The organism is Variovorax sp. 679 (assembly GCF_003952185.1).
Lineage (GTDB): Bacteria > Pseudomonadota > Gammaproteobacteria > Burkholderiales > Burkholderiaceae_C > Variovorax.
On the sequence record NZ_RXFS01000009.1, the window covers coordinates 1 to 57,397 of the forward strand.

Consider the following 57,397-nt stretch of genomic DNA (forward strand, 5'->3'; position numbering starts at 1 on the left):
AATCTGTCATCCTTCTACCGACTACAACCAACCCGGACGTACAGACGTCAAAACCCTAGCCATGTCTTTCGTCAATCACCTTCAGCTTATTGGCGCCTTCGCGTTTGTCTTGTTCACCGCTGTTTTCATTATTTGGTATACGGGAAGAAAACTTGCAAGTCGCAACTTCTCAGACATTCGCATCGTTTGGTATCTTTTTTCACTGACCTTGACCGTCACGCTCTTGATCGCTTGCTGGGCCAGCAGTGCGGGCGCCATTGACGGGGCCGGAAGCTTTCAAGGTGCCGCAGGGGCAGTGCTCCTCAAGTTGCTCAAGAGCACGCTTGATCTTGAAACCGCCTTCATCGTCTACGGCGGTGTTGTGGCTTTGATAGTCTTCCCGCAGTTTGCAAGTTGGGTGCTTAGCGGACTGCATGGTTGCGCCTCGACGCCGATCTTGGTCGGTCCGGCTTTCAGATTCTTCTTTTGGAGTGTCGTGAAGTCCTTGGTTGTCGTAGCGGGCGTCATTCTCACCACAGGTGTGTATGGCTGGTTAATTGGCTGGGAGGGGATGACCGCCAGACAAACCACAGTTCACGCATGCATAGCGCTGATGTCGCTCGTCGTAGCCTTCGCCTTGCTTTACGTCTATCGCGACCCTGATGATGCTCTTGCGCCGACAAGCAACCCAAGTCCACGCGCTGCGAAGCTCTGCAACTTCATTCTTCAGATCAATGCCTGGATGAATCGTCGGATCACGCCGCCCGCCGAGTCCACACCGCAAAAGCCTTCTTACACGATGAGTGCATCTTTCATCATGCAGCCTGAGGGGCAAATGGGGCAATGGAAGCTTTCTGCAAAATACAGATGGCCTTGAACCAACCGAGCCACCCGTATCTGAAAACTGGCGTTCTTGTGATTCCTGCTTGCCAAGCAGAACACGAGCCTCTTCCTACGTGTCTAGCATCTCTCATTCATCGCCAAACATTCAACGGATCGAGGAGAGCTTGCCAGTCATCATGACCAACTCGAGGTCGATTCGGTTTCTTGTGCTTGTTGTACCAAGCCTGATCGGTTAGCAACTCGTGCTCGCGCGTGAGGTCGCTGATCCCGCGTGTCTCTTCATGCGCTGCAAGACATTCACTGTTCAATCAAGCCGGATCAAACCCCGGCGCCGAACTGATCTCCGTCGGCTTGTAGATCTTGTGCTGCGCCACCCCGCTCCCCGCATCGGTCACCACCAGCAGGCGCCACAGCGGCTCGCGCTTGGAGCAGTCGCTTTCTTCCTTGCTGAGCTTGAAGCTGGGCACGCCGGGCGCGGTGCCCTTGACGGTCACGCGCAGCAGGGTCTGGCCCTTGGCGTTCGACACTTCGAGGTCGAAGCCCTTGCCGCTCATGTTCTCGGCCTTGTAGCCGTAGCCGGTGAAGTGCTTCACCACGTATTCAAGGGCGGCGGCCTGCACGGCTTCGGGCGTGGCCTTGTCGTCGTCGGCTGCCTTGGCGGCGGCGGAGAGTTTCTGCGGCACGTTGCCGCGTTCGCGGGCGGCCTGCACTTCGGCTTCGCTGGGCACCCAGCCGCGCGGGCCGCGCACGAGCACGGCGAGTTTCTGGTCGGGCTCCCAGCTTGCGACGTGCCATTCGTCGTCGTCGCGCACGCGGGTGGACACCTTGGCGTCCTTGTTGCTTTCGACTTCGAGGATGGCGATGCGGTTGGTCTGCACCACGGCGCGGAAGCCGTTGCCGGCGTCATAGCTGCGCTTGAGCAGCGCGAGGCGGTCCTTGGCGCGCTGCAGTTGCTGGGCGTTGCGCTCGCCGCCGCCGGCGCGGTGGTGAACGTCGAGTGATTCGAGGTAGAACCAGCGCCCGTTGGCGCCCAGGTTCACCCATTCGGCCCAGATGGTGGCGATGACGTTGTCGCCGGTGGCCAGCCATGCGTGCTCGAATGGCTTGTCGCGCGCGTCGAACACACCCATCTTGGCGACGATTTCCACCGGCGTGAGCCGGGGGCCCGAGAGCCGCATCTCGTCGATCACAGTGAGTACGCGGGGGTCGACTTCCTTTTCCATTCAGCGGAATTCTCTTGAGGTTGATGAGGTTGGGAGAGAGGGGCTGGGAGTATGCCGCATCGCCTGCGGCCGGGCGCCGGGCAGGCGCATTCGTGTGGCACGATCCGGCGCATGAACGAGCCGTCACGCCGCATACCGTATCGCACCTGGCCGGGGGCGCTGGCGGTGCTCCTCGCCATTGCGGCCTACGTGGGCGGCCTCACGTACTGGGACCGCCACACCTCGGGCAACCGCCCTCTTCCCGCCGGAAAGACGGTCGAGGCGGGCCAGGCCCGCTTCGTGCCGGCCGAGGGGTGGGAGATGGACGTTTCGCGCTCCAAGGCGGGCCAGTCGCTCATGCTCTTCAAGGGCGGCCACAAGTTCCTGGTTTCCACCTTCCCGTGGGCGGGCGGGCCCGACGGCCCGCTGGTGCGCCAGCAGCGGCTGATGGAGCGCGGCCAGCGGCTGCAGATCGACGGCGACGTGTCCGACTTCATCACCTCCTGGGGCCTGCAGGGCAAGACTTTCGCGTACTACAGCTCGAAGCTGGCGGGGCGGTTCTGGCAAGTAGTCGACCAGCGGCGCAAGTCGCTGGTGCAGATCGACTTCTACGGCTCCGACGACGGCATGGAAGAAGCGCTGGCGGACGCGCGCGGCATGCTCGACTCGATGGACCTGGAGGCGCCGCAGTGAACGCGCCCGTCTTCGCCCAGAGCAATCAGGATGCAGGCGCCTGGCCGGTAGGCACCGACTCCTTCTTCCAGCCGCGGCGCGTGGCGTTCTGGGTGCTGATAGCGCTGATCGTCAACGGGCTCTTCTACCTGGGCTACATGTTCTCGATCGGCTTCAGGGTGGTGCCGGTCACCGCCTTGTTGGGGCTGACGGTGTGGGGCATCTACACGCTGCTCTTCGTGCTGGCCTTCGGCACGCTCGACCTGCTGGAGCAGCATCCGCCGGAGGGCTACGTGCTGGCCTTCATGTGGGGCGGCATGGGGGCGGTGTATTTCGCGGCGCCGGCGAACGTCGCCATCCAGAGCCTGTGCGCCAAGCTGGTGTCGCCGGAGTTCGTGGCGGCGTGGGGGCCGGCCATTGCGGGGCCGATCACCGAAGAATTTCTGAAGCTCATGGGCGTGATCCTGCTCGTGCTGGTGGCGCGCAACCAGTTCCAGACGTACCTGTCGGTGCTGATCGTGGGCGCCATGGCGGGGCTGGGCTTCCAGGTGATCGAGAACCTGAGCTACACGGTGCGCTCCTCCATCCACTTTCCGCTGGAGAACCAGGTCTATCCGGTGCTGCTCAACCTGTTCACGCGCGGGCTGTTGAGCGGGCTGTGGAGCCATGCGGCCTACACGACGATCGCTTCGTTCGGCGTTGCGTGGTTCCTGCTGCATCCGCAGCGGCCGATGGTGGCGCGCATCGCAATGGCGGTGCTGTGCTTCGTGCTCGCATGGGCCATGCACTTCATCTGGAACTCGCCCTTCCTCGAAGACCTGTTCGACGGCGGCTATGGAGAGATGGCCGTCATGTTGGTGATCAAGGGGCTGCCCGCGATCATCGTGGCGGGGCTCTTCTGGCAGGTGGCCGCGCGCGAGAACGGCACCTACCTGCATGCGCTGGCAGCCTGGTTCGTGCCCGAGCGCGACCTGATCCGCGACGACGAATGGGTACGGCTTGGCGCGCCGATGCAGCGCTACAAGGTGCGCCGCGAAATGGGCTGGACCTACGGCTGGCGCGCAAGGCGCCTGAAGACACATCTGCAGCGCGAACAGCTGCGGCTGATCCGCAAGGCCGCAACCTACGGGCGCGGGGCGCAGACGCTGCGGCACGAATTGGCAGTGAGGCGGCTGCGGGCCAAGCTCGATCCGATCATCGAAGCGCGGGCCTGAACCGGGGCGTTGCTTTCTCGCGAGGAAGGGCAATTCCTGCCCTGAGTTGTTAAAAAAGATTGCTAAAGTCGTACGCGTCATGCGACGACAACAACAAGAAATGCTTGGACTGCGCCTCCTGGTGCTGCTGGTACTCGCGGTACTGGGGGCCAGCTGGGGCTTCTCCGCCCGGGCCGTCACGCTCGTCGAGCAGGCCCAACTCACGCTGACCCTGCATGGCCCCCACCCGGTGGCCCAGCCGCCGGAGCCGCACAGCGTGCAATTGCCCTACAACTGGGACCAGCGGCAAGGCGCTGTCGACGGCGAGGCGATGTTCGCGTTCGACGTTCCCATCACCGACCCTGCCGTGCCTCAGGCACTGTTCGTGCCGCGCATCGGCAACAGCTTTCGCGTGCTGGTCGATGGCCGGGAGCTGGCGCGGTTCGGCACCTTTCCGCCGGGGCCGTACGACGACGCTTCCTTCACGCCGCAGTACTTCACGCTGCCGGCGGCGGCGTCGGCCGGGCCTCGGCGGGTGGAAATCGTCATCGCCGCGCAGGCTGCCCGGCAAGGCGGGCTGTCGCCGGTGGTGGCGGGCAGCGAGGCGGAGATCCGGCCGCTGTATGAAGACGCGGTGTTCTGGCAAATCAGCGGCGGGCGCTTCATTGCCATCGTGAGCGGCGTGCTGGGAGCGCTGTCGCTGCTGGTGTGGCTGCGGCAGCGCGAATCGGTATACCTCTATTACGGGCTTGGCGAGCTGCTCTGGTCGGTGCAGACGGCGCGCGTGCTGTTCACGCATGCGCCGCTGCCATGGCCCTGGTGGGGCGTGATTCCGCTCGCGGCATTCCAGGCCGCGGTGCCGCTGCTGTGCCGCTTCGCGCTGGCCGTGGTGGGCAAGGGCGACACCCGGCTTGCGCGCTTCCTGGGCCTGCTGGCTCTGCTGGCGCCTGTCACGGCCACGATCGGCATCACGGTGCCGTTACTGTGGCTGATGCCGGTGTGGCAGATGCTGTTCCTGGTGGCAGGGCTGGCGATGGTGGTGGTGGTCGTGCGGGTGGCGATACGCAGCTCGGTGCTGGAACATCGCGTGCTGGGCGTGGCGGTAGTGCTGGTGGTGCTGAGCGCCGCGCGCGACAACTGGGTGATGCGTACATCGCCCGAGGCCTATGCGGTGGTGCCGTGGATACGCTTCGCATGGGTGGGCTTCGCCATCTCGCTGGGCTGGGTGATCGCCGAGCGCATGCGCAAGGACATGCGCGCGGTGGCGCAGATGAACGCCTCGCTCGAAGCCGAACTGGCCGAGCGCAACGCGGCGCTGGAAGCCGTCTTCGCGCGCGAACGCGAGGGCGAGAAAGCGCGCGGCGCGCTGGAAGAGCGCCAGCGCCTCACGCAGGACCTGCACGACGGCCTCGGCGGCCAGCTCGTCGGCCTGCTGCAGATGGCCCAGCAGCCGGGAGCCGCCATGGGCGACGTGGCGCTGCACCTGCGCGACGCGGTGGACCAGCTCAAGCTCACGGTCGACGCCATGCACGGCTGCGAAGGCGACGTGGCCTCCGCGCTGGGCAGCGTGCGCTACCGCCTCGGCCCGCGCCTGCAGGCCGCCGGCATCGACCTGCGTTGGGACGTGGGCTCGCTGCCCACGATGACCGGCTGGAGCGCACGCGAATCGCACCAGCTGCAGATGCTGCTGTTCGAGGCCTTCGGCAATCTGATGGCGCATGCGCAGGCGACGCAGGCAAGCCTGGGCGCGAGGCTGGTTGAAGGCACCGGGGAACACGCCATCGAGATCGAACTGCGCGACAACGGCCGGGGCTTCGATACGCAGGCCGCATTCGCGGGCAAGGGCCTCGCGAACATGCGCGCTCGTGCCGCGGCACTGGGAGGCACGCTCACCGTGAGTTCGCAGCCCGGGGAGACAAGCCTGCGGCTGCATCTGCCCGTGCCGGCGGCATCGACGACGGCAGCGGGCGAGTCCGCCGCCTCCGGGATGGATCAGCTGCCGATGCGTCCGGCGAACGGCACGTTGCGATAAGGACTGCGCGCCTCGTTCAGCAACATGCGGTTGGTGCGCAGCAGATGCTCTTCGCGTGCGTCGGAGTATTTCCAGATCAGGCCGCCGGCAATGTACGCAGCGCTCACCTGCGACCAGTCGGTGTACGCCTCGCGTACCTGCGTCGCAAGGCCGCCGGCAAAGCCCGCGAACTCCGCGCGCTCGATGTAGCCGAGTTGCACCGCCCATCGCGACAGGCTGGCCAGGCGCACGGCGTCCCATGCGACGAGGTCGGAGATCTGGTTCGGCGAGACCTTGAAATGCTTGCGCAGCGCGTCGACCCAGCTCTGGCTGCCCGACATCAGCTGGCCCAGCTCCGCCATCGGCTTGCCGCTTTGCGCCGCGAGCTCGCGATAGTCCAGGCTCTTGCGTGCCTTGATCTGGAAGAACGAGGGAAAGAAGGCGTCCATGACCATGCGCAGGACCGCTGGCGTTTCCTGCGTTGCCGTGTCGATCGCGGCAATGGCCTTCCACAAGGGGCGATAGGCCGAGCGCTGCCCCTCCTCGGTGAGCCATCGCGCGGTCTGCTCGAAGCTGGCGCGGTCATGCACGCTCCAGACGTGGGCGATGCCCTCGCGCAGCACGTCGTCGTCCTTGCCGGTGGGCACCGCGTTCAGGTAGTCGCCGTTGAAGGCGGACAAGGGTGCACTGAGCGTGACCAGCCATTGCTCTTCGCCTGCGAGCACATCGGCGGTGTCGAAGTGCAGTTTCTCGTTGTCCATCAGCGAATGGCTGAGCGCGTCCATCATTCCCATGGAAATTCCTGGTGATCGAAAACAGAGGAGTGGGCTGAGCAACTGGCGAACAGGCGCCAGCGTGGCGCGATCCGCGCGCCGCAGCCCGGAAACGGGCGATGCTACAAGAAGCGCTGGCCCGGATTCTGATGAATTCTTCCTGGCAGCTGGCGCCGGCGAAACGGAAAAAGGGAGGCGGGCTCAGCGCCCTCCTCCCTTTTGTTCTTTCCGACGCAGTGAAGCGCGGGACTACTTGCTGAAGCTCAGTGCGCTCGTCAGGTCACCCATCGGACGGCTGCCGTTCTTCACGAGCGCGGCGTCGCGATCGACCAGGCCCTGCAGCGGCGGCAGCGACCAGCGGTGCGTGATGAAGCGCAGCGTGGAGGCGGTGTCGTACTGGGTCTTGTCGACGAAGCCCTTCTTCGCGAACGGCGAGACGATGAGCGCGGGAATGCGCGTGCCGGGGCCCCAGCGGTCGCCCTTGGGCACGGTGGCGTGGTCGTAGAAGCCGCCGTTCTCGTCGTAGGTGACGACCACGAGCATGTTCTTCCACTGCGGGCTGGCCTGCAGCTTGGCGAGCACGTCGGCGATGTGCGCGTCGCCGTCGGCCACGCTGGCGTAGCCGGGGTGCTGGTTCAGGTTGCCCTGCGGCTTGTAGAAGCTCACGGCGGGCAGCGTGCCTGCGGCAACGTCCTTGAGGAAGTCACTGTCGAAGTCCTTCAGGTGAGCTGCGCGCGCATCAGGGTGGGCGACCGGATCGAAGGCCGCGTAGTAGTTGAACGGCTGGTGGTGCGACTGGAAGTTCGGCACCTTGTTGTTGTAGATGACGGTCCGGTCGCTGCTCGCTGTATTCCATGAGCCCGCATACCAGGCCCAGCTCAGCCCCTTCGCGCTCAGCAGGTCGCCGATGGTCTGGCCGGTCTGCGGCGGGAGCGTAGAGGCCGCGGCCGGGTCGGCCAGTTTTCCTGTCGTGTCGCTGGCCGACGGTGCATTGCCGCTCGGCTGGTATGCCGGCTGCATGGTGTTGACCGCGTAGAAGTTGCCGGCTGCGTCCTTCGGCGTCAGGGTGCTGTCCTTCAGGTATGTGGGCGCACCGTTGAGCACCGAGGTCGGTGCGTTGGCGGCAGGAGTGAGGCGCACGAAGTTGCCGTTGGCGTCCGTGTCGATGGCCGAGATCGACTTGTTGGCGGGCGAGTTGGCAGCATCGGCGTTCGGGTACTGCGGCGCGCAGGCACACACGAGGTACTGGTGATTCAGGAAAGAACCGCCGAACGCGCCCATGAAGAAGTTGTCGGCCAGCGTGAAGTTCTTCGCCACTTGCCACAACTGCATCTTGTTGCCGTCGTAGTAGCCCATGCTGAGGCCGCCGGCATCCGAGTAGGCGCTGAACTTGTCGTTCTTGCCGCCGTTGATCTGCATCTGGTTGTTGTAGAAGCGATGGACGAGGTCACGAGAAATGACCGTCTGCGGAATCTCGATACCGGTGTTGAAGAAGCCGGTCTTGGCGTCGATCTGGAACATCTTGTTGGGCATGCCAACCGTCTGCTGCTGGGTGATCGTGTACTTGACGTCCTGCCCTGCCGCGGCCACGCCGTTCCACACAGGCGGCAACGTCGGCAACGTCGATCCGTCGAAGTCCTTCTGCGGCTCCGGCGTGGTGGTCGACGAGGTCGGGTTCACGCCGGGAATGCCATTCGCGCCGGGGAACAGGCCGTACAGGTTGTCGAAGCCGCGGTTCTCGGCGTAGATGACGACGACGTTGGTGATCTGGTCGAGCGCGAAGCGGTTGCGCAACGCGGCGATCACGTCGCCGCCCGGGCCGGCTTCGGCCACGGCCTCGGCGATGCGCTCGATGGACTGGTCGATCTCGTTCTGCAGCGCGGTCCTGATGGCCGAGTCGGTCACCTTGTTGTGGTCCGCCAGCAGTTGGGCCTCGGGCACGCCGAGACGCGCTGCCAGCGCCTTGCGCGCGGCGGCCAGGTCGCCGCCGTTGGCATCCATCAGTGCGACGAGCTCGGTGCTGATGGCGCTCACCACGCCATTGGCGGCGGCCGGTGCGCGGAACACCAGCGGCTGCGTGACGGCGGTTTCTGTCTTGGTGGCCGGGTCGTAGCGCTTGCTCGAGGTGCCGATCTCGACCACCAGGGCGCCCTGCCCCGAGAGCGTGAAGGCACCGTCTGCGTCGGTGGTGGTGCTGGCCTCGCCGCTGTCGCAGCGGCCGTTGTTGTTGGCGTCGATGCAGACCTTGGCGTTGCGGTAGTAGCTGCCGGTGACCACGCCCGAGGTGGTGGGCGTGCTGTTGCCCGAAGGAAATGCGAAGAAGCCGGGGCCACTGCTGCTGCCGCCGCAGGCCACGACCATCGCCGCCGCCGCGATGGCCGTCGGCCAGGGGGTCAGGTGGCGCACCAGATTGCGCCCGCGAGTGGGCGCCTTGCTACGTTGGGAGGAGGTCATCATGTGTGGAGTTATGAGGTGTGGATGAACCAGACCGGCGGTCGGGCGGCAGGATGCTCTGCCTCGGCCGTGACAGCGGCATTTCAGGCGCACAGAGTGCTCTGGAGTCAGGTGGAGGTCAGGCCTTCTCGCGGCTCCAGCAGCCGTTGTTTCAGGTACTTCATGCAATGCGCGTCGCGCGGCGAAGCACTAATTCGCTCCTAAGTCTTTTGCCTTTTGACTGACACGGGGCAAACCTAGATTCATCCGCGATCCGCAGCGGCGACGCCAACTCGCGGCGGCGTTGCCTGCTGTTTCCCGCGCCCTCCCACACCCGAAAGAAGAAATTGAAAGCCACTCAAAAAATCAGATCCGGCTTGCTGTACCCCACGCTGACCGTGCTCGCAGCCTCGCTGCTGGCCGCATGCGGAGGCGGAGACGGTCCAGGTCCCGTCGCATTCCTGCCGCCTGCGAGCCAGCCCTCGGCTGGCGCGGGCGGCACCACCGTCAGCGGCGTGCTCACCGCCAGTGCGTTCAAGCCCGGCAGCAGCACCGACCCGGTGATCGCGGCCGGCTACTTCGCCGGTGCCACTGTCTGCGTGGACAGCAACGGCAACGGCCGCTGCGACAGCGGCGAGCCCTCAGCCGTGACGGATGCCAACGGCAAGTTCAGCCTGTCGCTTTCGGGCCCGTCGGCGCTCATCGCCGACATCGGCACCAATGCGAAGAACACCGCCACCAACACCAACGTGCCCACACGCGAAGTGCTTCGCGTGACGCTCGACCAGGTGAACGAGCAAGGCACCTCGGTGGTGGTGAGCCCGCTGTCGTCCGAAGTGGCTCGCCTGATCGAAGCCAACGGCACGAGCTACGCGGTCGAGAAGCAGAACCTGGCCACGCGCCTCGGCGTGCCGGCGAGCGCCGTGCTCGGCGACGTCAACACCGCCGCAGCCGGCGTGCAGACCGCCCTGCTCGCCGAGTCGAATGCTCTGAACAACCGCTTTGCCTACGCCACCACCAAGTTCGACCGTGGCGACATGTACCCCGACGCGCTCGCGAACCCCGGCGGCGATCCACGCCTGAGCGGCATGGCCGGCGTGACGGCCGCCACAGCCACCGTGGCCGACAACCGCAAGAAGATCACCTTCCTGCAGTCGCAGCAGGCGGCCTTCAACGTGGAAGGCGTTCCGCGCTACGACAACATCTTCATCGTGATGCTGGAGAACAAGGCCACGATGTCGATCCTGAACTCGGCCTACGCGCCCAAGATCAACGGCTACCTGAAGGCCGGCAACCAGCTCGCGAGCTACTACGCCACGGGCAACCCGAGCGAGCCGAACTACACGGCGCTGGGTGGTGCGGACGACTGGGGCATCACGGATGACAGCCAGTGGAACTGCGACGCCACCGGCGCCAATGCCGTGCAGGACACGCCCGTGCCCGACAACACGCAGCCGGGCCTGGCCAAGTCGCCGTTCGCGGCCACCTGCACACAGAAGGCGGCGGTCAACCACAACATCGTGGGCAAGCCCAACCTCTTCAACGCAATGACGAGCGCCGGCCTGACCTGGCGCACCTACAGCGAGTCGATGAACCCGGGTCAGGACTTCCGCACCGACAGCGTGGCCGACAACAACGTCACCGCAAAGGACAACGTGTATGCCCCGGGCACGCTCGGCGGCAACGCCGCGACCATCGGCGACCCCACGCTGGTTCTGCCGCTGCCGGCGGGCCTGTACAAGACCAAGCACCACCCGGGCATGGCCTACCAGAACGTGCGCAGCGCGCCCGAGTGGAAGTACAGCAACCGCACCATGGGCGGCGGCCAGTGGGACGCGGCGTTGAAGAGCAGTACCGACTACACCATTCCCGCAAGCTACGACTACGACCAGCTCGGCACCGACCTGGCCAGCGGCAACGTCGGCAATCTGAACTTCCTGGTGCCCGACCAGTGCGACGACATGCACGGCATCAGCGTGAAGGGCGTGGGCGGCACCGGCACCGCGAGCGACTGCAGCAGCGTCGCGAACAACGTATCGGCCAGCTCGGTCTCGCCGATCATCACGCGCGGCGACAACTACGTCGACTTCACGGTCCAGCGCATCCAGGCTTCACCGCTGTGGAAGAACACGCAGAAGCGCGTGGCCATCGTGCTGATGTTCGACGAGGGCAACGCCACCAGCGGCCTGAATTCCTGCTGCGGCTGGGTTCCAGCGAACGTCGGCAGCGCCAACCCGCTCATGCAAAACGCCGACGGCAGCTGGTCGATCGATACCAGCATCAACCACTACAGCGGCAGCGGCGTCGGCAGCGGCGGCAACCATGGCCACGGCGAAAGCATTTTCGGCATCCTGACCAACCAGCCCAACGCACCCAAGGGCGTGTCCGACAGCGATGCCTACAGCCACTTCTCGTTCGTGCGCACGCTGCAGGACATGTTCCAGCTGGCGGACCCGGCCGTCGACGGCTCGTACATGAACCGCTCGAAGTACACGGAAGCCTTCATCGCCCAGAACATCCTGAACCTGCCCGAGTACACGGGCAGCGCCGACACTCACTTCGACAGCGTGCGCCCGATCAATCACGCCTTCGTGATCCCGGCCGGCTACACGCAGAAGCAGTCGGGCGACGTGTCGACGACCGCGCAGGTCGGGCCTGATGCCAACCAGTTCAACGTCTGGTCGCTGAAGCAATGAGCGAACGCCGTTCGGGCCCGCAAGGGCCGGCGGCGGCGCGCGCGGGCTGGCTCGTCGGCCTGGCTGCGTTGGCCGTGGCCGGCGTGGCGGGCGGGGTGCTCATGTCCTGCGGCGGTGGCGGCGGAGGCGGATCGGCCGCCGCGCTGCCGCCGGCATCCGCGCCCGCGGCGGCCGCAAGCTTGCCCGCGGCGCCTGCCGCTGCCACCAGCACGCTGAGCCTCGCTGCGCAGGTGGGCCAGAAGATGTTCTTCGACAAGAACCTCTCGGGCTCGGGCGCGATGTCGTGCGCGAGCTGCCACGACCCGGCGCACGCATACGCGCCGGCCAACGACCTCTCGGTGCAGCTCGGCGGCGTGCACATGGACCAGGCCGGCCTGCGCGCGGTGCCCTCGCTGCGCTACAAGAACATCACTCCGGCCTATGCCGACCTGCTGGACAACCCCGACGGCATCAGCGTGCCGGGCCCCGGCGGCGGCTTCACCTGGGACGGCCGGGCCGACACGCTGGCCGCGCAGGCCCGCATTCCACTGCTCGACCCGATCGAGATGGCCAACGCGAGCACCGCCGACGTGGTGAACAAGCTCAAGGCGGCCGACTACGCGCCGCTCATCGTCAAAGCCTTCGGCGAGAAGGTGTTCGACGACAGCGACGCCGCATTCGCCAATGCGCTGCTGGCCTTGCAGGCCTACCAGCTGGAGGACACGAGCTTCCATCCGTACAGCAGCAAGTTCGACCTCTACGCGGCCAACAAGATCGGCGGCAACCTCACTGCGGCCGAAACGCGCGGACTGAAGGTGTTCACCAACCCGAACACCGGCAACTGCGCCTCGTGCCACTACCAGGGCGCGGGGCTCAACGGCAGCTCGGCGCTGTTCACCGACTTCTCGTACGAGGCGATCAGCGTGCCGCGCAACGCGGGCATACCGGCCAACAACGACCTGAAGTACTTCGACATGGGCGTGTGCGGCCCGATGCGCACCGATCATGTGCCGGCCGCGCCTAATGCGGCGAACAGCTTCTGCGGCATGTTCAAGGCGCCGACCATGCGCAACGTGGCGACGCGGCAGGCCTTCTTCCACAACGGCGTGATGCACTCGCTGGAACAGGTCATCCGCTTCTACAACACGCGCGACACGAAGCCCGAGCTCTGGTACCCCACCGTCGGCGGAACGCCCAAGGCGAAGAACGACGCGGACTTTCCGGCCTATGGCCTGGTCACCACGCAGTACACGGGCGGCAAGGTGCAGAAGTACGACGACCTGCCGCCGGCCTACGCGCCGAACATCGACACGCAACTGCCGATGGACGGGCGCGCAGCCGGCACCGCACCACCCATGTCGGAGCAGGACATCGCGGACCTGATCTGCTTCCTGAACACCCTGAGCGATGCGGATACGAAACCGGCCACGCCTGCAAAGCAGGGAGCCTGCGTCAATTGATTTGCCTATTCATGAACAACAAGACTCTCTTCGTGGCACTTGGTGCCGTCACCATGGCCGTGCTCGCGGGCTGCGGCCCGCAGCAGCCTGAAGCCAACCTGCAGAACCTGACTGTCGCCATGAACGCCTACCTGGCGAAGAAAGGCGACCTGTGCCTGGGCAAGAACAAGTGGCCCATCGACGTGCCGCAGCGCGAGGCCGGCACGCGCGCACGCAATGCGGTGCAGATGCCGGTGCTGGAACGGCTGGGGCTGGTGAGTTCCGAGAAGACGAAGGCCAAGGACGACAAGGACACCGAGGCCGGCGAGATCGAAGTCACGCGCTATGCGCTGACCGGCGAGGGAAAGAAGTACTTCCTCGAACGCGAGCCCCAGGCCGATTTCTGCGCGGCTCACCTGACGCTCGACAAGATCGTCGGCTGGGAAGCGCCCAAGAACGCCAAGGAGCCTTCCGAAGCGGTGGTGGTGACCTACACGTACAGGATCGATGCCGCTCCATGGACCGGTGATGCCGAAGTACAGAAGGCCTTCCCGATGGTCGACCGCGTGGTGCGCGGGGCCGGCACGATGCAGTTGAAGCAGAACTTCAGGCGCACCGAGACCGGCTGGATTCCGGCGGAGATCTGAGCCCGCGCATGGATACCGTGCTGCGTTTCCAGCCCGCGCTGGGCGACTGGGTTCTGCACAACCTGCGCCAGGGCTGTGCGGCCGCGGATGTGGTCGACGCCATGCGCGCGCAGGCCATGCCGCCCGACGCCGCGAGGGCCATCGTCGATGCCTTCGTGTTCGCGCTGCGCACCGGGGGTCCATTGCCCACCGACTCGGTGACGGTGGAGCCGGCCTTCCGCCACGAGCCATCGAGGCTGCCGCCTGGCACGACGATCCGTACCACGGACCGCGTCGTGCGCGTGGCTGCGCGCGCGGCGCAGCCGGCCCTGGCCATACTGAACGAGGTGTTGAGCGCACGTGAGTGCGAGGAGCTCATCGCGCTCGCAAGACCGCGGCTCGCGCCTTCGACAACGGTCGACCCGCTGACCGGGCGCGACCTCGCGGGCATGCAGCGCAGCAGCCAGGGCATGTTCTTCCGGCTGCGCGAGAACGCATTCATCGCGCGGCTCGACCAGCGGGTGTCGGAGCTCATGAACCTGCCGGTGGAGAACGGCGAGGGACTGCAGGTGCTCCACTACCCGGCGGGCGCGCAGAGCATGCCGCACTTCGACTTCCTGGTGTCATCGAACGAAGCGAACAGGGCCTCGCTGGCGCGCAGCGGCCAGCGCGTGAGCACGCTGGTGTGCTACCTCAACGAGGTCGAGGAAGGCGGGGAAACGGTGTTTCCCGAAACCGGCTGGTCGGTGTCGCCACGGCCCGGCAGCGCGGTGTACTTCGAGTACTGCAACAGCCTCGGACAGGTCGATCACGCTTCGCTGCATGCGGGCGCACCGGTGCTGCGCGGCGAGAAATGGGTGGCGACCAAGTGGATGCGGCAGCGGCGCTTCGTTGCCGCGGGAGAGACATGAGAACTGTCACATGGCTGACTTATTGGCGGCCGATTCTCTTCCGCTCCCTTGCGGCCCTGCCCGCCTCTTTTCCAGTTTCACGTGCCTGCGACACCCCTTCTCCACCGTAGCCCGGCCCTGCTCGCCGTGGCCGTGCTGTTCTGCGGAATGCTGACGGCATGCGGCCGCGATGCGTCGCTATCGTCACCGACGCCCGTAGCTGCGCCACAGGCAGCCCCAGCGCCTGCGCCCGCGCAGCCCGCCTACGTCGGCGCCACCTATGCGCCCGTGCCCGGTCGCCCGCAACCCAGCGCCGCGCAGCTCACCGAGATCGGCCGGCGCATCTTCTTCGACGGCAGCCTCTCGGCCTCGGGCAAGGCATCGTGCGCGAGCTGCCACGATCCGCAGCACGCCTGGGGGCCGCCGAACGCGCTGTCGGTGCAGCTCGGCGGTGCGGACGGCAAGCAGGAGGGCCCGCGCGCCGCGCCCTCGCTGCGTTATCTGGAAACGCTCATCGCCTTCACCGAGCACCACCACGACAACGACGGCGACGACAGCATCGACGCCGGCCCCACCGGTGGCCACATGTGGGACGGCCGCGCCGGCTCCGCGCACGAGCAGGCGGGCATGCCTCTGCTCTCGCCCGCCGAGATGGGCAACGCATCGGTGGCCGAGGTGTCGGCCAAGCTCGAACGCGCGGCCTACGCGGACGAATTGCGCAAGGCCTTCGGCGACGACGTGTTCAAGTCCCCGGACGCAGCCTTCAAGGCCGCTGGCCTGGCACTGGAAGTGTTCCAGCAGTCGCCGAAGGACTTCTATCCGTTCACGAGCAAGTACGACGCGGTGCTGCGCGGCCAGGCGAAGCTCAGCGTGGCCGAGGCGCGCGGGCTGCAGCTCTTCAACGACCAGAGCAAGGGCAACTGCGCCTCGTGCCACATCAGCCAGCGCACGCAGGACGGCGCGTTTCCGCTCTTCACTGACTTCGGGCTGATCGCGCTAGGCGTGCCGCGCAACCGCAAGCTCAAGGCGAATGACGATCCGGCGTTCCACGACCTCGGCCTGTGCGGGCCGTATCGCACCGACATGAAGGACCACCCCGAATACTGCGGGCTGTTCCGCACGCCCACGCTGCGCAACGTGGCGGTGCGGCAGAGCTTCTTCCACAACGGGGTATTCCATTCTCTGGAAGAAGCGATCCGCTTCTACGCACAGCGCGACACCGCGCCGCAGCGCTGGTATGCGCGCTCGGCGAGCGGCATCGTGCAGCAGTACGACGACCTGCCGCAGCAGTACCACGCCAACGTCAACACCGAAGCCCCCTTCGGGCAGAAGCGCGGCGACAAGCCAGCGCTGACCGAGGCGGAGATACGCGACGTGGCGGCCTTCCTGCGCACGCTGACGGACGCGGACCAGAAGAACGCGCCCGCCGCGCCAACCGCGAAGCAGCGCGGCTAGCCGCCGCCCATCCGCTCGACGTTCGCGTTGAGCCGCACGAGCAGCGCAGTCAGCTGCTCAACCTCTTCAGGGGAAAAGCCTGCCAACGCTTCCTGCGCGTGAGTGTCCATCAGCGTCTTGGCCTTGGGCAGGCGCCGCGAGGCAAGCGGGGTCAACGAGATCAGCCGGCTGCGCTTGTCCACCGGATCGGGCACGCGCTCGACCAGCCCGTCGCGCTCCATGCGGGCCAGCAGCTGCGCCATGCTGGGCTGCTCCACCTGCGCGATGCGCGCGAGCTCGGCCTGCGACAGCGCCTTGCTCTTCTTGAGCGACACCAGCACCGGCAACTGCCCCACCGCGAAGCCGAACTCGCGCAGGCCGCCATCGGCGATGCGGGTGAAGCCGCGCGTCACGCGGCCGATGAGTCTGAGGGGGTTGGAGGCTTCGTCGTCGGTCATGCCGGCATTCTATCTTCATAGGCTCCTATGCTAATATGAATAGGAACCTATCCTTTTCACGGAACAAGCAGAATGCACACCCATCCGCGCATTGCCATCGTCGGCGCCGGCCCCGGCGGACTCACGCTGGCGCGCATCCTTCATCTTTCCGGCATCCACGCCACCGTGTTCGAGCGCGAAGAGAACCCGCTCGCGCGACCGCAGGGCGGCACGCTCGACCTGCACGAAGACTCCGGCCTGCTGGCCATGCAACGCGCCGGGCTGGAGAGCGAGTTCCTGCGCATCGCGCGCTATGACGACCAGGGCTCGCGGCTGCTCGACAAGTCCGGCCGAGTCCTGTTCGAGGAACCCGACTCATCCGCCGGAAATCGCCCCGAAGTCGACCGCACCGCACTGCGCGACATGCTCCTGGCCTCGCTGCCGGCCGGCTGCGTGCAATGGGGCTGCGCGCTGAGCGACATGCGGCTGCAGGAAGGCGGGCAATGGAACCTCTTGTTCGCCAACGGCGGCGAAGCCGGCCCGTTCGACCTGGTCGTCGGCGCGGACGGCGCATGGTCGCGCGTGCGTCCACTGCTGTCGCCCTACAAGCCGCAGTACAGCGGCCTGACCTTCATCGAGTTCGGCATCGACGACGTGGACCGCAGCCATCCAGCCGTCGCGCAGCTCGTCGGGCGGGGCAAGCTGGAAGCGCAAGGCGACGGCAAGGAAATCATCGCCCAGCGCAACGGCAACGCGCATATCCGCGGCTACGCGATCTTCCGCGTGCCGGTGGACTGGGCGGCGAAGCGCTTCGACTTCTCGTCGCCCGCGACGGTGCGCAATGCGCTGATCGACGAGTTCTCCGGCTATGCCGATGCCATCACCGACCTCTTCCGCGCGAGCAACGACCAGTTCGTCGCACGCCCCATCCACGCACTGCCGGTCGGCCATTGCTGGGCGCCCCGGCGCGGACTCACGCTGCTGGGCGACGCGGCGCACGTCATGTCACCGTTCGGCGGCGAAGGCGTGAACGCCGCGATGCGCGACGCCGTCGAGCTCGCCGCCTCGCTGGCCCAGGAGAACGACTGGGCCACGGCCGTGACCCATTACGAAATGCAGATGTTCGAGCGCGTCGCCGAGGCCGCGGAAGGCTCGGCCGAAGCCGCCGCCGTGCAGATGTCGCACATCGGCGAGGCCCTGACGCTGGCACATCTGCAGGAGCACAGGGCCGTCGCCGCCTGAGCGCGCCCTGCGCCGGGGCATCCGACATGTATCGGTTTGACTTTATTTTAGATATATCTAAAATAATTCCGATACACATCAGAAAGGATGCCCCACATGAGACATTTCCACCTCGGCCATCACCACTGCCGCACCGCCCGCGGCGAACATGAAGACGGCCTTTCAGGCGGCCGCGGACACCGCGGCGGGCGTGGCGGCGGACGCGTGTTCGGCCATGGCGGCCTGCGCTTCGTGCTGCTGCAGCTCATTGCCAGCAAGCCGTCCCACGGCTACGAGCTGATCAAGGCCATCGAAGACCGCCTCGGCGGCAGCTACGCGCCCAGCCCCGGCGTGGTCTACCCCACCCTCACGCTGCTCGAGGAAATGGGCTACCTCAGCGTCGAAACCGCCGACGGCGGCCGCAAGAGCTACACCATCACCGACAGCGGCCGCGAATTCCTCGAAGCCAACCGCGAGATGGCCAACGCCATGATGGCCCGCATGAGCGGCGGCGTCGACGGCGCCGGCCCGCGCGGCGGACGCCCGCCGCAGGTCACGCGCGCCATCGAGAACCTCAAGCTCGCGATGCGCATGCGCCTGACGGGCTCGCCGCTGACCGAGCAGCAGGCCCACGAGTTCGCCGCGGTGCTCGACGCCGCGGCCCAGCAGATCGAAAGGATCTGAGGGGCCTGCAATCCGAATCCCAACCCGCCCTGTTCAAGACAGGATTTCCGCAATGACTGACTTCAGCACTTCATCTGCTTCCACCGCGCCCGACCGCACGCCCCGCCGCGTGCGCCACGACCTGCGCTTTCGCCGCCTCGCGGTGAAAACCGTGCAGCGCGTGACGCCGCACCTGATCCGCGTCACGCTCGCGGGCGACGACCTCGCGGGCTTCATCAGCCTCGGTTTCGACGACCACGCGAAGATCTTCTTTCCCGACGCCGCCGGCAAGCTCACGCTGCCCACGGCCGGCCCCGACGGCCCGGTGTGGCCCGACGGACGCCCGACCATGCGCGACTACACGCCGCGCCGCTACGACGAGAAGGCCGGCACGCTCGAGATCGACTTCGCGCTGCACGAAGCCGGCCCCGCCACACAGTGGGCCGAGCAGGCCAAGCCCGGCGACATCCTCGGCGTGGGCGGCCCGCGCGGCTCGTTCATCGTGCCGACCGAGTTCGACTGGCACCTGCTGATCGGCGACGACACCGCCCTGCCCGCCATCTCGCGTCGCCTGGCCGAACTGCCCGCCGGCACGCGCGTGGTGGTGCTGGCCGAAGTCGACAGCGAAGCCGACGAGATCCCCTTCGACACGCAGGCCGAACTCACGCTGAAGTGGGTGCACCGCCGCGGCGCAGAACCGGGCCTGAGCCCCGTGCTGCTCGACGCGCTGAAATCGATGCAGCTGCCAGTCGGCGACTTCCATGCGTGGGTGGGTTGCGAATCGGCCATAGCCAAGGCGCTGCGCACGCACCTGGTGGGTGAGCGCGGCGCGAACCCGAAGTGGACCCGGGCCTCGGGCTACTGGCGCCGCGGCGCGGCAGCCACGCACGATTCGCACGACGAGTAACGCGCCTCTTCAGTGCGGCACTTCGGCAGGTCCCGAGGTCGCCGCACTGCGCTTTGGGCTGCGGATCAGCAGCAACAGCGGAATCGCCAGCACCGTGATGATCATCATGATGGCGAAGTCGTCGAGATAGCCGATCAGCGCGCCCTGCCGAGTCACCTCGGCATTCAGCAGCGCGAGCCCCGTCGCGGTGTCGGGCGACATCATCTGCGGCAGCGTCGACAGCGCGACGTTGCCCGGCGCCACGGTCGCCGCGATCTGCGCATGCGCCTTGCTCGAACCTTCGGTCAGGAGAGCCTGCACGATCGAGATGCCCACACTGCTGCCGATGTTGCGCAGCAGGCTGAAGATCGGCGTGCCCTGGTTGCGCAGCCTCGGCGCCAGCGTGGCGAACGTGGCGGTGGAAAGCGGCACGAAGGTGAAGCCGATGCCCAGCCCCTGGATGAAGCCCGAGACGACGATCAGCGTGCTGTCCATCTGCAGCGTGAGCCGCGTCATCTGGTAGAGCGAGAACGCCGTGAGGCCGAAGCCCACCGCCATGATCGCGCGCACGTCGATGCGCTGCACCAGCCGCCCCACGATGATCATCGCGATCATCGTTCCCACGCCGCGCGGCGCCGTCACCTCGCCCGTGTAGACCACCGGGTAGCCCATCAGCCCCTGCAGGAAGTTGGGCAGCAGCGCCATCGTCGCGAACAGGATCATGCCGACGATGAACGCGAACAGCAGGCCGGTGACGAAGTTGCGGTCTTTCAGCAGGTCGCGGTCGAAGAAGGACACGCCCTGCACCGTCCAGGTGTGGACCACGAAGAAGCCGAAAGCCACCAGCGCGGCGGCCGCCTCCAGCTTGATTTCCCACGACTCGAACCAGTCGAGCTGCTCGCCCCTGTCAAGGAAGAGCTGCAGCATGCCGATGGCCAGGCTCAGCGTGACGAAGCCGAAGATGTCGAGCTTCTCGCCCTGCGGCCGGCTCTCGGGCAGGTAGCGTGCGATACCCCAGAAGGCGAAGATGCCCACGGGCAGGTTGATGAAGAACACCCAGCGCCAGTCGAAGTTCTCGGTGAGCCAGCCACCCAGCAGAGGCCCGAGGATGGGCCCGACCATGATGCCCGCGCCCCAGATCGCCATGGCCTGGCCGACCTTCTCGCGCGGGTTGATGTCCAGCAGCACCGCCTGCGACAGCGGCACCAGCGCCGCCCCGAAGATGCCTTGCAGCAGCCGCGCGGCCACGATGCCGACCAGCGAGGTCGCCAGCCCGCACAGCGCCGAGGCCACCGTGAAGCCGATCACAGAGATGATGAACACGCGCCTGCGCCCCCAGTGCCCGCACAGCCAGCCGGTGAGCGGTAGCGCGATGGCCGAGGCCACGATGTACGAGGTGAGCACCCAGGTGATCTGGTCCTGCGAGGCCTGCAGGCTGCCCTGCATGTGCGGCAGGGCCACGTTGGCGATGGTGGTGTCCAGCGCCTGCATGATGGTCGCCAGCATGATCGAGATGGTGATCATGCCGCGGTGCGGCACGGTGGTTCCCGGCGCGACGCTCACGACTTTCGGCCTTCGCCGGAGGTGATCTCCACGAGACTGCCGTGCACCCGGGCGAGCAGGCCCAGCAGCTGTGCGCGCTCGGCCTGCGACAGCACCGACATCACGCGGGCGTTGAGCCCGTCGCTGATGCCGAGCGCGCTGTCGAGCGCCTTCTCGGCGCTGGGTTCCAGGTGGATCTTGTTGACGCGGCGGTCCGTCGGGCTGGGCTCGCGGCGGATCCAGCCGGCCGCGGCCATGCGATCGCACAGGCCGGCCACGGCCATCGGGGTCAGGTCGAGCCGCTGCGCGAGCTCGGCTTGCGAGAGGGGTTCTTCATCGCCGCGCATCGCCAGCGCTCCCAGCAGGCGGCACTGTGCGCTTGTGAGGCCGATGCGTTCGCGCGCGAGGCGGTCGAACTCTTCGCTGTAGAGCTTGCCCACGCTCTTGACCAGGAAGCCGAAGCGCTGCGTGAAGTCCCTTTTCATAAGGGACTCGATTATCTACATGTTTATTAGTTGAGCCTTAGCGGCCTCACCCTCAAAGCCACCCGGCACGCCTGAACCGGTAATAGAGATAGCCGCAGGTACTGACGATCAGCCCCAGCGCCACCCCGTAGCCATAGCGGAATTTCAGCTCCGGCATGTTCTCGAAGTTCATTCCCCAGATGCCCGCGAAAGCGGTGCACACCGCGAAGATGCTGGCCCAGGCGGCAAGGCGCTTGGTGACTTCGCTTTCCTCGATGGTGACCATCGACAGGTTCACCTGTATCGCCGTGCCGATGGTGTCGCGCACGGCGTCGATCGATGCGTTGATGCGCCCCAGGTGGTCGCCCACGTCGCGGAAATACTCCTGCGAGCTCATGCAGATCTGCGGCACCCGCCCGCCGTGCATCTTGCCCGCAGCCTCCAGCAGCGGCGCCACCGCGCGCTTGAGGACCATGCTGCGCCGCTTCAGGTCGTAGAGCTGCCTGATCTTGTCGCGCGCCGCGCCGCCTTGGCCGAAGATCTGCTGCTCGATGGCTTCCAGCTCCACCTCCAGCGCGTCGATCACCGGAAAGTAGCGGTCGACCACCGCGTCCATCAGCGCATAGAGCACGAAGCCCGCGCCGTGGCGCAACAGATCCGGCTCACGCTCGCAGCGCTCGCGCACGCCCAGGAAGCCCTGCTTGCTGCGGTTGCGCACCGACAGCACGTAGTTGGCGCCGACGAACACGTCAACCTCGCCCACGTTGGTGCAGTGCTCGCCCTCCTCCGAAGGCTCGACCAGGTGCATGACGACGAAGAGCGAGTCGCCGTACTCCTCCATCTTCGGACGCTGGTGGCCATGCTGGGCGTCTTCCACCGCCAGGGGATGCAGGCCGAATTCTTGCTGCATCACTTTCAGCTCTTCGGCGGACGCATCGCTCAGCGCCACCCACACGAAGCAGCCCGGCCGGCCGATGTAGTCGCTGATGTCCTCGACCGAGATGTCGGCGAGCTTGGAGCCGTTTTCATAGGCGACGCAATTGATCAGCATCGGTATCTCCCGGAGTTCACGTTGGCGAAAGCCGCCGATGGTGCCACGAGGGCCGCAAGCCCCCACCGGCCCACTGCTTCGCCACCGCCGCTTCAGCCAGGTCGTATAGAGTGCGGGTCGATTTGCCTGGCGGATGAGAACAAAACGAGAAGACGAGCAGCGCGCCACCGACGCTGCGCAGAAAGACAGACAGGGAGCGGAAAGTCATGGAAACAGCCTCGTTCGAGGGAGTGCTCAAGTGAGACGGGACGTTCGCCTCGCGAAGTCCCTGCTGCTGGCCGTCATGCTTTCGGTGTCGGCGGCCACGGGCTGGCAGTTGTACGCGTCGCGCGACCAGACGCTGGCCGCGGCCGACACCAACAATCTCAACCTGGCCAATGCGCTGAACATCTACGCCGAGGGCGTCTTCACCCAGAGCGACATGCTTCTGCAGGGCGTGGCCGAGACGCTGAAGGGCGAAGGCGACGAGCCGGAGCGGCTGCAGCGCGTGCAGTCGCTGGTCGAGCGCCAGAAGCGCCTGCTCGACCAGCTCGACGGCCTGGCCGTCCTCGATGCCGGGGGCGACTGGCTGATGTATTCCAAGGGGCCCCTCACGAAGGGCATCAACAGCGCCAGCCGGGCGTACTTCATCCACCACCGGGAAAACCGCTCGAACGACGTTCTCATCAGCCCGCCGATCCGCAATCCGTTCACCGGCGAATGGGGAATCACGGTCAGCCGGCGCCTGGAGGACGCCGAGGGCCGGTTCGCCGGTGTCGTCGTCGCCGGCCTGGGCCTGCAGAACTTCCTGCGTGCGTTCGGGACCATCGCGCTCCCCGGCACCGGCACCATCGGCCTGAGCACCAACCATGGGCAGATGCTGGTGCTCTATCCCTACAGCGAAAAGGCCATCGGGCTCGATTTTTCCGGATCGGCCAATTTCCAGCGCCACTTCGGCGGCACCTCGGGCACCGCGTCGTTCCGCTCCAGCATCGACGGAATGAAGCGGCTCTACGCCTTCCGCAAGAGCGACCGCTACCCGGTGCTGACCACCGTGGCGCTCGGCCGCGACGAGGCGCTGAAGGCCTGGAGGCACCAGGCGCTGCTGACGATCGGCGTGGTGGGGGCCTTGCTGGCGATCGTTGCCGCCGTGGGCTGGCGGCTGATCGTCAACATCCAGCGCCGCATCAGCGCCGAGGCCTCGCTGCTGGCCGCGCGAGAAGACCTGCTGCGGGCCAACCGCCGGCTGGAGGTCCTGGCCACGCAGGACCAGCTCACCGGCCTGGCCAACCGCCGCAGCTTCGACGAGGTGCTGGCGCACGAGTGCCGCCGCGCGGCCAGGGAGGGCACGGCCCTGTCGCTCCTGCTGCTGGACCTGGACTACTTCAAGCGCTTCAACGACGCATACGGCCACGTGGCCGGCGACCAGTGCCTGAAGGCGGTCGCCACGGCATTGAGGCGCAGCGCCAGGCGCCCGGGCGACCTGGTGGCGCGCTACGGCGGCGAGGAGCTGGCGGTGGTCCTGCCCCGCAGCGACCTGCCGGGCGCGCGGAAGGTCGCCGAACAGATACTCGCCCAGGTCCTCGCGCTCGACATCCCGCACAGCGCCAGCCCGCAAGGACGGGTCACGGTCAGCATCGGCGTTGCAGCGCTGGAAGCCCGGCACTCGGACGAGCCGGAACAGCTGCTCGTCGAAGCCGCCGATCGCGCGCTGTACAAGGCCAAGGAAAGCGGGCGCAATCGCGCCGTGAGCGAGGAAGAGTTCGCAGATGCCTGAGGGTGCGTCCGGCGCCGGCGCAACGGCCTGGAGATACGCGCATTGAACGTAGAATGCCCGCGGCACTTTCATCCGTGTCCGCACGCGCCGCGGCGCCACGCTCCCCATGCCCTCCCCGAACAAGCCATCCAGCCCGGCACCCGCCGCCGTCCGCGACGCCCGCATTGCCGCCGGCCTCACGCAGACGGAAGCGGCGCAGACGGTACAGGCGTCGCTGCGCGGATGGCAGCAGTGGGAGGCGGGCGACCGCTCGATGGCACCCGGCCTGTTCGAGCTGTTCATGCTCAAGACCCGGCAGTGGCCGCTCGAGGGCGGCCACCGTGCGGAATGAGCGGAGAACGGCACGGGCCATGCGGAAAATGCCAGGCAATGTCTCTACCCTGCCCCGGACACCGGCGGCATGGATCGCAAGCGATTGATTGAAATGAACAAGCCAGACCTCTCTGGACACACTCCCATGATGGCCCAGTACCTGGGCCTCAAAGCCGACCATCCGGACACCCTGCTCTTCTACCGGATGGGCGATTTCTACGAACTCTTCTGGGCCGACGCCGAGAAGGCCGCGCGCCTGCTCGACATCACGCTCACCCAGCGCGGCCAGTCGGCCGGCCAGCCGGTGGTGATGTGCGGCGTGCCCTTCCACTCGGTCGACACCTACCTGGCCCGCCTCATCAAGCTGGGCGAGTCGGTCGCCATCTGCGAGCAGGTGGGCGAAGTCGGCGCAAGCAAGGGCCCGGTCGAGCGCAAGGTGGTGCGCGTGGTCACGCCCGGCACGCTGACCGACACCGAACTCCTCAACGACAAGAGCGATTCGCTGCTGCTCGCCGTGCACGCGGGCTCGCGCAACTTCTGCGGGCTGGCCTGGCTCAGCGTGACCGGCGCCGAATTGCGGCTGGCCGAGTGCCCGGCCGACGCGCTCGAAGCCTGGATCGCCCGCATCGCGCCGAGCGAACTGCTGTACAGCGCCGAAGTCACGCCCGCCTTCGAGCAGCGCCTGAAGGCCGCGCGCAGCGCCACGCCCTTCACGCTGTCCATCCGCCCGGCATGGCAATTCGACGGCGGCCTGGGCGAGCGCAAGCTGGCCGAGCAGATGGGCAGCAACAGTCTCGCCGCCTGGAACGCTGAATCACTGACCAACGCGCATGCCGCGGCGGCCGCGCTGCTGGGCTACGCCGAGCACACGCAGGGCCGCGCGCTCTCGCACGTGCAGCGCCTCTCGGTGGAGCGCGACGGCGACCTGATCGAACTGCCGCCCACCACGCGCCGCAACCTTGAACTGGTGCAGACGCTGCGCGGCGAAGACTCGCCCACCATGTTCTCTCTGCTCGACACCTGCATGACGGGCATGGGCAGCCGGCTGCTGAAACGCTGGCTGCTCTCGCCACGGCGCGACCGTTCAGAGGCGCAGGCCCGGCTCGAGGCCATCGGCGCGCTGCAGGCCACGGTGCCTGGCACCACGGCGGCGCCCTGGCGCACGCTGCGCGAGCAGCTCAAGAACACGAGCGACGTGGAACGCATCGCGGCGCGCATCGCGCTGCGCCAGGTGCGCCCGCGCGAGCTGCTGGCGCTGCGCCTCGCGCTATCGAAAGCGGAGCAGCTCGCGCCGATGCTGCCGGCCTCGGCCGCTCTGCTGGGCCAGATCGCGCAGCGGCTCGCCCCGCCGCCCGGCTGCGCCGACCTGCTGACAAGCGCCATCAAGCCCGATCCGTCCGCACTGGTGCGCGACGGCGGCGTGATCGCCACCGGCCACGACGCCGAGCTCGACGAGCTGCGCGCCATCAGCGAGAACTGCGACGACTTCCTGCTGAAGCTCGAAGTCAGCGAACGCGAGCGCACCGGCATCAGCAACCTGCGCGTGCAGTTCAACCGCGTGCACGGCTTCTATATCGAGGTAACGCAAAGTGCGCTCTCGAAGGTGCCCGACAACTACCGCCGCCGCCAGACGCTGAAGAACGCCGAGCGCTTCATCACGCCCGAGCTGAAGGCCTTCGAGGACAAGGCCCTGAGCGCACAAGACCGCGCCCTGGCCCGCGAGAAGTGGCTCTACGAGCAACTGCTCGACGCGCTGCAGCCCTCGGTGCCCGCGCTCACGCAGCTGGCGGGCGGCATCGCCACGCTCGACGCGCTGTGCGCGCTGGCCGAGCGCTCGCACACGCTGCACTGGCGCGCGCCGAGCTTCGTGTCGCACCCCTGCATCGAGATCCAGCAGGGCCGCCACCCGGTGGTGGAAGCACGGCTGGCCGAGAAGTCATCGGGCGGATTCATCGCCAACGACACGCAGCTCGGGCCGCAGCAGCGCATGCAGGTCATCACCGGCCCCAACATGGGCGGCAAGTCGACGTACATGCGGCAGGTGGCGATCATCGTGCTGCTGGCTTCCATCGGCTCGCATGTGCCGGCTGCCGCCTGCCGGCTGGGCCCCATCGATGCCATCCACACCCGCATAGGCGCGGCGGACGACCTGGCCAACGCGCAGTCGACCTTCATGCTCGAAATGACCGAGGCCGCGCAGATCCTGCACAGCGCCACGGCGCAATCGCTGGTGCTGATGGACGAGATCGGCCGCGGCACCAGCACCTTCGACGGCCTGGCGCTGGCCGCCGGCATCGCCGCCCAGCTGCACGACCGCAGCAAGGCCTTCACGCTGTTCGCCACGCACTATTTCGAGCTGACCGAGTTCCCGGCCACGCACCACGGCGCGGTGAACATGCACGTGAGCGCCACCGAAGCGGGCCGCGACATCGTGTTCCTGCACGAAATGCAGCCCGGCCCGGCCAGCAAGAGCTACGGCATCCAGGTGGCGCGGCTGGCGGGCATGCCCGCGGCGGTGGTCAACCATGCGCGGCAGGCGCTGGAGGCACTTGAATCGCAACATGCGCAAACTCGTGCACAAGTCGACCTGTTCGCACCGCCCCCGGTGGCCGAAACACCCATGGCCAGCGCCGTAGAATCCGCGCTGGCCGCGCTCGACCCCGACACGATGAGCCCGCGCGAGGCCCTCGATGCCTTGTATGCCCTTCAGAAACTGAACAAACGTGAACTCGGCGCCGCATGACCCGGCACAGTTCATGCCAGATGAACCTGAACCCATGACTTACTGCGTAGGCATCAAACTCAACGCCGGCCTGGTGTTTCTCTCCGACTCGCGCACCAACGCGGGCGTGGACCACATCAGCACATTCCGCAAGATGATCGTGTACGAGCAGCCGGGCGACCGCGTCATGGTGCTGCTCTCTTCGGGCAACCTGAGCATCTCGCAGTCGGTACGCGAAATCCTCCAGATCGAGGAACTGCGCGAAACCCGCGAAGACGGCTCCCAGGGCGATCCCATCACCATCTGGAACGCCAAGAGCATGTTCGACGCCGCGCGCGTGCTGGGCTCGGCCGTGCGCCACGTGTACGACCGCGACGCCGAGGCGCTCAAGCACGCGGGGCTGGACTTCAACGTCTCCTTCATCTTCGGCGGGCAGGTCAAGGGCGAGGGCATGCGCCTCTTCCTGGTCTACGCGGCCGGCAACTTCATCGAGGCCACCACCGAGACGCCCTACTTCCAGGTCGGCGAGTCGAAGTACGGCAAGCCCGTGCTCGACCGCGTGCTCACGCCCGAGACGCCGCTCGACGAAGCCGCCAAGTGCGCGCTGGTGTCGATGGACTCGACCATGAAGTCGAACCTGTCGGTCGGCCTGCCGCTCGACCTGGTGGTGTACGAGGCCAACAAGCTCGAGACCGACCGCGTGATCTGCATCGACGCCGACAACCCCTACTACCGCATGGTGCACAACAGCTGGGGCCAGAAGCTGCGCGAGGTGTTCGACAGCATCGAAGACCCGGTGTGGGACGACAGCCAGACCGAGCACCCGCTGAAGATGCCGGCCACGCGCCACAGCGCGCTGCGCAAGATCTCGACTCCCGACGAAAAGCTGATCTGAAATGATGCCCCCCGGCTTGCCACTTCGTGTGCTTCTCCACCCCCCGAGGGGGAGGCTCGGCCGCCTTGGGGCGGCCCGGCGGCGGCCGTGATGCCCCCCGTCGTCTTCTCGCACGGCAACAGCTTTCCCGCGAGCACCTACCGCGTCGTCCTCGACAGCCTGCGCAACCGCGGCTTCGAGGTCGATGCCATCGAGAAATTCGGGCACGACCCGAAGTACCCCGTCACCGACAACTGGCCGCACCTGGTGCAGCAGCTGGCCGACTTCGCCAAGGCTCGCGCCGACCGCGCGGGCGGCCCGGTGTTCCTCATCGGCCATTCGCTCGGCGGATTCCTGAGCCTGATGTGCGCCGCGCAGCACCCCGAGCTGGCGCGCGGCGTGTTGCTGATCGACTCGCCGATCCTCGGCGGCTGGCGCGCGAACACGCTCAACGTGGTCAAGCGCACGCCGCTCATGAAGAGCATTTCGCCCGGCGCCATCAGCCGCAAGCGCAAGAACAGCTGGGAGCACCGCGAGGCGGTGTTCGAGCACTTCCGCAGCAAGAAGGCCTTCGCGAAGTGGGACGAGCAGGTGCTGCACGACTACATCGACCACGGCACCTTCGATGCGGAAGACACCCGCGCGCTGAGCTTCGACCGCGACGTGGAAACCGCCATCTACAACACCCTGCCCCACAACCTCGGCGCACTGCTGCGCGCGCACCCGCTCAAGTGCAAGGCCGCCTTCATCGGCGGGCGCCAGTCGGCCGAGATGAAGCGCGTGGGCATGACCATGACCCAGCAGGTCACCAAGGGCCGCATCGCGATGATGGATGGCACCCACCTGTTCCCGATGGAAAAGCCGCTGGCGACGGCCGCGGCCATCGAGGCCGCGCTGCGCAACCTGCTCTGAGCGGCTGCAGCCCCGTCACGCCTGCGTGACGTGCACTCCCGGCCTGCGGCCCGCGTTCCACTTGCCCCCGAGCGCCCGCTCGATCTGCGCGGCCAGCTGCAGCAGCAACCCGTCGTTCGCCTGGGCCGCCTGCGCCTGGATGCCCAGCGGCAGCCCGTTTTCCTGCGCCGCCATCGGAAGCGAAATGCCCGGCATGCCGCACAGGTTGGCCAGCGGCGTGTACGCGAAGTTCTTCCAGAGGTTGGCGAACCAGTCGTAGACCGAGGGATTCGTGCTGGTCGTGAGGTACTCGCTGGTGCCCACCTTGGGCGTGGGCAGCGCGGTGATCGGCGTGAGGATGATGTCCCAGCGCTGGAAGAAATCGCCGAAGGCGCGCGAGGTGCTGTTGAACACCGCCTGCATCTTCGCGCGCTCGGTGTACGAGGTGTGCAGCCCGGCCTCCCAGATCTTGATGTTGATCGGCTCCAGCAGCTCGGCCGGCGGACGCTCCAGGCCCAGCCGGTGCAGGTGGCCGTCGATGACCTGCGCGAAGTTGCTGATGTAGCAGGTGGTCTGGGCGTCGAAGGCCGTACGGAAGTCCACCTCCGGCAGCACCCACTCGACATGGTGGCCAAGCCCTTCGAGGAACCTGCCCGCGCGCTCCAGCTCGGCGACGAAATGCGGCGTGGCGCGGAAGTCGCCCCACTCGTGCGACAGCGCAATGCGCAGGCGGCCCGGGTCGCGCTTGATGAGTTCGCTGTACGGCTCGTCCGGCGACCAGAAGGGCATGAACTCGCCGGGCGCGCCGCCGCGGCAATGGTCGACGAAGGCGGCCGTGTCGCGCACCGTGCGGCTGAGGCAGCCCTGGATCGACACCAGCCCCGAAAGGTCCGACAGCCCCGGCGCCAGCGAGAACACGCCGCGCGACACCTTCAGCCCGATGTTGCCGTTCACGCCCGCCGGAATGCGGATGGAGCCCCCGCCGTCGGTGGCATGCGACAGCGGCAGCACGCCGGCAGCCACGATCGCCGCCGTGCCGGCCGATGAGCCGCAGGTGGTGTATGCGAGGTCCCAGGGATTGCGCGTGACGTGGAATGCGTTCTCGGCCGAGCTGCACACGCCGAATTCCGGCGTGGTGCTGCGGCCCACGATGTTCAGGCCCGCCTTGCGCAGCTGCTGCGTGAGGAAGCTGTCGGCCGCCGGGCGATGGCCCTGCATCATCATCGAGCCGAACTCCTGCAGCCGGCCCTTCAGCGTGGGACCGAGGTCCTTCATCAGGTAGGGCAGGCCCGCGAACACGCCCCCGGGGTTCATGCCGTCCTTCAGCGGATCGGCCACCACGTCGTCGAAGACCTCGACGACCGCGTCGAGTTGCGGATCGAGCCTCGCGATACCGGCCGCCGCCTGCGCGGCCAGCTCCGCCGCCGTCACTTCGCCCTTGCGGACCCGTTCGGCCAGGCCGATGCCGTCGTGATCGGCCCATTCGCTCCAGCTCATTGCCAGCGTCATTCGCATTGCTCCATTTCTTGTTTCTCGGTGAGGAAAGTGCGTCCGATTTTGCCGAGCGTGTCGGCGCGACGCATACTGGTGCGTCCTTGGGTGAGCAGGAACGAAGGACAAACAAGCGCGCTGCATGACCGACGACGACACCGCCTGGATCGCCACCACGCTGACCGCCTCGCGTCCGCGCGCGGTGGCCGCGTTGCTGCGCTACTTCCGCGAGCTCGACACGGCGGAGGAGGCCTTCCAGGAAGCCAGCCTGCGCGCCCTTCGGCACTGGCCCGGGAGCGGCCCGCCGCGCGACCCGCTGGCCTGGCTGATCTTCGTGGGGCGCAACGCGGCGCTCGACGAAGTGCGCCGGCGCGGCCAGCACGAACCGCTGCCCGAAGACGACACGCTCGTCTCCGACCTCGACGACGTTGAAGCCGCGCTCGTCGAGCAGCTCGACCAGGCGCACTACCGCGACGACGTGCTGCGCCTGCTGTTCGTCTGCTGCCACCCCGAGTTGCCGCTGACGCAGCAGATCGCGCTGGCGCTGCGCATCGTCTCGGGCCTGTCGGTGCGCGAGATCGCGCGTGCCTTCCTGGTCGGCGAGAGCGCCATGGAACAGCGCATCACCCGCGCCAAGAAGCGCGTGGCCTCGGCCGGCATTCCCTTCGACACGCCGGGCCGGCGCGAGCGCGACGAGCGGCTGGCGGCCGTGTGCACCACGGTCTACCTGCTGTTCAACGAAGGCTACTCGGCCAGCGGCGGCGACGAGCATGTGCGCACCGCGCTGTGCGAAGAGGCGATACGCCTCGCGCGGCTGCTGCTGGAGCTGTTCCCCGGCGAGCCCGAGCTGATGGGCCTGGCCGCCCTGCTCCTGCTGCAGCATGCGCGCGCCGATGCGCGGCTCGATGCCGGCGGCATGGTCGTGCTGCTCGAAGACCAGGACCGCGCACGCTGGAACCGTGCACTCATCAGTGAGGGCCTCGCGCTGGTCGAAGGCGCGCTGCGGCAGCGCAGGCCCGGGCCTTACCAGCTGCAGGCCGCCATTGCCGCCACCCACGCGCAGGCTGCACGCCCCGAAGACACGAACTGGGCCGAGATCGATCGCCTGTATGCCGCGCTCGAAGCCCTGCAGCCCTCGCCGGTGGTCACGCTGAACCGCGCGGTGGCGGTGCACAAGCTGCACGGGCCGCAAGTCGCGCTGACGCTGACGGAGCCGCTGGCCAACGCGCTGGACAGCTACTTTCACTTCCACGGACTGCAGGGCGCGCTGCTGATGCAGCTGGAGCGCACCGGCGAGGCCCGTGCCTCCTTCGCGCGTGCCCTGGGCCTGGCCCGAACCGCCGCCGAGGCCGCACACATCCGCGCGATGCTCGACCGCCTCGGCGCGCCGGACTGATCTCCCTCCACGAACCACGCCCCAAAAAAGGAAGACCATGCTCTATTCCATCCTCATCTACGGTTCCGAATCCGCGGTGGCCGCCTGGGAACCCGGCATCGAAGAGGAAATGCTCGAGCGCCACACAGACCTGCGCGACGACCTGCAGACGCAGGGCAAGCTCGGCACGGTGCTGCGGCTGATGCCGAACGTGGCCACCACCGTGCGCCGGGCGGGCGACATGCACCCGCTGGTCACCGACGGCCCCTTCGCCGAGACGAAGGAGCAGCTGATGGGCATCTACATCGTGGAGTGCGAGTCCGTCGAGGAAGCGACGCACGCCGCGCACCGACTGGCCTTCGAGGGCGGCGTGTTCGAGATCCGGCCGGTCACCTGGTACGACCCGGGCGTGATTCCGGCGCGCATTCCGCAGGTCTGAAAAAAATCGGCCGGCGGTGTCGGGTCGGGCCGTCGCCCCGCGTCCTTGGTTGGAACGCCCGCATGTCGCGGGCGGCAATCCGAGGAGAAAAAGACGATGTCGCAGGCATTCAAGGACAAGTGCGTGGTGGTTCACGGTGGCGGCGGTGCCATCGGCGGCGCGGTGGCCCGCGCCTTTGCGCGTGAAGGCGCCCGGGTGTTCATCACGGGGCGTAACCGCGCCAGGCTCGACGCGGCATTGAGCGCCATCGCAGCCGCGGGTGGGCACGCCGAGGCAGCAGTGGTCGACGCGCTCGACGAGCAGGCCATGCTCCGCCACGCCGCCGGGGTGGCCGACCGCACCGGCGGCATCGACATCGCGCTCAACGCCATCGGCGTCATGCACGTGCAGGGCACGCCGCTGTCGGCGCTGCCGCTGGAAGACTTCTTCCTGCCCGTGCATGCATACACCCGCGCCTGCTTTCTCACGGCCAGGGCCGTCGCGCCGCACATGGCGAAGCGCGGCGGTGGCGTGATCCTCTCGGTGTCGACGCCGGCCTCGCGCCTGCCCGGCCCGGGCTACCTGGGCCATGCGGTGGCCTGCGCGGGCGTGGAGGCGCTCTCGCGCCACATGGCGGGCGAGCTGGCTGCCTTCAACATCCGCACGGTGTGCATCCGCTCGCACGCCATTCCCGAGGCAGTGACCGCCGGCTCGCACGCCCGCGAGGTGTTCCGCCCGGCGGCGGAGAGCATGGGGCTCACGGTCGAGCAGATGCTCGCGGCCAATCCACCCGGCCTGCTGGTGAAGCGGCTGCCCTCGCTCGACCAGATGGCGGCTGCGGCGCTGTTCGCGGCTTCCGAAGGCGCCGGTGCGATGACGGGCGCGGTGCTGAACCTGAGCGGCGGCGTCACGCTCGACTAATACCGGCGTAAGGCCGGGCAAGCCTGGCTCCCTAGAATCGCCCGGGTCATTCCCGAACCTTGCCGATTCCGCATGCAGCCCGACTTCCCGTCAGCACCCGCGCTGGCCGACGCCCTGATCGTCGATCCGTTCTACCTGGCGATCTCCGTCGACTTCGAGCACGACATGCTCTCCCGCAAGGCAGTACTCGCCGATTACTTCGCCTACTCGCTGGGCGAGGCCGCGCGCACCGGCCGCTACCTCACGGCCGAAGACTCCCGGTTCGGCGCGGCGGCCTGGCTGCTGCCTCGGTCGGAAGCAGTCGACGCGGCCGAGTCGGCGGCAAAGAGCGAATACCTCGCCGCCACGCTGGGCCCCCGGGGCCTCGACAACTACCGCCGCATCGTCGACTTCATGGCCGAGCGCTCGCCGGCCGTGGTGCCGGCAGACGCCTGGTACCTGTCGATCCTCGGCATCTCGCCGGCCGCGCAGGGGCGCGGGCTGGGCGCCAGGCTGCTGGCGCGGACGCTGGCCGAGGCCGACGAGGCAGGCGTGCCCTGCTTCCTGGAAACCTTCACGCCACGCAGCGTGGCTTTCTACGAACGGCTGGGCTTCCGGGGCGCCGCGGAGCACCGTGAGCCGGTCACCGACTCGGCGTACCTGATCATGTGCAGGCCTCCGCGGCAATAGTTGGCAGCAAACCGGGAAAATAAGTAAATACGTTCCACCCGCCGCGTCAGGTTGGCCGAAAAATCCGCCGCATGTCCCCCTCCCCCCTGGAAGACGCCGAACCCGTCTCGCTGAGCCCCACGCTGATCGTCGAGGACGACCCGGCAATGCAGGAACGCCTGCGCTACGTGCTGTCGACGCTCGGCTGCGACGAGAACCGCATCTCGGTGACGGACAGCGTGGCCGGCGCCCGCCAGCTGCTCGACGAACACGACTACGGCCTGGTGCTGGTGGACATCGGCCTGCCCGACGGCAGCGGGGTGGAGCTCATCGGCTGGCTGCAGGCGCACCGCCCGGCCATTCCGGCGGTGGTGATCTCGGCCTGGCGAACGGAGGAGATCATCTTCGCGGCGCTGCGGGCCGGCGCCATCGGCTACCTGCTGAAGGAGCGCGACGACGTCGAACTGGGCATCGCGCTGCGCAGCATCGAGCAGGGCGGCGCGCCCATCGATCCGAGCATCGCGCGCCACATCCTCGCCTGGCTGGCGGCGCACCAGCCGCCGGCGGACGCACCGGCGCCGCCCGCCGGCAACGCCACGGCGGCCGACGCCCCGGCCGCGCTGACGCGCCGCGAGCGCAAGATACTCGAGCTCGTATCCCAGGGCCTGAGCAACCGCGACATGGCCGAGTCGCTCTCGATCTCCAGACTGACCGTGGAATGCCACACCAAGAACATCTACCGCAAGCTCGCCGTCAGCTCGCGCACCGAAGCGGTCTTCGAGGCGCGAAGGCATGGCTTGCTGCGCTGACGGGCGCGATCCTCCTGCTTCTCGCGGTCTGCCCGGCCTGGGCCCGGGCCGCAGCACCCGAATTGAGCGTGGAGGCCGTGCGCGGCACCGGCTGGAACGACACGTCCCCGCCCGCCGAAGGCTGGACGCCCGTGACCCTGCCCGACAGCTGGGCCGGCCGCTGGCCCGGCTTCGACGGCGTTGTCTGGTACCGCCTCACGTGGGAGCAGTCCGCGCAGGTACATGAAACCGGCCTGCTGCTGAACTACCTGAACATGGCCGGCGAGGTCTCGCTCAACGGCACGACGATCTCGCGCGACGACAGCCTGGTCGAGCCGCTCACGCGCGCCTGGAACACGCCGCGCTACTGGCTGCTCGCGCCGCCGCTGCTGAAGCCGGGCACCAACACGCTGCTGGTGCGCGTGTCGGGGCTGGCGCCCTACCAGGCGGGGCTGGGGCCGGTAGAGATCGGCGAGCCGGCTGCCATGCAGTCGCGCTTCGAGCGAGAGCGGCTGGTACGGCGTGACCTGCAGGTGCTGGGCCTGGCGGTCAGCGCGGCGGTCTCGGCTTTCTTCGCGGCCTGGTGGTGGCTGCGCCGGCGCGAGACGGCCTACGGCTGGTTCGCCGTGATGTCGGTGCTGTGGCTTCTGTTCGCCTACAACCAGATCGCGACCAGCCCCTGGCCGTTCGGCTCCAACCACCACTGGCAGGCGCTCAACACCTCTTTGCTGCTGGTGTTCAGCGTGTCGTACCTGCTGTTCGTGCTGCGCTACTGCGGGCGCCGCCTGCCCCGGCTCGAAGGCGCGGCTGCGCTGGTGGCGCTGGCCGGCGTGCTCGACCTGTGGCTGGCGCCCGAGCCCTCGCTCGCCGCGCACCGGGCCATCTGGACGCTGGTGGGCGGCCTCACGATCATCGTGGTGAACAGCAGCGCCATCGTGTACGGCTGGCGCCATCGCGGCAGCCCGGTGCGCTCCATCGCGCCCTTCATGGCGATCTCGGCGGTGACGGGCGCGCACGACCTGCTGGTGTTCACGCAGGTGATCGACAGCAACATCTACTACACCAACATGTCGTCGTACGTGCTGCTGCTGGGCATGGCGCTGACGCAGGCCGCACGATTCGCGCAGAGCCTGCGGCGCATCGAGAACTTCAACACCGAGCTGATCGAGGAAGTGAACGCGGCCAAGGCCGAGCTCGCCGCCACGCTGGCCCAGCAGCACGCGCTGGAGCTGGCGCACGCGCGCATCGGCGAGCGCGTGAACCTGGTGAGCGACCTGCACGACGGGCTCGGCGGCATGCTGGTGGGCAGCATCGCGACGCTGGAGCGCAAGCCCGAGAACCTCAGCGCGCCGGAGCTGCTCGCCATGCTCAAGCGCCTGCGCGACGACCTGCGGCTCATCATCGACGCCACCGGCCGCGACGACGGCGCCCGCGCGCTCGGCGAACTGCTGGTGCCGCTGCGCCACCGCAGCTCGGAGCTGCTCGACGCCAACGGCATCGACTGCCGCTGGCAGGTGTCGGGCATCGACACGCTGGAGCTGCCGCCTTCACAGAGCCTGGACCTGATGCGCTTCCTTCAGGAGGCGCTGACCAACGTGCTCAAGCACAGCGCGAGCCGGCGCGTGGACGTGACCGTGGCACGCGCGGGCGCCGAGTTGCAGCTCAGCGTGCGCGACGACGGACGTGGTTTCGCGGTCGAGGGCCAGACGGCAGGCGCCGGATTGCGCAGCCTGCGCACGCGAGCCCGCCGCCTCGGCGCCGAGCTGCATCTGCAGTCGCGCCCCGGCGAAACCCGGGTGGCGCTGCGCATGCCGCTCGCCACCTGAAGCATCAGAGCTCCAGCACCAGCCGCCCCTCGCAGGCGCGCGAGCAGCAGGCCATCATCTTGGTGTTGGCGTCGCGCTCCACCCGAGTGAGCACCACGTCGCGGTGGTCGACCTTGCCGGAGAGCACGCGCACTTCGCACGATCCGCACAGGCCCTCTTCGCAATCGCTCTGCACGTCGACGTTCGCGGCGCGCAGCGCGGTCAGCAAGGTCTGGTCGGGCGGCACGGTGAGGACGAGGCCGGAGTCCTTCAGCTCCACCTCGAAGGCGTGTTCCTTCGTCGGATCGAGCGTGGCCAGCGTGGATTCGAAATGCTCCACGCGCAACGCGCCTTCGGGCCAGACGGCGCAGCAGCTCTCCAGCGCCTCGAGCATGCGCAAAGGACCGCAGGCGTAGACCTGAGCGCCGGGTACGGGCTGCGCGAGCAAGGCCTGCAGGTCGTTGCGCCTTCCCTCGTCGGCGGCATGCACGTGCAGGCGCTCGCCATGCAGCGCGGCCAGTTCGTCGACGAAGGCCATGCTCCCGCGGCTGCGGCCGCTGTAGTGCAGTTCGTAGTCCATGCCGAGCGCCTTCGCGCGCCGCGCCATCGCACTCACCGGCGTGATGCCGATGCCGCCGGCGATGAAGATCGCCTTCTTCAGCGACTCGTCGAGCCTGAAGTGGTTGCGCGGGCCGCGAATGCGCAGCCGGTCGCCAGCCTTCACGCTCGCATGCACCCACGACGAGCCGCCCCGCCCTTCGGGCTCGCGGAGCACGGCGATCTCGAACACGCCAGCCTCGTCAGGGTCGCCGCACAGTGAGTACTGGCGCGACAGCTCGGGCGTGCCGCATTCGACATCGATGTGCGAGCCGGGCGTCCAGCGCGGCAGCGGCTTGCCGTCGGGCGACGCCAGGCGCAGCCTGACGACGCCATCGGCCACCGGCGTCACGCTCTCGACCACCACGGGCCGAGCGATCGAATGCGCCGAGGGCTCGCCGATGCGCACCGGCACCTGCACGTCGCGCAGGCCCTTGTTCGCGCGCTCGGGGTTGGCGGCCGCGTCCCACTCCACCCACAGGTGCTCGGGCCCTCGGAACGAGGTGTTCGGCACGTAGGTGAAGCGCTGCTCCGACAGCCGCATGTGCGGCAGCCGGCGCGTGAACTCCTCCAGGAAGATCTGCATCTCCATGCGCGCCAGGTTCTTGCCCATGCACTGGTGCGAGCCGTAGCCGAAGGTGAGATGGTCGCTGGCGTTGTCGCGGCGAATGTCGAACAGGTCGGCATCGGCGAAGTGCCCCTCGTCGTGGTTGGCCGACGAGGTGACGATCAGCAGGCGCGAGCCCGCGGGCAGGTCGACGCCGTCGATCTGCGTGTCTTTGGTGACCAGCCGGCGCCATGCGGCCACCGAGCCGTTGTGGCGCAGACACTCTTCCACCGCGTTGGGAATGAGCCCCGGGTCTTCGCACAGCTCGCGCCACACGTGCGGGTGCTGCAGCAGCAGCTTCACCGCATTGGCCGTGGCGTTGGCGGTGGTCTCGTGGGCGGCCACGATGCCGGCCATCATCATCGAGTGCAGGTACGAGTCGGTCACCACCTCGGGGTGCAGCATCTGCTTGCGGATGCCGTACTGCATCCAGCCGGGCGCGTCGGGGTCCTGCCGCATCTTGGCGAGCACCTTGCCGGCGTACTGCCAGAAGTTGCCGACCGCGTGCGCAACGGCCACCTGCTCCTCGGGCTTCGGGCGGCCCCAGGTGTTGACGGTGTGCGCGATGGAATATTTGCGCAGCGTGTCCATGTCTTCCTCGGGCACGCCGAGGAAGTGCAGCGCCACCGTGAGCGGAATCTCCCACAGCATCTGGTCGACGAGGTCGGCCTTGCCGTCGTCGATGAAGCGATCGACGTACTCGCGCGCCAGCTCGCGCACCATCGGCTCGTGGTGCTTCAGCGCCTCGGGCGTGAAGGGGTCCATCAGCGCGCGACGCCGCGGCATGTGGGCGGGCTCGTCCTCGTTGACCAGCGTGCGGTTCAGCGCGAAGCCGTAGGAGGCCAGCACCGCGTTGGCTTCCTCGCCGGTCGGGGTGATCTTCTCGAGCGCATTCGACGGGCTGAAGGTGATGTTGTCGCGGAATACGGCCTTGATGTCCGCATAGCGCGTGAGCACCCAGTAGCCCAGCTTCGGGCTGTAGAAGATGGGCTCCTGCTCGCGCGCCCAGCGCACGTACTCGGGCGGGTCCTGCTGGTAGCCGTCCTCGAAGGGGTCGAAGCCGGTGGCGCGCTGGCTCACGGGGCAGCCGGTGGGCGTGCGCTCGGAAGACAGCGGGCCGTGCGCAACGGGGCAGCCGAAAGCACGTGAAGGCAAGGCGGTGTCGGGCATGGCGAACGGCTCAGTCGAGGGTGATCTTCAGGTCGCGGATCAGCTTCTGCCAGCGCTCGGTCTCGCTCTTGAGCAACGCGGCGTACTGCGCGGGCGTGTTGCCCACCGGCTCCACGCCGAAGTCGACCATGCGCGTGCGCACCGAGGGTTCGTTGATGGCGGCGACGATCTGGCGGTTGAGCGTGTTCACCACCTCGCCCGGCGTGGCCGAGGGCACGACCACGCCGACCAGCGCGGCCGCCTCGACGTTCTTGTAGCCGAGCTCGGCGAAGGTGGGCACGTCGGGCAACTGCGGCAGGCGGGTCGGGTTGGCCACGGCCAGCGCGCGCACCTTGCCGCCCTTGATGAAGCCGGAGCCCGCGGCCAGGTCGACCATCATGGCCGGCAGCTGCCCGCCGACCACGTCGGCCAGCGCGGGCGCCGCACCCCGGTACGGCACGTGGACCATGAAGAGCTTGGCCTCCACCTTCAGCAGTTCCATCGCGAGGTGGTGCGGACTGCCCGCGCCGGCCGAGGCGTAGTTGATGCCGCCCGGCTTGGCGCGGGCCTGTGCGATGAAGTCCTTGGCCGAGCTGAAGCCCGAGTTGGCGCCGACCACCAGGATCATCGGGAACTTGCCCATCAGCGTGACGGGCGCGAGGTCTTTCGTGGGGCTGTAGCTCAGCGACTTGTAGAGCGCGGGGTTGAACACCAGCGTGCCGTTGTCGGCCGAGAGGATGGTGTAGCCGTCAGCCGCGGCGCGCGCGGTTTCGGAGGCGGCGAGCGCGGTGTTGCCACCGGGCTTGTTGTCCACCAGCACCGGCTGCGCGACCTGCGTGGAAAGGGTCTGGGCGACCGTTCGCGCGAGGAAGTCGGAGCCGCCGCCGGCCGCGTAGGGAACGATCCAGCGGATCGGCTTGGCGGGAAAAGCCTGCTGGGCGCCAGCGCTTGCGGCAACGGCAGCCAGCGAAAGAACCGCGAGGCAGCGGACGAGGTGCTTCTTCATGGGGGTGTCTCCGTACTGGATTTTGTGTATTGCGTAATTATCATACGCATAGCGTAATTCGTGGATCGCGGGTTTACCCGGCCACATCGACCGAGCACCTAACATCCGAGCGTCATGACCCAGCCCACGGGATCCGATCCCTCCCTCTCCTCCCCTGTCCGCGAGCGCCGCCAGCGCGTGCAATCCGCCGAAACCGGCATGTCCGTGCTCAAGGGGCTGGCGCACCTGGGCGGGCGCAGCAGCCTGACCGCGCTGTCGGCGCACGTCGCCGAGAGCCCGGCGAAGGTGCACCGCTACCTCGCCAGCCTGATGGAAGCCGGCCTCGTGCTGCAGGACGCTGCCTCGCAGCACTACTACCTGGGCACGGAAGCCATCCAGATCGGCTTGGCCGCCATGCGGCAGGCCGACCCGATCCGCGCGGCCGAGCCCTGCCTCATCCGCCTGCGCGAATCGCTGGAGGTGACCTGCTTCGTGGCGGTGATGGGAAACAAGGGCCCGACCATCGTGCGCTTCGAGGAGCCGGGCCTTCCGGTCACGGTGAACGTGCGCGCCGGCTCGGTGATGTCGATGCTGTGGTCGGCCACCGGCCGCGCCTTCCTGGGCCTGCTCGACGAATCGCGCGTGCTCGCGCTGGCCGAGCAGGAGCTTGGCGAGGCCACGCCCGAGATGCGGGCGCAGCTCGACGCGAAGGACCCGATCGGCCAGTTGCGCCGCGAGGTGCGGCAAGCGCACTGCGCGAGCGTGAAGGACACCTACCTGCGCGGCATCAGCGCGGTGGCGGCGCCGGTATACGACTATGCGGGAAGGGTCTGCGCCGTGATCACCGCGCTGGGCGCCACGGGAGGCTTCGATCCGGCCATCGACGGTCCCATTGCGGTGGCCGTGCGGCAGGAAGCGAAGGCCGCGAGCGCCCTGCTGGGCGCCGCGGACTGAAGTTTCAAAGCCGGATCAATCGGCCCAGACGACCGTGCCGGTCCACGCCGTGGCCAGCACCACGATGCCGAAGGCGATGCGGTACCAGGCGAACGGAATGAAGCTGTGGCTGCTGATGTACTTCAGCAGCCAGCGCACGCACAGCCAGGCACTGATGAACGAGAACACCAGCCCCACGGCGAACAGCGGCACGTCGGCCATCGACAGCGCCGCGCGCTCCTTGTAGATGCTGTACACACCCGCGCCGATCAGCGTCGGGATGGCCAGGAAGAACGAGAAGTCGGTCGCCGCCTGGCGCGAGAGGCCGAGCAGCATGCCGCCGATGATGGTCGAGCCGCTGCGGCTGGTGCCCGGGATCATCGCGAAGCACTGCACGAGGCCGACCTTGAGCGCGTCCCACGGCGTCATGTCGTCGACGTGCTCGACGCGCACCGAGCCCGGCGGGCGCTTTTCGGCCCAGAGGATGATGAAGCCGCCGATGATGAAGGTGCTGGCCACCACGGTCGGAATGAACAGGTGCTCCTTGATGACCTTGCCGAACAGCAGGCCCAGCACCACCGCCGGCAGGAAGCCGATGAAGATGTTCAGCGCCAGGCGCTGCGCCTTCGGTTGTCGCGGCAATGCGACGACGGTGGATCTGATCTTCTGCCAGTAGACCAGGATCACCGCGAAGATCGCGCCGGTCTGGATGGCGATCTCGAAGACCTTGCCCCGGTTGTCGCCGAAGCCGCCGAGCAGCGAGCCCGCAAGGATCAGGTGACCGGTCGAAGAGATGGGCAGAAACTCGGTGAGACCCTCGACGATGCCCATGACGGCGGCCTTGGCCAGCAAAACAATATCCACGCGGACTCCTTTCAAGAGCAGTCATTATCACGAGAGGACAGGTCAGCCCCGGATCAGCATCCCCTGTTTCGGTGATGTTCAGGCCCCATGCATTGACACACAGTGACGTGTCAGGGTGTGTCCGTGATGCCCGAAGGAGTTATCGGTAATGCGAACGTTCACGCGCGGCGACAGGCTGGAAGAACACGCGTCGACTTTCGACGACCATGGCGAAGACCGCCGCAAGAATGCCCAGGAGTTGGAGCGCGAGCAGCACGCCTCCATGCGGCGCGTGGTCGAGGCCACGGGCGCCTCGGCGCACGAACTGCAGCAGCTGATGCAGCGGCTGCTCGACATCGACCGCTCGGGCTCCAGCGCGGGCATCGTCGCGCAGGGCCACATCGCGGCCGACCGCATGCAGTCGGGCATGGCGACGCTGGACCTCGGCGACGGCCACGTGGCCGAGCAGCGCGGCGACGCCGTGCAGAGCATCGATTTCTGGCTGCTCGAACCTCTGGACCCCGCGCACGACAAGAAGTGGTACGCCCGCTGGAAGTTCTGGAGCTTCATCCTCGGCGCCGCCGGCGCCGAAGCCGCGCTCACCCTGCAGGGGCTGGCGCTGCGCCCCACCGAGCCCGGAGACACGCACGCCGACCTGGTGGCCAAGGCGCGAAAGGTTCTTGAAAGCTGGCGCCGCACCTCGGAGCCGCTGTTCTGGGCGGCCGTCGAGTGCTATGTGCGGCAGCAGTCGTTCTCGCTCGAGACGCAGGCCTACCTGATGCACTGCATCGCCTCGGTGTTCGCGGGCGATCCGATGAAGCTGTCGAACGAGCAGAGCGAGCAGCTCGCGGGCGTGCTCGCCGACACGTATTGCGACGCGCTGGGCACCTCGGCGAGCATGCCCTCGGCGGACATCTACCGGCGCCTGTCGCAAGGCCTGGAAGCGACCGATCGCGAATCCGGCCTCACCCGCAACCTGGGACGCAGCGACGCGGCCCAGATCGCGATGACGGCGCTGTTCTCGGTGATCGAGGGCTCGCGCCTACGCTGAACCGGCCCCGGTGCGCCGGCGCAGCGCGCGCACCGCGCTGTCGACCGTGGTCAGCACCGGCAGGCCGCTGGCAGTCTCGCAGGCGGCACGTGACCGCGCCATGCTGAACTGGGCCAGCGCGATGCGCGTGCAGCCGCGCTCGCGCAGTGCGAGGGCCTGTGCGGCGATCAGGGCGTCGTGCCGCTGCGTGTCGCCGGCATTCAGGGCGTCGAGTGCGCCTTCGGCGAGCGCGGTTTCGAGCGCGACGTCCGAAGGAAACTCCGGCGGCATCGAGGCCAGCGTGGGCGCGAAGGTGGCGATCAGCCCCAGTCTTCCCTGCTGCCCCTGCGCCGCCTCGTCGATCATGGCCTCGTTCGGCTTGAGCACCGGAATGCCCGCATGCCGCCGCGCCACCGCCTCGATACACGGCCCGAACGCCGAGCAGGTGAAGAGGATGCCCTGCGCACCCGTATCTACCGCGTACTGCGCCAGGCGCTGGAAGCGTTCGTGCATGACGTCGTCGAGCCCCTTGCCGTCGCGCGCCAGGTCGGCGGAGAGGCTGTCGTCGAGCAGGTTCATGCGCACGGCCTCGGGCCAGTCGCGCGCGAAGGCTTCGTTGATGGGCGCGACGGAGTGCGAGAGCGCGTGGATCAGGGCAATGCGGGTCATGGGTTCAAGGCAAAAGGTCAGATGCCCTTGGAGGAAGGATTGGCGAAGGCATCCTTCGTCTCGGCATTCAGCGGGTAGTTGATGTTGATGCCCTTGGGCGGGATCGGCGACATGAACCACTTGGCATAGAGCTTCTCCATCTCGCCCGACTTCATCATGCCCGAGACCACACGGTCGACCAGCGCCTTGAAGGCCGGATCGTCCTTGCGGAACATCAGCGACTGGTTCTCGGTGCGCAGGCTCTCGCCGGTGATGATGAAGTCCTTGGGGTTGCGCGCATTCGCGATCTGGCCGGCCAGCAGGATGTCGTCGAGCACGAAGGCCTGGGCGCGGCCGCTTTCCACCAGCAGGAAGGAGTCGCTGTGATCCTTGCCCGCGAGGCTGTTCACCTCCAGGTTGCGGCCGCGGTCGGCCTCGCGCAGCAGGCGGAACGAGGTGGTGCCGCTGGTGGTGGCCACCGTCTTGCCCTGAAGGTCGGCAATGCTCCTGATGCCCGAATCGGCCTTCACCAGCATGCGCACGTTGTAGCGGAAGATGTCCGGCGAGAACGCCACCAGCTTCTGCCGCTCGACGAGGTTGGTGGTGGAGCCGCACTCGATGTCGACCGTGCCGTTCTGCACCAGCGGAATGCGGTTGGCCGAGGTGACGGCCTGGTACTTGATCTCGATGGCCGGCATCTTCAGCTCGGCTTTCGCCGCCTCGACGATGCGGTTGCAGATCTCGATGCTGTAGCCCACGGGCTTGAGGTTGCCGTCAAGGTACGAGAAGCCGAAGGACGACTCGCGGTAGCCGAAGGTGATGGAGCCGCTGGCCTTGATCTTGGCGAGCGTGTCGTTTTCCTGTGCCTGTGCGGCCGTGAGCGGCATGAAGGCCGCGAAGACCGCCGCAAGCGCGGCAACGAAGGGAAACAGCGGACGAAGCTTGGGCATGGAACGCTCCTGGGAACGATGGTTGAGGGAAGAACGAAAGGGAAAGTGGTAGCGCTCAGCGCGCCGCTGCACGGGTTACCGCATCGATGGAGGCCGCGAGCCGCGCGGTGATCTCCTGCAGGTCCTGCCGCGTGGCGATGAAGGGCGGCGCCAGCAGCACGTGGTCGCCCTGCCGGCCGTCGACCGTGCCGCCGAAGGGGTAGCACAGCAGGCCGCGCGCCATGGCGTCCTTCTTGACGGTGGCGTTGACCTTCAGCGCCGGATCGAAAGGCGCCTTGCTCGCGCGGTCGGCCACCAGCTCGATGCCCCAGAAGAAGCCCCGGCCGCGGATGTCGCCCACGTGCGGATGCGCGCCCAGCGCCTCGGCCAGCATCGCGCCGAAGGCGACGCCGTCTTCCCGCACCTTGGCGACCAGCCCGTCGCGCCGGATCACCTGCTGCACCGCGAGCGCGGCTGCGCAGGCCATCGGGTGGCCGAGGTATGTGTGGCCGTGCTGGAAGAAGCCGCTGCCCTTGGACATAGCCTCGACGATGCGGCTCTGCGCCAGCACCGCGCCGATGGGCTGGTAGCCGCCGCCCAGGCCCTTGGCGACGGTGATGAGGTCGGGCGCCACGCCCTCCTGCTCGCAGGCGTGCAGCGTGCCGGTGCGGCCCATGCCGCACATCACCTCGTCGAGGATCAGCAGCACGCCGTACTTGTCGCACACCGCGCGCACCGCCTTGAAATAGCCCGGCACCGGCGTGAGCACGCCGGCCGTGGCGCCGCCGACGGTCTCGGCCACGAAGGCGATCACCCGGTCGGCGCCCTGCGCGAGGATGGCCGCCTCCAGCTCGGCTGCCAGGCGCAGGCCGTATTGCTCGGCGCTCTCGTCGGCGCGCTGCTCGCGGTACGGATAGCAGGGCGAGACGTGCGTGGCCGGCACGAGGATGGGCGCGAAGGGTTCGCGCCGCCAGGCGTTGCCGCCCACCGCCAGTGCGCCCAGCGTGTTGCCGTGGTAGCTCTGGCGGCGCGCGATGAAGTGCGTGCGCTGCGGCTGGCCGATCTCGACGAAGTACTGGCGCGCCATCTTCAGCGCCGATTCCACCGCTTCGGAGCCGCCGCTCACGAGGTAGACATGGCTCATGCCCTCGGGGGCGGAGCCGATCAGCTCGTCGGCCAGCTGCTCTGCCACTTCGCTCGTGAAGAAACTGGTGTGGGCGTAGGCCAGCCTGTCGATCTGGGCGTGCATGGCGGCCATCACCTCGGGATGCGCATGGCCCAGCGAGGACACGGCGGCACCGCCCGAAGCATCGAGGTACTCGCGGCCTTCGGCGTCGCGGATGAACATGCCGTGGGAGCCTGCGGCGACGGGCGGGGTCTGGCGGAGGTGGCGGTGGAAGACGTGTGTCATGGCGGCTGGCGATCCGGCTCGGGTCGGGTTCTGTTGAATGCTGGATGGAACTAACGTTTCCATTGAATTATTTCTTGGAACATTTGTTCCGTCAACTGTTAAGACAACGGCTGCGGCAAGCTGCCTCCGGTACATTTGTTCCAACAACAGCCGAAAGAGACAGGACCATGGACGCGAAGGAGCAGATCCGCCAGCGTTTCAACGAACTGAGCCCCGCCCTGCAGCAGGTGGCGCGCTACGTGCTCGACCATCCCAACGAGGTGGTCACGGGCTCGATGCGCAACGTCGGCACGCGCTCGCAGAGCACGCCCGCCACCCTCGTGCGTTTCGCGCAACACATGGGTTTCGACGGCTGGCCCCAGCTCAAGGAAGCCTTCGCAGCCGACATGGGCCTGGGCTCCGAAACCTACGGCGGGCGCGCCAAGCAGCTCGTCGGCCGGGCGAGCGACCAGACCCTGACCGGCGAGATGTTCGAGGTGCAGCGCCGCAACCTCGAGGCCACGCACCAGCAGAGCGAGCAGGCGCTGCAGAAGGCCTGCGCGCTGATCGAGAAGGCGCCGGCGGTGCACGCCGCCGGGTTCAGGGCCTGCTTTCCGATCGCCTTTTCCTTCGTCTACGTGTATCGGCTTTTCCGCGCCAGCGTGCACCTGGTCGACGGCCAGGGCGGTTCGCTGGAGATGCAGCAGCGCGCCTTCGCGAAGGGCGATGCGCTGGTGGTTGCGAGCTTCGCGCCCTACTCGCGCGAAGCGCTGCAGGTGACGCAGGCCGCGAAGGCGGCGGGTTGCCGCATCGTCGCCATCACCGACAGCGTGGCCTCGCCGCTGTCGCTGCTGGCGGACGAGACGCTGCTCTTCACGATCAACAGCCCGTCGTTCTTCCCGTCGGTCGCGGCCGGGGTCGCGGTGACGGAAGCGCTGGTGGAGCTATTGGCCAGCCGCGCGGGCAAGCCGGTGATCCGGCGCATCGACCAGGCCGAGGCTCAGCTGTTCGAATCGGGGGCCTATCTCACGGCGCCGCCGGTGCGCGGCGGCTAGGAAACGGTCAGGTCAGGCCAGGCCAGGTCAGACCAGCGCCCGGGTGCGGGTGGGGTTCGTCTGGTTCAGGTAGAGCACCAGCATGTCACGCCTGGTGTTGATGTGGTCGCGCATGATGGCCTCGGCCTCGGCGCCTTCCTGCCGGCCCAGCGCCTCGACGATGCGGCAGTGCTCCGCCAGCGCCTGCAGCGCCTGCTCGTGCCGGTGCAGCAGCATCGACGCATTGCGGTTGTGGGGTCGCAGCTTGCTGTCGAATATGAGCGGCAACTGGCTGGCCCTCTGCACCGCCTCGGTCAGCCAGCGGTTGTCCGCCAGCGCCAGCAGCTTGCGGTGGAAGGCATGGTTCAGGTCCTGCCAGCGCGCGGCGCGGCCGTCGCTCCACTCCCCGGTATGGTGCAGAAGCTCGTGCTGCTCGTCGAGCATGGCCGTCAGCTGCGCCAGGGCCGCGCTGTCGAGCCCGCGCTCGCTGATCAGGCGGCAGCACATGCCTTCGAGCGTGGCGCGAACGCTGAAGGCGTCGAACACGTCCTTGGCGTTGAAGCGCCGCACCTGGAAGCCCTTGTTGGGCAAGTAGACCAGCAGCCCCTCGTCGGCCAGCCGCGCCATGGCGCCTCGCACGGGCGTGCGCGACACGCCGAGCTCGTTGGCCAGCGTGATCTCCATCAGGTGGGAGCCGGGCGCGATCTCGCCATCGAAGATGCGGTCACGCAGCGTTTCGGCCACGGACAACGCTCGTGTCCGGGAAGGATCTGGGGGGGTCATCGAAAATCGGAAACTGGGGGCGGCCGGAAGCGGGCCGCGCGGATGGTACGGCGGCGTACAAAAGCTTCATATCCCCAGTTTCCGTAAAAATTTTATTTCGGGACTTTTTCGATGATTACGGAAATTTTCTTAATTTTTGTAAACATGTTTTCGGCCAAAAGCGTTACCACGCCCCACGCCGGTTTTCAGGGCCGTCCCGGGCCCTGGCGGAAGCCTTTTCAGCGCGCCGCCGTCTCCGCGGCCAGGTGAATCGCGGCGCGGATCCGCGGGTAGGTCCCGCAGCGGCAGATGTTGCCGCTCATGGCGCTGGAAACGTCTTCGTCGCTGGGCTTCGGCGTCTTCCTGAGCAATGCGCAGGCCGACATCAGCTGGCCGCTCTGGCAGTAGCCGCACTGGACCACGTCGACTTCGGTCCAGGCCTGGCGCAGGGCATCGGCTTCCTTGCCCGTCAGCCCCTCGATGGTGGTGACCTCGCGGGCCCCCACCGCCTCGATCGGCGTGACGCAGGAGCGCACCGCCTCGCCGTCGAGGTGCACGGTGCAGGCGCCGCACAGTGCCTTGCCGCAGCCGAACTTGGTGCCGACGAGCTTCATTTCGCCGCGCAGCACCCACAGCAAGGGCGTGTCGGGTTCGGCATCGACGGTGGTGGTCTTGCCGTTGACGGTGATCGTGGTGGTCATGGCGTCTCTTCTCTATTGGAGGGTACGAATGTCGGAGATCAGACAAGCCGCAACGGCAGGCTGCGCAGCCGCTGGCCGGTGAGCGCGAAGACGGCGTTGGCCACCGCCGGCGCGATGGGCGGCGTGCCGGGCTCGCCCACGCCGCCGGGTTCCTCGCCGCCCGCGACGATGTCGATCTCGATGGCGGGGCACTCGTTCATGCGCAGCGGCATGTAGTCGTGGAAGTTGCTCTGCTGCACCTGCCCCTTCTCGACCGTGATCTCGCCGTGCAGCGCGGCCGAGAGGCCGTAGACGATGGCGCCTTCCATCTGCTGGCGGACAAGGTTCGGGTTGACGGCCACGCCGCAGTCGATGACGCAGACCACGCGATGCACCCGCACCTGCCTGTCCGCCGAGACCGACACCTCGGCCACCTGCGCGACGATGCTGCCGAAGGAGCGGTGGATCGCGAGGCCACGCGCCCTCTTCGCCCCATCCGGCCCCGCCGCCGGCAGCTGGCCCCAGCCCGACAGCTCGGCCACGCGTTTCAGCACCCGCAGGTGGCGTTCGTCCTTCGCCAGCAGTGCGACGCGGAACGCCACCGGGTCCTTGCCGGCGGCGGCGGCGCATTCGTCGATGAAGCTCTCCACGAAGAAGGCGTTCTGCGAATGCGCGACCGAGCGCCACACGCCCGTGGGCATGGCCGATTCCACCGGCTCGTGCGCGACGCGCGCATTGGGGAAGGCGTAGGCCGTGTTCCAGGCGCCGTCGGTGGTGGTGTCCATGAGCGAGGGCGCGCCCATGCTCGATCCGGCCGTGGTGGTCTGCCAGGCGACCAGCGCGCCGGCTGCGTCCAGGCCCGCCCTGCAGCGCGCGACGTAGGCCGGCCGGTAGAAGTCGTGCGCCATGTCTTCCTCGCGCGACCAGAAGAGCTGCACCGGGGCGCCGCCGGTTTCGCGCGCCAGCGTGGCGGCCTGCGTGACGAAGTCGGTGCTGTAGCGCCGGCCGAAGCCGCCGCCGAGATAGGTCACGTGCAGGTCGACCTTGGCGGTATCGATGCCCAGCGCCTTGGCCACCGCGCCGCGCGTGAAGCCCGGCGCCTGCGTCGGCGCCCAGACGGTCGCCACGCCGTCCTTGAACTGCACGGTGCAGTTCATCGGCTCCATGGTCGCGTGGGCCAGGAAGGGCACGCGGTACTCGGCCTCGATGGTTTTCGCCGCCGACCGCAGCGCGGCAGCCACGTCGCCGTCGTTCAGCTGGGCATTGCCGGGCTTGGTACGCAGCGTCTGCGAAAGGCGCTCGATCATTTCGGCGCTGGAGAGGCTGGCGGCGGGGCCGTGGTCCCATTCGATGTCGAGCGCCTTCACCGCGCGCATCGCGTGGTACGGCGTGTCGGCGATCACGGCGACGCCGCCCGGCGTGCTGCCGGTGCCGATGAGCGTGGCGCCGACCGGCTCGAGCGACATCACCTTGCGCACGCCGGGCAGCTTCTGGGCGGCGGTGGCGTCGAAGCGCGCCACGCGGCCGCCGGTGGTCGGGCACATCGCGATGCTCGCGTAGAGCAATCCCGGCGGGAGCACGTCGAGGCCGAAGGTGGCGGAGCCGTTCAGCTTGGCCGCGCCGTCGACACGCCGCGCGGGCTGGCCGATGAGCTTGAAGTCGGCTGCCTTCTTCAACGCCACCTGCGCGGGCAGCGGCTGCTGCGCGGCTCTCGGCGCCAGTTCGCCGAAGCTGGCGCTCCTGCCGCTCGCCTGATGCAGCACGCGTCCGGCTTCGGCACGGCATTCGGCCGCGGACACCTGCCACGCGGCGGCGGCGGCGCCCACGAGCATGGCGCGCGCCGATGCGCCGGCCTCGCGCACCGGCATCCACTGGTCGGTGATGCTCGACGAGCCGCCCGTGCCCGTAAGCCCCGGAATCGCGCGCAACAGCTTGCCCACCACGTGCTGCGTCGATCGCTTCATCGCGCCCTCGTCGCCGGGCCGGAAGGGCAGCGCGTCGAGGATGGCCGCCTGGTTGTTGTAGATGGCGTCGGAGCCAGCCGTCTCCAGGCGGATCTGGTCGAGCGAGGCGCCCATTTCCTCGGCCAGCAGCATCGACAGGCCGGTGTGCGTGCCCTGCCCCATTTCCGACTGCGACATCATCAGCGTGACCGTGTTGTCGCTGCCCACCTTGACCCAGCCGTTGAGCGCGACCTGCCCCGCTGCGGTGGGCAACGGCTCGGCCGCCATGAGCCGCGGGGCGGCCGGCGTGGCCGACCAGCCGACGACGAGGGCGCCGACGGCCCCCACGGTGCCGAGAACGAAATGACGGCGCTTGAGCTTGGGCATGGTGTGGTTCTTTCGTGGGGAAATCTGCGCGAACGCCGGGTCAGCTTTCGGCGATGCCGCGCCAGAAGGTTTCGAAGCCCGCTTCGCAATAGGCAGCGCGGGCCTTCTTGGTGCCCGCCTGCGCGACGAAGGCCATCGTGGCCTCGGCCATCGCGCCCAGCATCGCGCCGTGGAAAGGCAGCGGCTGGTCGCGGATCAGCTTCCTCTTGATGCAGTCCCTGGCAAGCACCTCGAGCCGGAGGAAAGGCGCCATGCCGGCGGCGCGGCTCTCTTCGCTCACCTGGTCGGACACCTTGAGCTGCGACATCACCTTGAATCTCTCCGGGTTGTCGACGCCCCAGTACACGTAGCGGTCCCAGATGTGGCGGTACTTGGCCTTGGGGTCGGCCTCCTCGGGCCAGTCGGCGAGCATGACGTCGGCCAGCTCTGTCTTCAGCTGGCGGTAGAGCTCGTTGACCAGCACTTCCTTGCTCGCGAAGTAAGTGAACAGCGTGCCCTCGGCCACGCCGGCAGCACGCGAGACAGCCGAGGTGGGCGTGCTCCATGCACCGCGAACGGCGAACTCGGCGATGGCCGCGTCGAGGATCGCGTTGCGCTTGTCTTCGCTCCGGGGTCTGGCCATGGCTAGCGCCGGCCTTTATTGATTGAGTACATACTCAATTATAGAAACGCCTTCCCGGCAGCTGTCAAGAAGATGCGATCAGGCAGAGGAAGCGCCGACGATTCGACGCCTTGCGTCGTCTACTTCGCAAGAATCCAGGCGGCGATCTGTGGAACGACCTCGCCGTCGAGCCCGTTGAAGCCGTGATAAGCCATGGCCTCGCACGGATCCCCTCTGTTCTCCCCGCCCTTGAAGCTCAGCAGTTCTTTCCTCGGCGAGTTGCCGAGCTTCTCCATGAGGGCGGGCACGCCGGAGAAGGCGCAGAGCGCGCAGCCATCCTGCTCGTGATGCACGACGAGAACGGGGATGCGGATCTTCTCCAGCGGCATCGCGGGAACGGCCCGCCCCCTGTTGTCGGTGAGGATGGTCGAGCTCAGGACGATGCCGTCCGGCCCTTCCGGACCGGCAAGCTCCGTGGCGACGTATGCCGCCGACTGCGTGCCGCGGCTGGTGCCCACGAGCCACACAGGCACCCTGGACTGCTCGCGCATCCATGCAATGACCGCCTTGATGTCCGCCGCATGCTCCGGTCTCTGGCGGAAGCCGCTCAGGTAAGGCGGACTCAGCCGGTCGGATGGTGCATCGATCACCGCGACCATCAGTCCCTGGTCGGCGAACAGCTGCCGCGTGCGAACGAGGAAATTCCCCGCACCCCAGTTGAACGAACCATTGGGAAAGATCTGCAGACCGCCATGCCCGCCCGCCAGCAGGATCACGGCCGCCTTTGCCGCCGGCGGCGACAGCACGAGCATTCGCTGCGTCACGCCGGGCCGGGTGGGAATGTCGACCACCTTCTGCGTGGTCTGCGCCTGGGCATGCGAAACCAGTGCGATCAGGAAACCCGCGATCCAGTACCTGCATTTGCGCATGGACGATCTCCTGACGCGTTGGCGTGGTGACCGAATGCTAAGGCCACCCTGCCCTCCACGGAACCCTTGCATGGAACCCGAAGTCCAACCGCTGTCGCGGCGTCTTGTCGCGACAGGAGGCTATGACCATGAAGCAAGTGAAGCATTGGCAAGACCCCGTCAACGCCGTCGCCGGCGCCTGGCTGATCGTCTCGCCCTGGGTCCTGGGCTTTTCCGGCACGACAGCCGCCATGTGGACCATGGTGGCGACCGGCATCGTGCTCGGCGCGGTGGCGCTGGGTGCGACCTTCGTGCCCCGACAGTGGGAAGAATGGACCGAGGTAGCGCTCGCGGCCTGGCTCGCGGTGTCGCCCTGGATACTCGGCTTCCGCGGCAACGAGACGGCGATGGTCAACGCGGTGCTGGTCGCCGCAGTGATCCTCGTGCTGGCGCTCTGGGTGCTGGTGACCGACAAGGATTACCTGGGCCACACCGTCGACCGTCCGGCGCATTGAGCGGCCCTGCAGGCAGCGGCCGGGCAGCTTTCAGGCACTCACTGCGTGGTGGATGAAGCTGCCGGCTGCGCCTGCGCGGTGCCGTCCATCCACCCTGCCTGCCAGCCGCCGCCCAGCGCCTGGATCAGCGTGACAGCCGCGATCTGCCGGTTGACCTGCACCTGCACCAGCGAACGCCGCGCGTTCAGCGCGGCCACCTGGGCCGTGACCACGTCGGTGTAGGCTACCAGTGCCGAGCGGTACTGGTTGAGCAGGATCTGCTCGGTCTTGTCCGCGGCCTCGGAGGCCTCGCGGTACATGATCTCCTGCTGCGCCAGAACGGCGCCCGCGGTGAGTTGGTCTTCGACGCCCTGGAAAGCCGCGAGCACGGTCTGGCGGTAGCGGGCCACGCTCGCGTCGTAGCTGGCCCTGGCCGCATCGACGCTGGCCGAGATGGCGCCCGCGTCGAACACCACCTGGGCCGCCGAGAGGCCGAGCGACCAGAGCGAATTCGGCGCATTGAACAGCTGGCTCACCCGGCTGGCGCTGCTGCCGATTGCCGCGTTGAGGTTGAAGCTCGGGTAGTAGGCCGAGCGTGCAACGCCGATCTGCGAGTTGGCTGCCGCCACCGCGCGCTCGGCCGCCGCGATGTCGGGCCTGCGCTGCAGCAGGGTCGAGGGCACGCCGGTCGGAATGCCGGGCACCGCCTGCTTCCAGGGCGCGGGCGCGAGGCTGAAATCGGCCGGCGCCGCCCCCACCAGCACTGCGATGGCGTGCTCGAAGGTCGCGCGGTTCCTCACCAGCGTCAGGCGCGTGGCGCGCGCGGTGGCCAGTTGGCTCTGGGCCTGCAGCACGTCCGACTGCGCGGCGATCGCGGCCTTGTAGCGGTTGCTCGTGATGGTGTAGGCCCGCTCGTAGCCCTCGATCGTCTGGTCGAGCAGGCCGATTTCCACATCGGCCTCGCGCAGCGACAGATAGTTGGTCACGAGCGTGCCGACGGCCGACAGCCGCGCCGAGGCAAGATCGGCCTCGCTCGCCTGCGCGTTGGCCGACGCGCTGTTCACCGACTCCCGCAAGCGCCCCCAGACGTCGGGCGCCCACGTCGCATCCAGCGTGGCGGAAAAGGAATTGGAAGGACTGGTGCTGCCCGTGTCCGAACGCTTGCCGGAGCCGTTGACCGACAGCGACGGGAACAGCGCCGCGCGCTGCTGGCGCACCAGCGCCTGGGCGTTGGCGTAGTTGGCCACGGCTGCGGCGATGTTCTGGTTCGATACCTGCACGCGCGAGGCCAGATCGTCGAGCGTCGGGTCGCCGAAGAGCTTCCACCATTCGCCGCGATCGAGCGCGTCGGCCGGCGCGGCGGGCAGCCAGCCCTCGGCGGTCTTCTGCTCCTTCCAGCCGGCGGGCAGTGCGGTAGCGGGCTGCTGGTAGCGCGGTCCGACGGAACAGCCCGCGAGCAGCGCGGCCAGCGCGAGCGCGCAGAGAGGGAAACGCCCCGGCGCGCGGAAGAAAGAGGGAGTCGATGCATTCATGGCTATGGTCTCAGGCGGTCGTGGCACGGCTCAGCTCATGCTCGTTGGCGCCGCGGCGGCGCAGCTTGTCGAGCAGCAGGTACACCACCGGCGTCGTGAGCAGCGTCAGCAGCTGGCTCGCGATCAGCCCGCCGATGATGGCCACGCCCAGCGGCCGGCGCAGTTCGGCGCCCTCGCCGAAGCCGATGGCCAGCGGCAGCGCACCCAGCGCAGCCGCCAGCGTGGTCATCAGGATCGGGCGGAAGCGCAGCAGGCAGGCTTCGCGCACCGCCTCCAGCGGAGTGAGGCCGCGCGAGCGCTCGGCCTCCAGCGCGAAGTCGATGATCAGGATGGCGTTCTTCTTCACGATGCCGATCAGCAGGAACACGCCGATCAGCGCAATGATGGAAAACTCCATGCGGAACATCAGCAGCGCCAGCACCGCTCCCACGCCGGCCGAGGGCAGCGTCGACAGCACGGTGATCGGATGCACCAGGCTCTCGTAGAGGATGCCCAGCACGATGTAGATGACCACCAGCGCCGCCAGGATCAGCATCGCCTGCTGGCTCTGCGACTGCTGCGCGCTCAGCGCCGTGCCGGCGAAGGAGCCGCGCACGTTGGTGGGCATGGCGATGTTGGCCTCGGCCTTGGCGATGGCTTCGCGCGCGTCGCCCAGGTTGGCGCCTTCGGCAAGGTTGAACGAGATGGTCGTGGCCAGTTCGCCGTCTTCGTGGTTCACCGAGGTGGCCACCGACTGCTCCACGAACTTCGCAACGGCCGACAGCGGCACGAGCGCGGTGGCCGTGTTGCTCAGCACGTTGCCCGTCGATGCATTGCGCAGGCCCGCGTTGGCCGACACCGGCACGGAGGTGCTGCTGGCCGTGCTCGACGATGACGACGATGTCGTCGTCGAACTCGTCGCCGTGCTCGCCGCCACCTGCGTGGTCACGGTCTGCCCTCCCACCACCGAGGTCTTGGTGGCCGGCACGTACACGTCGCTCAGTGCATTGGGGCTGCGCGCATAGCGCGGCGCCCACTCCATCACCACGTGGTACTGGTTCAGCTCGGTGTAGATGGTCGCCACCTGGCGCTGGCCGAAGGCGTTGTAGAGCGCGTTGTCGATGGCCGTGGAAGTCAGCCCGAGGCGGCGTGCGCTGTCGGGGTCGACCTTGGCCATCGTCTCCACGCCGTTCTGGTCCTGGTCGGTGTCGATGTCGGTCAGCACCGGCTGCATCTTCAGCTCGTCGGCCAGCTTCACGGCCCAGGTGCGCAGGTCGGCGAGGCTGTCGCTCTTGAGCGTGTACTGGTAGGTGGAATTGCTGGAGCGGCCGCCGGAGCGCACGTCCTGCACCGTGCCCAGGAACACGCGCAGGCCGGTCACCTCGTTGAGCTGGGGCCGCAGCCGCGCGATCACCGCCAGGCCGCTGTCCTTGCGCTGATTGGCCGGCTTCAGGTTGACGAACATGAAGCCGCCCCCCGCCCGGCCCGCGCCGGTGAAGCCCACCACGGTGTCGACCGCCTCGTCCTTGCGGATGATGTCGACCACCTGCCGCAGCTTGGCGGCCAGCGCCTCCGACGAAATGCTCTGGTCGGCGCGCAGCCCGCCGTTGAGCTGCCCGCTGTCCTGCTGCGGGAAGAAGCCCTTGGGCGCCGCGCTGAAGAGATACACGTTGAGCCCGATCACCGCCACCAGGATGATCATGACCAGCGCCTTGCTGTCCAGCGCCCAGTCGAGGCTGGTCTCGTAGCGCTTGAGCACCCAGTCGTAGCTGCGCGCGGCCATGCGGCCCATCCAGCCCTGCGGCTTGTTCCTGTCGTGCTCGCCGCCGGGCTTGAGCAGCCAGGCGCACATCATCGGTGTGGTGGTCAGCGAGATGACCAGCGAGATCAGCACAGCCGCCGACAGCGTGACCGCGAACTCACGGAACAGCCGCCCCACCTGCCCGCCCATGAACAGCAGCGGGATGAACACCGCCACCAGCGACACGCTGATGGACAGCACCGTGAAGCCCACTTCCTTCGCGCCCAGCAGCGCCGCCTTCATCCGCGTCATGCCCGACTCGATGTGCCGGCTGGTGTTCTCCAGCACCACGATCGCATCGTCCACCACGAAGCCGGTAGCCACCGTGAGCGCCATCAGGCTCAGGTTGTTGAGGCTGAAGCCCAGCAGGTACATCACCCCGAAGGTGCCCAGCAGCGCCGCCACCGTCGCCACGGCCGGCACGATGGTTGCGCGCACGCTGCGCAGGAACAGGCTGACCACCAGCACCACCAGGATGACGGAAATGACCAGCGTGAACTCGACCTCGCGCAACGAGCCGCGGATGGAGTTGGTGCTGTCCGACGCCACCTGCAGCGTCACGTCGGGCGGCAGCTGCGCCTGCAGCTCGGGCAGCAGCGCCCGCACGCTGTCGACGGTCTCGATGATGTTGGCCGAAGGCTGCCGCGTGATCAGCACGATGATCGCAGGCTCGCCGTTGAAGAGACCCAGCGTGCGCGTGTCCTCCACGCCGTCGACCACCTCGGCCACGTCCTGCAGCCGCACCGCCGCGCCGTTGCGCCAGGCAATCACCATCGGCGCGTAGTCGCTCGCACGCAGGGCCGGCGTCTGCGTGTAGATCTGCAGCTTGCGGCCGTCGCCCTGCACCGTGCCCTTCGGCCGGTTGGCGTTGGAAGCCTGGATCGCGGCGCGCACGTCGTCGGTGCTGATGCCGTAGCGGCTGAGCGCGAATGGCAGCAGCTCGATGCGCACGGCCGGCAGCGAGCCCCCGCCGATCTCCACGTCGCCCACGCCGTCCACCTGCGAGAGGCGCTGGCTGACGATGTTCGAGACGGCGTCGTAGATCTGGCCAGGCGTCTTCGTCTTCGACGTGAGGGCCAGGATGATGACCGGCGAGGCAGCGGGGTTGGCCTTGCGGTAGGTCGGGTTGCTTCTCAGCGTGGCGGGCAGGTCGACGCGGCTCGCGTTGATGGCGGCCTGCACTTCTCTGGCCGCGCCGTCGATATTGCGGCTAAGGTCGAACTGCAGGGTGACTCGGGCGGAGCCTACCGAGCTGGTGGACGTCATTTCGTTGACGCCTGCGATTGTTCCCAGGTGGCGCTCCAGGGGGGTTGCCACGCTAGTGGCCATCGTTTCGGGGCTTGCTCCCGGGATGGAGGCTCTTACCGAGATGACTGGGTAGTCGACCTGCGGTAGTGGGGAGACTGGGAGGACGAAGAATGCGGCTATGCCGGCCAGTGCTACTCCGATGGTTAGTAGCACTGTGCCTATGGGGCGGCGGACGAAGGGGAGCGACAGGTTCATTGCTGTTGCTCCCGCTGTGCTCCTTGTGGAGGGCGGAGGCCGGGTCTCGCCCCGGCAGGCGACCTACTTTTCTTTGCTTCGCCAAAGAAACGTAGGCAAAAGAAAGGCGACCCCACTGTCTGCGACCCCTTCGCTGCGCTACGGGGCAACCTGCGGTGCTCGCGTTTCGCGGGGTCTCGCCCAAACTCGCTTCGCTCAAACAAGGGCGAGCCCTTATCCGCGAAACG

General features: G+C 67.7%; 48 protein-coding genes and 1 pseudogene. 27 read left to right on the plus strand and 22 right to left on the minus strand.

Annotated elements, in window-relative coordinates:
* Positions 1-856, plus strand: an 856-nt coding sequence (locus EJO71_RS23005) for a hypothetical protein (RefSeq protein WP_206169045.1), incomplete at its 5' end; no start/stop codon positions are given.
* A gap of 274 nt (positions 857-1,130) precedes the next feature.
* Here EJO71_RS23005 and EJO71_RS23010 read toward each other — a convergent pair.
* Positions 1,131-2,045: a DUF3883 domain-containing protein gene (locus tag EJO71_RS23010; RefSeq protein ID WP_125951255.1), complete on the minus strand. Its 915-nt coding sequence runs from the start codon at positions 2,043-2,045 to the stop codon at positions 1,131-1,133.
* Between the two features lie 111 nt (positions 2,046-2,156).
* Between EJO71_RS23010 and EJO71_RS23015 the strand changes: the two genes are divergently transcribed.
* The 3 genes from EJO71_RS23015 (at position 2,157) to EJO71_RS23025 (ending at position 5,921) form a co-directional block, all read left to right on the plus strand.
* Entirely contained in the window at positions 2,157-2,717 is a 561-nt protein-coding gene (locus EJO71_RS23015) for a hypothetical protein (protein WP_125951254.1), read from the plus strand.
* On the plus strand, positions 2,714-3,910 hold the full coding sequence (locus EJO71_RS23020) for a PrsW family intramembrane metalloprotease (protein ID WP_125951253.1): 1,197 nt from the start codon (positions 2,714-2,716) through the stop codon (positions 3,908-3,910). The genes EJO71_RS23015 and EJO71_RS23020 overlap by 4 nt, the downstream gene beginning before the upstream one ends.
* Before the next feature lie 100 nt (positions 3,911-4,010).
* Positions 4,011-5,921, plus strand: coding sequence for an ATP-binding protein (locus EJO71_RS23025; RefSeq protein WP_125951252.1), 1,911 nt, complete (start codon positions 4,011-4,013; stop codon positions 5,919-5,921).
* Here the strand turns inward: EJO71_RS23025 and EJO71_RS23030 are convergent.
* Both EJO71_RS23030 and acpA read right to left on the minus strand, forming a co-directional pair.
* Positions 5,882-6,694: a DUF1266 domain-containing protein gene (locus EJO71_RS23030; RefSeq protein ID WP_125951251.1), complete on the minus strand. Its 813-nt coding sequence runs from the start codon at positions 6,692-6,694 to the stop codon at positions 5,882-5,884. The two genes, EJO71_RS23025 and EJO71_RS23030, sit on opposite strands and share 40 nt — an antisense overlap.
* Before the next feature lie 228 nt (positions 6,695-6,922).
* Positions 6,923-9,034, minus strand: coding sequence for an acid phosphatase (gene acpA / locus EJO71_RS23035; protein WP_125951271.1), 2,112 nt, complete (start codon positions 9,032-9,034; stop codon positions 6,923-6,925).
* A gap of 449 nt (positions 9,035-9,483) precedes the next feature.
* Here acpA and EJO71_RS23040 point away from each other — a divergent pair, with 449 nt between their 5' ends.
* The 5 genes from EJO71_RS23040 to EJO71_RS23060 all read left to right on the plus strand — a co-directional run bounded on the left by EJO71_RS23040 (position 9,484) and on the right by EJO71_RS23060 (position 16,191).
* A complete protein-coding gene (locus EJO71_RS23040) occupies positions 9,484-11,802 on the plus strand; it encodes an alkaline phosphatase family protein (protein ID WP_125951250.1) in 2,319 nt (772 codons plus the stop codon).
* Positions 11,799-13,241 (plus strand): cytochrome c peroxidase, encoded by a 1,443-nt coding sequence (locus EJO71_RS23045; RefSeq protein ID WP_125951249.1) that lies wholly within the window; start codon positions 11,799-11,801, stop codon positions 13,239-13,241. The genes EJO71_RS23040 and EJO71_RS23045 overlap by 4 nt, the downstream gene beginning before the upstream one ends.
* Before the next feature lie 11 nt (positions 13,242-13,252).
* Complete coding sequence (locus EJO71_RS23050) at positions 13,253-13,867, plus strand: hypothetical protein (RefSeq protein WP_125951248.1); 615 nt, start codon at positions 13,253-13,255, stop codon at positions 13,865-13,867.
* An 8-nt stretch (positions 13,868-13,875) separates the two neighbouring features.
* Positions 13,876-14,757, plus strand: a complete 882-nt coding sequence (locus EJO71_RS23055; protein ID WP_125951247.1) for a 2OG-Fe(II) oxygenase — start codon at positions 13,876-13,878, stop codon at positions 14,755-14,757.
* Positions 14,758-14,838: 81 nt separating this feature from the next.
* Complete coding sequence (locus tag EJO71_RS23060) at positions 14,839-16,191, plus strand: cytochrome c peroxidase (protein ID WP_240651499.1); 1,353 nt, start codon at positions 14,839-14,841, stop codon at positions 16,189-16,191.
* On the opposite strand, the gene EJO71_RS23065 is transcribed toward EJO71_RS23060, so the two are convergent.
* Positions 16,188-16,628: a MarR family transcriptional regulator gene (locus tag EJO71_RS23065; RefSeq protein WP_125951246.1), complete on the minus strand. Its 441-nt coding sequence runs from the start codon at positions 16,626-16,628 to the stop codon at positions 16,188-16,190. The two genes, EJO71_RS23060 and EJO71_RS23065, sit on opposite strands and share 4 nt — an antisense overlap.
* 72 nt (positions 16,629-16,700) lie before the next feature.
* Between EJO71_RS23065 and EJO71_RS23070 the strand changes: the two genes are divergently transcribed.
* From EJO71_RS23070 to EJO71_RS23080, 3 genes are all read left to right on the plus strand, one after another.
* The gene (locus tag EJO71_RS23070) at positions 16,701-17,849 is read left to right on the plus strand and encodes an NAD(P)/FAD-dependent oxidoreductase (RefSeq protein WP_125951245.1); all 1,149 of its coding nucleotides are present in this window, start codon (positions 16,701-16,703) and stop codon (positions 17,847-17,849) included.
* Positions 17,850-17,945: 96 nt separating this feature from the next.
* A complete protein-coding gene (locus tag EJO71_RS23075) occupies positions 17,946-18,512 on the plus strand; it encodes a PadR family transcriptional regulator (protein ID WP_125951244.1) in 567 nt (188 codons plus the stop codon).
* A gap of 52 nt (positions 18,513-18,564) precedes the next feature.
* On the plus strand, positions 18,565-19,398 hold the full coding sequence (locus EJO71_RS23080; protein ID WP_125951243.1) for a siderophore-interacting protein: 834 nt from the start codon (positions 18,565-18,567) through the stop codon (positions 19,396-19,398).
* Between the two features lie 9 nt (positions 19,399-19,407).
* On the opposite strand, the gene EJO71_RS23085 is transcribed toward EJO71_RS23080, so the two are convergent.
* Genes EJO71_RS23085 through EJO71_RS23095 form a run of 3 tightly spaced genes read right to left on the minus strand, consistent with a single transcriptional unit; the run spans position 19,408 to position 22,434 of the window.
* Positions 19,408-20,901, minus strand: a complete 1,494-nt coding sequence (locus tag EJO71_RS23085) for a DHA2 family efflux MFS transporter permease subunit (RefSeq protein WP_164546894.1) — start codon at positions 20,899-20,901, stop codon at positions 19,408-19,410.
* 35 nt (positions 20,902-20,936) lie between these two features.
* Entirely contained in the window at positions 20,937-21,404 is a 468-nt protein-coding gene (locus EJO71_RS23090) for a MarR family transcriptional regulator (RefSeq protein ID WP_125951241.1), read from the minus strand.
* A 52-nt stretch (positions 21,405-21,456) separates the two neighbouring features.
* Complete coding sequence (locus tag EJO71_RS23095) at positions 21,457-22,434, minus strand: magnesium and cobalt transport protein CorA (protein WP_125951240.1); 978 nt, start codon at positions 22,432-22,434, stop codon at positions 21,457-21,459.
* 238 nt (positions 22,435-22,672) lie between these two features.
* Between EJO71_RS23095 and EJO71_RS23100 the strand changes: the two genes are divergently transcribed.
* From EJO71_RS23100 to EJO71_RS23120, 5 genes are all read left to right on the plus strand, one after another.
* Positions 22,673-24,190: a sensor domain-containing diguanylate cyclase gene (locus tag EJO71_RS23100; RefSeq protein ID WP_125951239.1), complete on the plus strand. Its 1,518-nt coding sequence runs from the start codon at positions 22,673-22,675 to the stop codon at positions 24,188-24,190.
* Between the two features lie 106 nt (positions 24,191-24,296).
* The gene (locus EJO71_RS23105) at positions 24,297-24,521 is read left to right on the plus strand and encodes an XRE family transcriptional regulator (protein ID WP_125951238.1); all 225 of its coding nucleotides are present in this window, start codon (positions 24,297-24,299) and stop codon (positions 24,519-24,521) included.
* A 93-nt stretch (positions 24,522-24,614) separates the two neighbouring features.
* Positions 24,615-27,245, plus strand: a complete 2,631-nt coding sequence (gene mutS / locus EJO71_RS23110; RefSeq protein ID WP_171022415.1) for a DNA mismatch repair protein MutS — start codon at positions 24,615-24,617, stop codon at positions 27,243-27,245.
* Positions 27,246-27,279: 34 nt separating this feature from the next.
* Complete coding sequence (locus tag EJO71_RS23115) at positions 27,280-28,119, plus strand: proteasome-type protease (RefSeq protein WP_125951236.1); 840 nt, start codon at positions 27,280-27,282, stop codon at positions 28,117-28,119.
* 90 nt (positions 28,120-28,209) lie between these two features.
* Positions 28,210-29,010 (plus strand): alpha/beta hydrolase, encoded by an 801-nt coding sequence (locus EJO71_RS23120; protein WP_125951235.1) that lies wholly within the window; start codon positions 28,210-28,212, stop codon positions 29,008-29,010.
* 15 nt (positions 29,011-29,025) lie between these two features.
* On the opposite strand, the gene EJO71_RS23125 is transcribed toward EJO71_RS23120, so the two are convergent.
* A complete protein-coding gene (locus EJO71_RS23125) occupies positions 29,026-30,498 on the minus strand; it encodes an amidase (RefSeq protein WP_125951234.1) in 1,473 nt (490 codons plus the stop codon).
* A gap of 124 nt (positions 30,499-30,622) precedes the next feature.
* Between EJO71_RS23125 and EJO71_RS23130 the strand changes: the two genes are divergently transcribed.
* The 6 genes from EJO71_RS23130 to EJO71_RS23155 all read left to right on the plus strand — a co-directional run bounded on the left by EJO71_RS23130 (position 30,623) and on the right by EJO71_RS23155 (position 36,456).
* The gene (locus EJO71_RS23130) at positions 30,623-31,876 is read left to right on the plus strand and encodes an RNA polymerase sigma factor (RefSeq protein WP_125951233.1); all 1,254 of its coding nucleotides are present in this window, start codon (positions 30,623-30,625) and stop codon (positions 31,874-31,876) included.
* A gap of 37 nt (positions 31,877-31,913) precedes the next feature.
* Positions 31,914-32,294, plus strand: a complete 381-nt coding sequence (locus tag EJO71_RS23135; RefSeq protein WP_125951232.1) for a YciI family protein — start codon at positions 31,914-31,916, stop codon at positions 32,292-32,294.
* Positions 32,295-32,390: 96 nt separating this feature from the next.
* The gene (locus tag EJO71_RS23140; RefSeq protein ID WP_125951231.1) at positions 32,391-33,194 is read left to right on the plus strand and encodes an SDR family oxidoreductase; all 804 of its coding nucleotides are present in this window, start codon (positions 32,391-32,393) and stop codon (positions 33,192-33,194) included.
* A 72-nt stretch (positions 33,195-33,266) separates the two neighbouring features.
* Complete coding sequence (locus tag EJO71_RS23145; protein ID WP_125951230.1) at positions 33,267-33,863, plus strand: GNAT family N-acetyltransferase; 597 nt, start codon at positions 33,267-33,269, stop codon at positions 33,861-33,863.
* A gap of 71 nt (positions 33,864-33,934) precedes the next feature.
* Entirely contained in the window at positions 33,935-34,651 is a 717-nt protein-coding gene (locus EJO71_RS23150) for a response regulator transcription factor (RefSeq protein ID WP_125951229.1), read from the plus strand.
* Positions 34,652-34,719: 68 nt separating this feature from the next.
* A complete protein-coding gene (locus EJO71_RS23155; protein WP_240651502.1) occupies positions 34,720-36,456 on the plus strand; it encodes an ATP-binding protein in 1,737 nt (578 codons plus the stop codon).
* Positions 36,457-36,460: 4 nt separating this feature from the next.
* Here the strand turns inward: EJO71_RS23155 and EJO71_RS23160 are convergent, their stop codons facing one another.
* Together EJO71_RS23160 and EJO71_RS23165 are read right to left on the minus strand one after the other, a co-directional pair.
* Entirely contained in the window at positions 36,461-38,809 is a 2,349-nt protein-coding gene (locus EJO71_RS23160) for a cytochrome P450/oxidoreductase (RefSeq protein ID WP_125951227.1), read from the minus strand.
* A gap of 10 nt (positions 38,810-38,819) precedes the next feature.
* Entirely contained in the window at positions 38,820-39,794 is a 975-nt protein-coding gene (locus EJO71_RS23165; RefSeq protein WP_125951226.1) for a tripartite tricarboxylate transporter substrate binding protein, read from the minus strand.
* Positions 39,795-39,908: 114 nt separating this feature from the next.
* Between EJO71_RS23165 and EJO71_RS23170 the strand changes: the two genes are divergently transcribed.
* Positions 39,909-40,727 carry an IclR family transcriptional regulator gene (locus tag EJO71_RS23170; RefSeq protein ID WP_125951225.1) on the plus strand — a complete coding sequence of 273 codons (819 nt, stop codon included), beginning with the start codon at positions 39,909-39,911 and terminating at the stop codon, positions 40,725-40,727.
* 15 nt (positions 40,728-40,742) lie between these two features.
* On the opposite strand, the gene EJO71_RS23175 is transcribed toward EJO71_RS23170, so the two are convergent.
* Positions 40,743-41,570 carry an undecaprenyl-diphosphate phosphatase gene (locus EJO71_RS23175; RefSeq protein WP_125951224.1) on the minus strand — a complete coding sequence of 276 codons (828 nt, stop codon included), beginning with the start codon at positions 41,568-41,570 and terminating at the stop codon, positions 40,743-40,745.
* Between the two features lie 148 nt (positions 41,571-41,718).
* Here EJO71_RS23175 and EJO71_RS23180 point away from each other — a divergent pair, with 148 nt between their 5' ends.
* Positions 41,719-42,600 (plus strand): hypothetical protein, encoded by an 882-nt coding sequence (locus tag EJO71_RS23180; RefSeq protein WP_125951223.1) that lies wholly within the window; start codon positions 41,719-41,721, stop codon positions 42,598-42,600.
* Here the strand turns inward: EJO71_RS23180 and EJO71_RS23185 are convergent.
* From EJO71_RS23185 to EJO71_RS23195, 3 genes are read right to left on the minus strand one after another with little or no spacing between them, the layout of a single operon-like run.
* Entirely contained in the window at positions 42,592-43,248 is a 657-nt protein-coding gene (locus tag EJO71_RS23185) for an aspartate/glutamate racemase family protein (RefSeq protein WP_125951222.1), read from the minus strand. The genes EJO71_RS23180 and EJO71_RS23185 overlap by 9 nt on opposite strands.
* A 17-nt stretch (positions 43,249-43,265) precedes the next feature.
* Positions 43,266-44,177: an amino acid ABC transporter substrate-binding protein gene (locus EJO71_RS23190; RefSeq protein WP_125951221.1), complete on the minus strand. Its 912-nt coding sequence runs from the start codon at positions 44,175-44,177 to the stop codon at positions 43,266-43,268.
* A 55-nt stretch (positions 44,178-44,232) separates the two neighbouring features.
* Positions 44,233-45,567: an aspartate aminotransferase family protein gene (locus tag EJO71_RS23195; RefSeq protein ID WP_125951220.1), complete on the minus strand. Its 1,335-nt coding sequence runs from the start codon at positions 45,565-45,567 to the stop codon at positions 44,233-44,235.
* A gap of 167 nt (positions 45,568-45,734) precedes the next feature.
* Here EJO71_RS23195 and EJO71_RS23200 point away from each other — a divergent pair, with 167 nt between their 5' ends.
* Positions 45,735-46,601 (plus strand): MurR/RpiR family transcriptional regulator, encoded by an 867-nt coding sequence (locus EJO71_RS23200; protein ID WP_125951219.1) that lies wholly within the window; start codon positions 45,735-45,737, stop codon positions 46,599-46,601.
* A 27-nt stretch (positions 46,602-46,628) separates the two neighbouring features.
* On the opposite strand, the gene EJO71_RS23205 is transcribed toward EJO71_RS23200, so the two are convergent.
* From EJO71_RS23205 to EJO71_RS23225, 6 genes and pseudogenes are all read right to left on the minus strand, one after another.
* Positions 46,629-47,324 (minus strand): GntR family transcriptional regulator, encoded by a 696-nt coding sequence (locus EJO71_RS23205; protein WP_171022416.1) that lies wholly within the window; start codon positions 47,322-47,324, stop codon positions 46,629-46,631.
* Positions 47,325-47,581: 257 nt separating this feature from the next.
* Complete coding sequence (locus EJO71_RS23210) at positions 47,582-48,043, minus strand: (2Fe-2S)-binding protein (RefSeq protein WP_125951217.1); 462 nt, start codon at positions 48,041-48,043, stop codon at positions 47,582-47,584.
* Positions 48,044-48,081: 38 nt separating this feature from the next.
* On the minus strand, positions 48,082-49,566 hold the full coding sequence (locus tag EJO71_RS34815; RefSeq protein ID WP_346428062.1) for a molybdopterin cofactor-binding domain-containing protein: 1,485 nt from the start codon (positions 49,564-49,566) through the stop codon (positions 48,082-48,084).
* A gap of 486 nt (positions 49,567-50,052) precedes the next feature.
* A pseudogene (locus tag EJO71_RS34970) lies at positions 50,053-50,352 on the minus strand (molybdopterin cofactor-binding domain-containing protein); the annotation flags it as partial.
* Positions 50,353-50,392: 40 nt separating this feature from the next.
* A complete protein-coding gene (locus EJO71_RS23220) occupies positions 50,393-50,974 on the minus strand; it encodes a TetR/AcrR family transcriptional regulator (RefSeq protein WP_125951215.1) in 582 nt (193 codons plus the stop codon).
* Between the two features lie 119 nt (positions 50,975-51,093).
* Positions 51,094-51,882: an alpha/beta hydrolase gene (locus tag EJO71_RS23225; RefSeq protein ID WP_125951214.1), complete on the minus strand. Its 789-nt coding sequence runs from the start codon at positions 51,880-51,882 to the stop codon at positions 51,094-51,096.
* A 128-nt stretch (positions 51,883-52,010) separates the two neighbouring features.
* Between EJO71_RS23225 and EJO71_RS23230 the strand changes: the two genes are divergently transcribed.
* Entirely contained in the window at positions 52,011-52,376 is a 366-nt protein-coding gene (locus EJO71_RS23230; RefSeq protein WP_125951213.1) for an SPW repeat protein, read from the plus strand.
* Positions 52,377-52,414: 38 nt separating this feature from the next.
* On the opposite strand, the gene EJO71_RS23235 is transcribed toward EJO71_RS23230, so the two are convergent.
* Both EJO71_RS23235 and EJO71_RS23240 read right to left on the minus strand, forming a co-directional pair.
* On the minus strand, positions 52,415-53,887 hold the full coding sequence (locus EJO71_RS23235) for an efflux transporter outer membrane subunit (protein WP_125951212.1): 1,473 nt from the start codon (positions 53,885-53,887) through the stop codon (positions 52,415-52,417).
* 10 nt (positions 53,888-53,897) lie between these two features.
* Positions 53,898-57,170, minus strand: coding sequence for an efflux RND transporter permease subunit (locus EJO71_RS23240; RefSeq protein ID WP_125951211.1), 3,273 nt, complete (start codon positions 57,168-57,170; stop codon positions 53,898-53,900).
* Between the last annotated feature and the right edge of the window lie 227 nt (positions 57,171-57,397).

Coding starts and splice junctions, on each gene's coding strand:
- EJO71_RS23085 (WP_164546894.1), bottom strand. CDS start 20,901: ATGATCACCATCTCGATCATGCTGGCGACCATCATGCAGGCGCTGGAC.
- EJO71_RS23140 (WP_125951231.1), top strand. CDS start 32,391: ATGTCGCAGGCATTCAAGGACAAGTGCGTGGTGGTTCACGGTGGCGGC.
- EJO71_RS23055 (WP_125951247.1), top strand. CDS start 13,876: ATGGATACCGTGCTGCGTTTCCAGCCCGCGCTGGGCGACTGGGTTCTG.
- EJO71_RS23130 (WP_125951233.1), top strand. CDS start 30,623: ATGACCGACGACGACACCGCCTGGATCGCCACCACGCTGACCGCCTCG.
- EJO71_RS23050 (WP_125951248.1), top strand. CDS start 13,253: ATGAACAACAAGACTCTCTTCGTGGCACTTGGTGCCGTCACCATGGCC.
- EJO71_RS23090 (WP_125951241.1), bottom strand. CDS start 21,404: ATGAAAAGGGACTTCACGCAGCGCTTCGGCTTCCTGGTCAAGAGCGTG.
- EJO71_RS23150 (WP_125951229.1), top strand. CDS start 33,935: ATGTCCCCCTCCCCCCTGGAAGACGCCGAACCCGTCTCGCTGAGCCCC.
- EJO71_RS23065 (WP_125951246.1), bottom strand. CDS start 16,628: ATGACCGACGACGAAGCCTCCAACCCCCTCAGACTCATCGGCCGCGTG.
- EJO71_RS23170 (WP_125951225.1), top strand. CDS start 39,909: ATGACCCAGCCCACGGGATCCGATCCCTCCCTCTCCTCCCCTGTCCGC.
- EJO71_RS23185 (WP_125951222.1), bottom strand. CDS start 43,248: ATGACCCGCATTGCCCTGATCCACGCGCTCTCGCACTCCGTCGCGCCC.
- EJO71_RS23120 (WP_125951235.1), top strand. CDS start 28,210: ATGCCCCCCGTCGTCTTCTCGCACGGCAACAGCTTTCCCGCGAGCACC.
- EJO71_RS23235 (WP_125951212.1), bottom strand. CDS start 53,887: ATGAATGCATCGACTCCCTCTTTCTTCCGCGCGCCGGGGCGTTTCCCT.
- EJO71_RS23195 (WP_125951220.1), bottom strand. CDS start 45,567: ATGACACACGTCTTCCACCGCCACCTCCGCCAGACCCCGCCCGTCGCC.
- EJO71_RS23160 (WP_125951227.1), bottom strand. CDS start 38,809: ATGCCCGACACCGCCTTGCCTTCACGTGCTTTCGGCTGCCCCGTTGCG.
- EJO71_RS23190 (WP_125951221.1), bottom strand. CDS start 44,177: ATGCCCAAGCTTCGTCCGCTGTTTCCCTTCGTTGCCGCGCTTGCGGCG.
- EJO71_RS23220 (WP_125951215.1), bottom strand. CDS start 50,974: ATGGCCAGACCCCGGAGCGAAGACAAGCGCAACGCGATCCTCGACGCG.
- EJO71_RS23045 (WP_125951249.1), top strand. CDS start 11,799: ATGAGCGAACGCCGTTCGGGCCCGCAAGGGCCGGCGGCGGCGCGCGCG.
- EJO71_RS23095 (WP_125951240.1), bottom strand. CDS start 22,434: ATGCTGATCAATTGCGTCGCCTATGAAAACGGCTCCAAGCTCGCCGAC.
- EJO71_RS23080 (WP_125951243.1), top strand. CDS start 18,565: ATGACTGACTTCAGCACTTCATCTGCTTCCACCGCGCCCGACCGCACG.
- EJO71_RS23145 (WP_125951230.1), top strand. CDS start 33,267: ATGCAGCCCGACTTCCCGTCAGCACCCGCGCTGGCCGACGCCCTGATC.
- EJO71_RS23165 (WP_125951226.1), bottom strand. CDS start 39,794: ATGAAGAAGCACCTCGTCCGCTGCCTCGCGGTTCTTTCGCTGGCTGCC.
- EJO71_RS23105 (WP_125951238.1), top strand. CDS start 24,297: ATGCCCTCCCCGAACAAGCCATCCAGCCCGGCACCCGCCGCCGTCCGC.
- EJO71_RS23125 (WP_125951234.1), bottom strand. CDS start 30,498: ATGACGCTGGCAATGAGCTGGAGCGAATGGGCCGATCACGACGGCATC.
- EJO71_RS23010 (WP_125951255.1), bottom strand. CDS start 2,045: ATGGAAAAGGAAGTCGACCCCCGCGTACTCACTGTGATCGACGAGATG.
- EJO71_RS23135 (WP_125951232.1), top strand. CDS start 31,914: ATGCTCTATTCCATCCTCATCTACGGTTCCGAATCCGCGGTGGCCGCC.
- EJO71_RS23015 (WP_125951254.1), top strand. CDS start 2,157: ATGAACGAGCCGTCACGCCGCATACCGTATCGCACCTGGCCGGGGGCG.
- EJO71_RS23115 (WP_125951236.1), top strand. CDS start 27,280: ATGACTTACTGCGTAGGCATCAAACTCAACGCCGGCCTGGTGTTTCTC.
- EJO71_RS23230 (WP_125951213.1), top strand. CDS start 52,011: ATGAAGCAAGTGAAGCATTGGCAAGACCCCGTCAACGCCGTCGCCGGC.
- mutS (WP_171022415.1), top strand. CDS start 24,615: ATGAACAAGCCAGACCTCTCTGGACACACTCCCATGATGGCCCAGTAC.
- EJO71_RS23075 (WP_125951244.1), top strand. CDS start 17,946: ATGAGACATTTCCACCTCGGCCATCACCACTGCCGCACCGCCCGCGGC.
- EJO71_RS23025 (WP_125951252.1), top strand. CDS start 4,011: ATGCTTGGACTGCGCCTCCTGGTGCTGCTGGTACTCGCGGTACTGGGG.
- EJO71_RS23225 (WP_125951214.1), bottom strand. CDS start 51,882: ATGCGCAAATGCAGGTACTGGATCGCGGGTTTCCTGATCGCACTGGTT.
- EJO71_RS23180 (WP_125951223.1), top strand. CDS start 41,719: ATGCGAACGTTCACGCGCGGCGACAGGCTGGAAGAACACGCGTCGACT.
- EJO71_RS23030 (WP_125951251.1), bottom strand. CDS start 6,694: ATGGGAATGATGGACGCGCTCAGCCATTCGCTGATGGACAACGAGAAA.
- acpA (WP_125951271.1), bottom strand. CDS start 9,034: ATGGTCGTGGCCTGCGGCGGCAGCAGCAGTGGCCCCGGCTTCTTCGCA.
- EJO71_RS23240 (WP_125951211.1), bottom strand. CDS start 57,170: ATGAACCTGTCGCTCCCCTTCGTCCGCCGCCCCATAGGCACAGTGCTA.
- EJO71_RS23210 (WP_125951217.1), bottom strand. CDS start 48,043: ATGACCACCACGATCACCGTCAACGGCAAGACCACCACCGTCGATGCC.
- EJO71_RS23070 (WP_125951245.1), top strand. CDS start 16,701: ATGCACACCCATCCGCGCATTGCCATCGTCGGCGCCGGCCCCGGCGGA.
- EJO71_RS23200 (WP_125951219.1), top strand. CDS start 45,735: ATGGACGCGAAGGAGCAGATCCGCCAGCGTTTCAACGAACTGAGCCCC.
- EJO71_RS34815 (WP_346428062.1), bottom strand. CDS start 49,566: ATGTGCCCGACCACCGGCGGCCGCGTGGCGCGCTTCGACGCCACCGCC.